Origin of the sequence: Sphingobacterium sp. UBA7038, from assembly GCF_002494055.1 — a bacterium.
Classification (GTDB): Bacteria; Bacteroidota; Bacteroidia; order Sphingobacteriales; family Sphingobacteriaceae; genus Sphingobacterium; species Sphingobacterium multivorum.
In genome coordinates this window covers 173014-230684 of sequence record NZ_DLAV01000022.1, presented here as the reverse complement: position 1 = coordinate 230684, position 57671 = coordinate 173014, and the positions used below count along the sequence as shown (strand labels likewise).

The 57671-nt window shown below is 40.0% G+C and carries 41 protein-coding genes (1 of these 41 running past the window's edge); 23 read left to right on the top strand and 18 right to left on the bottom strand.

Annotated elements, in window-relative coordinates; all coding sequences use genetic code 11:
* Window positions 1-327 precede the first annotated feature (327 nt).
* Window positions 328-861, bottom strand: a complete 534-nt coding sequence (locus B3H30_RS15625; protein WP_070564584.1) for a hypothetical protein — start codon at window positions 859-861, stop codon at window positions 328-330.
* Window positions 806-2260 carry a hypothetical protein gene (locus B3H30_RS15620; protein WP_139144948.1) on the bottom strand — a complete coding sequence of 485 codons (1455 nt, stop codon included), beginning with the start codon at window positions 2258-2260 and terminating at the stop codon, window positions 806-808. The genes B3H30_RS15625 and B3H30_RS15620 overlap by 56 nt, the downstream gene beginning before the upstream one ends.
* Window positions 2261-3050: 790 nt before the next feature.
* Here B3H30_RS15620 and B3H30_RS15615 point away from each other — a divergent pair.
* Together B3H30_RS15615 and B3H30_RS15610 are read left to right on the top strand one after the other, a co-directional pair.
* On the top strand, window positions 3051-3251 hold the full coding sequence (locus B3H30_RS15615) for a heavy metal-binding domain-containing protein (protein ID WP_115049168.1): 201 nt from the start codon (window positions 3051-3053) through the stop codon (window positions 3249-3251).
* A 741-nt stretch (window positions 3252-3992) separates the two neighbouring features.
* Window positions 3993-4688 carry a hypothetical protein gene (locus B3H30_RS15610; RefSeq protein ID WP_070564594.1) on the top strand — a complete coding sequence of 232 codons (696 nt, stop codon included), beginning with the start codon at window positions 3993-3995 and terminating at the stop codon, window positions 4686-4688.
* 126 nt (window positions 4689-4814) lie between these two features.
* On the opposite strand, the gene B3H30_RS15605 is transcribed toward B3H30_RS15610, so the two are convergent.
* Both B3H30_RS15605 and B3H30_RS15600 read right to left on the bottom strand, forming a co-directional pair.
* Complete coding sequence (locus B3H30_RS15605; RefSeq protein WP_286775242.1) at window positions 4815-5366, bottom strand: hypothetical protein; 552 nt, start codon at window positions 5364-5366, stop codon at window positions 4815-4817.
* Window positions 5367-5413: 47 nt separating this feature from the next.
* Entirely contained in the window at window positions 5414-5614 is a 201-nt protein-coding gene (locus B3H30_RS15600) for a hypothetical protein (RefSeq protein ID WP_070564605.1), read from the bottom strand.
* A 237-nt stretch (window positions 5615-5851) separates the two neighbouring features.
* Here B3H30_RS15600 and B3H30_RS15595 point away from each other — a divergent pair, with 237 nt between their 5' ends.
* From B3H30_RS15595 to B3H30_RS15575, 5 genes are all read left to right on the top strand, one after another.
* Entirely contained in the window at window positions 5852-5974 is a 123-nt protein-coding gene (locus B3H30_RS15595; RefSeq protein ID WP_262511806.1) for a hypothetical protein, read from the top strand.
* A 183-nt stretch (window positions 5975-6157) separates the two neighbouring features.
* Window positions 6158-6421, top strand: coding sequence for a hypothetical protein (locus tag B3H30_RS15590; protein WP_070564608.1), 264 nt, complete (start codon window positions 6158-6160; stop codon window positions 6419-6421).
* An 83-nt stretch (window positions 6422-6504) separates the two neighbouring features.
* Complete coding sequence (locus B3H30_RS15585; RefSeq protein WP_070564610.1) at window positions 6505-7266, top strand: GLPGLI family protein; 762 nt, start codon at window positions 6505-6507, stop codon at window positions 7264-7266.
* Between the two features lie 75 nt (window positions 7267-7341).
* Window positions 7342-9939 carry a carboxypeptidase-like regulatory domain-containing protein gene (locus tag B3H30_RS15580; RefSeq protein WP_070564613.1) on the top strand — a complete coding sequence of 866 codons (2598 nt, stop codon included), beginning with the start codon at window positions 7342-7344 and terminating at the stop codon, window positions 9937-9939.
* A gap of 402 nt (window positions 9940-10341) precedes the next feature.
* Complete coding sequence (locus tag B3H30_RS15575; RefSeq protein WP_115049159.1) at window positions 10342-10887, top strand: hypothetical protein; 546 nt, start codon at window positions 10342-10344, stop codon at window positions 10885-10887.
* Here B3H30_RS15575 and B3H30_RS15570 read toward each other — a convergent pair.
* The 7 genes from B3H30_RS15570 to B3H30_RS15540 form a co-directional block, all read right to left on the bottom strand.
* Window positions 10834-15423 (bottom strand): NACHT domain-containing protein, encoded by a 4590-nt coding sequence (locus B3H30_RS15570; RefSeq protein ID WP_115049157.1) that lies wholly within the window; start codon window positions 15421-15423, stop codon window positions 10834-10836. The genes B3H30_RS15575 and B3H30_RS15570 overlap by 54 nt on opposite strands.
* A 195-nt stretch (window positions 15424-15618) precedes the next feature.
* Entirely contained in the window at window positions 15619-18234 is a 2616-nt protein-coding gene (locus tag B3H30_RS15565) for an AAA family ATPase (protein WP_115049155.1), read from the bottom strand.
* Window positions 18235-18360: 126 nt separating this feature from the next.
* Window positions 18361-22260: a hypothetical protein gene (locus B3H30_RS15560; RefSeq protein WP_286834579.1), complete on the bottom strand. Its 3900-nt coding sequence runs from the start codon at window positions 22258-22260 to the stop codon at window positions 18361-18363.
* 546 nt (window positions 22261-22806) lie between these two features.
* On the bottom strand, window positions 22807-24024 hold the full coding sequence (locus tag B3H30_RS15555) for a DUF4238 domain-containing protein (protein WP_286775239.1): 1218 nt from the start codon (window positions 24022-24024) through the stop codon (window positions 22807-22809).
* The gene (locus B3H30_RS15550) at window positions 23945-25084 is read right to left on the bottom strand and encodes an ATP-binding protein (RefSeq protein ID WP_167450469.1); all 1140 of its coding nucleotides are present in this window, start codon (window positions 25082-25084) and stop codon (window positions 23945-23947) included. The genes B3H30_RS15555 and B3H30_RS15550 overlap by 80 nt, the downstream gene beginning before the upstream one ends.
* A 71-nt stretch (window positions 25085-25155) precedes the next feature.
* A complete protein-coding gene (locus B3H30_RS15545) occupies window positions 25156-28932 on the bottom strand; it encodes a hypothetical protein (protein WP_286834577.1) in 3777 nt (1258 codons plus the stop codon).
* Between the two features lie 253 nt (window positions 28933-29185).
* On the bottom strand, window positions 29186-29704 hold the full coding sequence (locus B3H30_RS15540) for a hypothetical protein (protein ID WP_115049144.1): 519 nt from the start codon (window positions 29702-29704) through the stop codon (window positions 29186-29188).
* 580 nt (window positions 29705-30284) lie between these two features.
* Here B3H30_RS15540 and B3H30_RS15535 point away from each other — a divergent pair.
* The 3 genes from B3H30_RS15535 to B3H30_RS15525 are packed head-to-tail and all read left to right on the top strand — an operon-like array spanning window position 30285 to window position 36199.
* Window positions 30285-31694 carry a peroxiredoxin family protein gene (locus B3H30_RS15535; RefSeq protein ID WP_115049142.1) on the top strand — a complete coding sequence of 470 codons (1410 nt, stop codon included), beginning with the start codon at window positions 30285-30287 and terminating at the stop codon, window positions 31692-31694.
* Window positions 31691-34837, top strand: a complete 3147-nt coding sequence (locus B3H30_RS15530) for a SusC/RagA family TonB-linked outer membrane protein (RefSeq protein WP_070561192.1) — start codon at window positions 31691-31693, stop codon at window positions 34835-34837. The genes B3H30_RS15535 and B3H30_RS15530 overlap by 4 nt, the downstream gene beginning before the upstream one ends.
* 6 nt (window positions 34838-34843) lie before the next feature.
* On the top strand, window positions 34844-36199 hold the full coding sequence (locus tag B3H30_RS15525; RefSeq protein ID WP_115049140.1) for a RagB/SusD family nutrient uptake outer membrane protein: 1356 nt from the start codon (window positions 34844-34846) through the stop codon (window positions 36197-36199).
* A gap of 55 nt (window positions 36200-36254) precedes the next feature.
* Here B3H30_RS15525 and B3H30_RS15520 read toward each other — a convergent pair whose 3' ends face one another.
* The 4 genes from B3H30_RS15520 to B3H30_RS15505 all read right to left on the bottom strand — a co-directional run bounded on the left by B3H30_RS15520 (window position 36255) and on the right by B3H30_RS15505 (window position 39447).
* Window positions 36255-36623 carry a hypothetical protein gene (locus tag B3H30_RS15520; protein ID WP_070561190.1) on the bottom strand — a complete coding sequence of 123 codons (369 nt, stop codon included), beginning with the start codon at window positions 36621-36623 and terminating at the stop codon, window positions 36255-36257.
* A gap of 635 nt (window positions 36624-37258) precedes the next feature.
* Complete coding sequence (locus tag B3H30_RS15515) at window positions 37259-37933, bottom strand: hypothetical protein (protein WP_286775235.1); 675 nt, start codon at window positions 37931-37933, stop codon at window positions 37259-37261.
* A 34-nt stretch (window positions 37934-37967) separates the two neighbouring features.
* The gene (locus tag B3H30_RS15510; RefSeq protein ID WP_070561188.1) at window positions 37968-38975 is read right to left on the bottom strand and encodes a helix-turn-helix domain-containing protein; all 1008 of its coding nucleotides are present in this window, start codon (window positions 38973-38975) and stop codon (window positions 37968-37970) included.
* 85 nt (window positions 38976-39060) lie between these two features.
* Complete coding sequence (locus tag B3H30_RS15505; protein ID WP_070561187.1) at window positions 39061-39447, bottom strand: hypothetical protein; 387 nt, start codon at window positions 39445-39447, stop codon at window positions 39061-39063.
* A 190-nt stretch (window positions 39448-39637) separates the two neighbouring features.
* Here B3H30_RS15505 and B3H30_RS15500 point away from each other — a divergent pair, with 190 nt between their 5' ends.
* The 8 genes from B3H30_RS15500 (at window position 39638) to B3H30_RS15465 (ending at window position 45207) form a co-directional block, all read left to right on the top strand.
* A complete protein-coding gene (locus tag B3H30_RS15500) occupies window positions 39638-40660 on the top strand; it encodes a hypothetical protein (protein ID WP_115049132.1) in 1023 nt (340 codons plus the stop codon).
* Window positions 40661-40760: 100 nt separating this feature from the next.
* Window positions 40761-41144, top strand: coding sequence for a hypothetical protein (locus B3H30_RS15495; RefSeq protein ID WP_070561185.1), 384 nt, complete (start codon window positions 40761-40763; stop codon window positions 41142-41144).
* A gap of 420 nt (window positions 41145-41564) precedes the next feature.
* Entirely contained in the window at window positions 41565-42209 is a 645-nt protein-coding gene (locus B3H30_RS15490) for a DUF6266 family protein (protein WP_070561184.1), read from the top strand.
* Window positions 42210-42279: 70 nt separating this feature from the next.
* Window positions 42280-42834, top strand: coding sequence for a DUF6266 family protein (locus tag B3H30_RS15485; RefSeq protein ID WP_070561183.1), 555 nt, complete (start codon window positions 42280-42282; stop codon window positions 42832-42834).
* A gap of 14 nt (window positions 42835-42848) precedes the next feature.
* Complete coding sequence (locus tag B3H30_RS15480; RefSeq protein WP_070561182.1) at window positions 42849-43292, top strand: DUF5675 family protein; 444 nt, start codon at window positions 42849-42851, stop codon at window positions 43290-43292.
* Between the two features lie 46 nt (window positions 43293-43338).
* The gene (locus tag B3H30_RS15475; RefSeq protein ID WP_070561181.1) at window positions 43339-43653 is read left to right on the top strand and encodes a hypothetical protein; all 315 of its coding nucleotides are present in this window, start codon (window positions 43339-43341) and stop codon (window positions 43651-43653) included.
* The gene (locus tag B3H30_RS15470; protein ID WP_139144875.1) at window positions 43622-43810 is read left to right on the top strand and encodes a hypothetical protein; all 189 of its coding nucleotides are present in this window, start codon (window positions 43622-43624) and stop codon (window positions 43808-43810) included. The genes B3H30_RS15475 and B3H30_RS15470 overlap by 32 nt, the downstream gene beginning before the upstream one ends.
* A 317-nt stretch (window positions 43811-44127) precedes the next feature.
* Complete coding sequence (locus tag B3H30_RS15465) at window positions 44128-45207, top strand: DUF6624 domain-containing protein (RefSeq protein ID WP_070561180.1); 1080 nt, start codon at window positions 44128-44130, stop codon at window positions 45205-45207.
* A gap of 178 nt (window positions 45208-45385) precedes the next feature.
* Here the strand turns inward: B3H30_RS15465 and B3H30_RS15460 are convergent, their stop codons facing one another.
* A complete protein-coding gene (locus B3H30_RS15460) occupies window positions 45386-46321 on the bottom strand; it encodes a 1-phosphofructokinase family hexose kinase (RefSeq protein ID WP_070561179.1) in 936 nt (311 codons plus the stop codon).
* 581 nt (window positions 46322-46902) lie between these two features.
* On the opposite strand from B3H30_RS15460, the gene B3H30_RS15455 reads away from it, so the two are divergent.
* Window positions 46903-47883, top strand: coding sequence for an Rpn family recombination-promoting nuclease/putative transposase (locus B3H30_RS15455; protein ID WP_070561178.1), 981 nt, complete (start codon window positions 46903-46905; stop codon window positions 47881-47883).
* A gap of 144 nt (window positions 47884-48027) precedes the next feature.
* Here B3H30_RS15455 and B3H30_RS15450 read toward each other — a convergent pair whose 3' ends face one another.
* Window positions 48028-49512 carry a DHA2 family efflux MFS transporter permease subunit gene (locus tag B3H30_RS15450; RefSeq protein ID WP_217493505.1) on the bottom strand — a complete coding sequence of 495 codons (1485 nt, stop codon included), beginning with the start codon at window positions 49510-49512 and terminating at the stop codon, window positions 48028-48030.
* Window positions 49513-49766: 254 nt separating this feature from the next.
* Between B3H30_RS15450 and B3H30_RS15445 the strand changes: the two genes are divergently transcribed.
* The 4 genes from B3H30_RS15445 (at window position 49767) to B3H30_RS15430 (ending at window position 56037) form a co-directional block, all read left to right on the top strand.
* Complete coding sequence (locus B3H30_RS15445; RefSeq protein ID WP_139144874.1) at window positions 49767-50135, top strand: hypothetical protein; 369 nt, start codon at window positions 49767-49769, stop codon at window positions 50133-50135.
* Window positions 50136-50214: 79 nt separating this feature from the next.
* Window positions 50215-51603 (top strand): TolC family protein, encoded by a 1389-nt coding sequence (locus tag B3H30_RS15440; protein WP_070561176.1) that lies wholly within the window; start codon window positions 50215-50217, stop codon window positions 51601-51603.
* A 6-nt stretch (window positions 51604-51609) separates the two neighbouring features.
* Complete coding sequence (locus B3H30_RS15435) at window positions 51610-54783, top strand: efflux RND transporter permease subunit (RefSeq protein WP_070561175.1); 3174 nt, start codon at window positions 51610-51612, stop codon at window positions 54781-54783.
* Window positions 54784-54927: 144 nt separating this feature from the next.
* Window positions 54928-56037, top strand: coding sequence for an efflux RND transporter periplasmic adaptor subunit (locus tag B3H30_RS15430; protein ID WP_217493504.1), 1110 nt, complete (start codon window positions 54928-54930; stop codon window positions 56035-56037).
* Window positions 56038-56205: 168 nt separating this feature from the next.
* Here the strand turns inward: B3H30_RS15430 and B3H30_RS15425 are convergent, their stop codons facing one another.
* A protein-coding gene (locus tag B3H30_RS15425; RefSeq protein ID WP_070561174.1) for a PAS domain-containing sensor histidine kinase crosses the window boundary here: on the bottom strand, window positions 56206-57671 show its 3' portion. 550 nt of this gene lie beyond the right edge of the window; the window shows 1466 of its 2016 coding nt (coding positions 551-2016); its start codon lies beyond the right edge, outside the window; its stop codon occupies window positions 56206-56208.

Here is a 57671-nt window from a genome sequence, read left to right as displayed (position 1 = left end):
TTTTTACCCAGGTTTCATTTATTTCAACAGGTGGATTACCAAAGGTTGCATAATTATTTGCAAATGCTAAAGCTTTTGAAAAGTACTATTAATACAATATCGAATCCTATTTGGTTTTTAAAAAATATTATTTCTAGCTGTTGAGCATGGAGTACTAGCTGTCAAAAAGTTTGCTGTTACCGGATTTTTGACTGTAAATGATCTAAGCACCAAAAATATTTTACGTTGACGGATCAGGTGTGGATGATCTTTAAAAGCTACACATTCAAAAAATAGATAACATCAACCTCCCCACTTGAAGTTAGTGAGTGGATAGATTGCAATTATTTACTGATGTTTTCGACTTGCTTTTTCAACTTCCTTTCTTAACTTTTTCTGATCTTTTCTTGGGCCCACTTCATTTATATAAGCAGGTTGCCTTGGTAATTTTATATCCAGATAGTAATCTTTAAAGTATGCATCTATTCTCACTTCATCAATTGTCAAATTCGATCCAAATTTTTCTATAATTACTTTTCCCCAAAAACCATCTGGAGAGATTTGTTTTGAAAATTCACCCTTTTCGTCTGTGGTAAGCGAAGCTATGGTGTCCCTGCCATTTTTAAGAAAAAAGACTCTCGCGTAAGGCACTATTTCATTATTATAGCATAATCTTACTTTTCCATGTATTAATGGAGCTACCTCGCTTTCCGTATATCCTTTGCCCATCTGATTAAAACTACTGCAATTGTTTCGATCAATTTCAGCAAAGTCGTCAAGATTCTTTTTCGTTGCACAACTTGCCAATGTCCAAAATAAAAGAATGCTAGCAACCCATGCGAACTCCTTTTTGTGTAACTCCTTTGTCTTTTCTAGTATCATATTGTTCAGCCATTATTCTATCTGTAATTCGAGATTTATCTACATCTGAAAGGTTTTTAAATGCATCCGTTTCTAATAAGCCCTTCCAGGCAATATCGTCATATATTTGCTTATCTAAATGATAGCCTTTTAATTCTCCGTAATTTTTAATGGATGCGGCTAGATCTGTAATAAAATCTCTAGCAATGGTCTCATGTTGAGCGCCATTTGAAAAAGCTTTTTTCTTTGTATACTTTTCAAATAATTGAGGATAAGTCATTGTTGCTGCCGTTGGATCATCATAAAAAAATGCAGTAAGGTAAGCATGAATAGATTCATGAAGCATTGTTGTTGCAAATGCTAAGTCGGAAACATTACCTATAACTAGTGGATTGGTATTGAAAGCTATAATTATTTCTCCTGTATTATTATTTCGATTTGTACCAGCCACTTTCATCGGATCGCTAAAATTTTCTGTAGTAAACTTAAGGTTATACCCTGGTATTTCTCCCGAAAACTTTTTGATTATATCAGCGACAGAATTTCCATTCAGCATTTTAAGTGTATCCGATACGCCTTTCATACAGTCTGGAAGATTTGTATCATCGATTTTAGCATTGAAGTTTGCAATATCACTTCCGTCCGAGCCACCTCCACCATCACCCGTACCAGGTGCATCTGGAACCCAAACATTTTCGCAGACGTACTCATCTCGGCTATCAATAAGCGACCAACCATATCCAGCACAAAATGAGGGGTAAGAACAATCTCTGCTATGATATATAGTAATACCACTACCACATCCATATCCTCCTGATTGATAGATACAATCCACCGTTTGATAGTTGCAATTTTGCTCCCATGCCATTTTCGTTGATGAAGCCCTCTTTTTCTGTACATTTTCATCTCCTTCAAAATAAGGCGAACCATTCCGGTATTTTATCAAATTTGCAGCGTTACTTTTTAGATTTGTGAATAACATTTTTCCAGTAAAGGAGCGGAGATCAGTAATTTCTTCCTTCGTATCATTGAAAAAAAAGCCTTTGTAAAATTCTTTGCCATTTTTTACGAGTAAGTATGTCTTACCACCTTTTTCAAACGTAATTTTCTTCTTATCTTCCTTGAGAAAAGGATGCAATGGAATGAACATATATTCAACTGAATCGTTTGCTTTACGGACAGTTACTTCATCCCATAAAGGTTCCCATTGAATTGGTAAGTTATCGTTTGGATTGATCTTTTTAAATATTCCTTCTTTGGCATAAAATTCTTTTATATCAGCCAAAGTCGGCTTATTTTCATTATCTAATACTTGGGACGAATCTTTCTGACAACTTACTACGATAAACAGCAAGATAAGGAGCCAGATAAAGTTTCTTGTAAAAAAATGGCTTTTCATTACTTCTATTTTACTTTTCACTTAACGATTTATAGGAATAAAGCTAAAGTTATTTATCGTGAAATTTTTACTAGATTAAAAAACTACACATTTGTGTGAAAGTTTGTAACTCGCTTATAATGTATAGATAATGCACAGGTAATATACAGGTAATAATAGAAAAGTAATTCGATTTTAAGAACCATTCTTCTGATTGAAATACAATAGGGAATTGAAATCAGCTTTACACGTTACTCGTGTAATATAGATAAGCTGGTTAGATAATATAAGAAATGAAAAAAGGACAAAGATTGCAGAGCGTGAGGGAGTACAAAACGCACTCTGTCAAAGGCTGGTGAAACATGCTGGTCTCTGTGTTACTTCCAAATGAACCTAACTGTTTTTAACAAAATCTGGATCAAAGATCACTAATCATTAGCAGTAAAATCTTATTACTTTATAAAAAAATTAAAAATTCGAATTTTAGCAGGCTTTTGAATAAAATGAACGACAATTATCTCAACTAATCTCGCGATCTTTACAGTAGATGAATGCCCAAAGCCGGTTAACATCTAGCCCAAGCGGACATCTAGCCAACATGGCCTCCCTCGACGGTTAACGAGGGAGGCCTTTTGTTTATTTTATTGCCTTATTAAAATTGCTGAATAAATCAGCTACGGTTTCCCGTATCGAACCATTCTTTCAAACCCATACCTTAGCCTTACAATTTGTAATAATCTTGAAAGTTAATATCTGTAAACATATTAATTCAGCATAAATAATGTATATTAGGCTTGGGTATTAACCTTGCCCGATTGAAAAGTAGTATGCCATGATAGTAACCACGACCAATTCCATCGAAGGGAGGGAGATTTCACGATATAATGATCCAATAGCAGCCAATGTTGTCATCGGCGCCAATATCTTTAGCGAAATAGGAGCGAGCTATGTAGATTTCTTTGGCGGTCGCTCTACCAGTTATGAGAAGAAGATGCATGAGATGTACAAGCGTGTTACTGAAACGCTCAGGTAACGTGCACAGGCAATTCGTGCTGATGTTACTATAGGGCTTAAGGTTGATTTCGACGAAATCTCAGGTAAGGGGAACCTGCAATTTATCTAACGGTTATGAAGTATAAAATTTAGAGCCAACAATCATTACAAATACAACCAAGATATGAATACGCAATTGACAATGACTGTCCTCATGACAATATTAACTCTGACCAGCCTCGGACAAAATAATGATCATAAATCTGTACATAGTTCTGCAGATAAGGTTTTTATAAAATCATTGGAAGAAAGGCAAATAGGAAAAGTAAGTATTATATTTCTTTACCCACATTTTACGCTTTAGATGAAACCAATGGAGAAGATTTTTCCATTTATCATTTTCATCCTGTCGACACTACAAATCACACTGGTTTTTCGGGCGGTTTTTATTTTGGTAATCATCCTCGTCAATTTCCAGCTAAAAATGAAAGTTGCAGAACAGAGACGCGGAAAAGTGAAATGTTTGATCAAAATGTTAACTGGACGATTTATAATTGTAATGGAGACTATTCAGTTCAAAGCATAATGGATAGTAAAAGTGGCGAGGGGCGGAATGAATTGCTTCACATTTTTGGCCATGCAAAATCGAATAAAAATCTCGACAATTTACTGTTTATTGTTACTACAATGAAAAAAAAGGATTAATATCAGCAGATACTAAAATTTGTCGTGGGCCGATTGAATTTTTGATGATAACAAATGGACGAATGACTTGAGTACCATGGATAGATTGCCAACATTTTTGGATAAAAGAATATTTGGTCTTAGTCAGGCATATCAGTATCAGATACAGCCTTATTCAACTTCATACGGTATTTTGGGCTTTAATTCAATCATGATGTATCCTGCTTCGAATGTCATGACTAAAGTCGGCGGTGGTACCTGGACAGCTCAGCGAGATGATTTAAGTGAGGGTGATATCGAAGGGTTAAATCAATTCTATGGATTTAAAATTAATGGACCGTCTAGCATTTGTTCTGATGGTATATATACGATAGTAAATCCGGGAACAGTAACCTTGGAAAACGCTGATGGAATAGCAACTTTAACTTCATTAGGTAATAATCAGTGGAAAGTTACAAGAACTGGTAATTATGCCGGTTTTGTAAAACTGAAGACCAAAAATGTGAAAGGTTATTCAGTTGAAAAAGTTATAGATGTAGGTGCAGGCTTTAACATTTCTGGGAGACCTATTGTTAATCCGGGCCAGATTTATACCTATACAGTCGATGCTTCATTGGGGAATGTCAGTTTCTTTGTCGGTGGGGGAACAATATTATCAACGACAGCAAATACTGTGAGAGTCAAAGTACTTAACACGCAAAATGGGGCTTTACCGTATTTTTATATTTCAGCCACTGCTCAAACTGCATGTGGATTATCTACAGTTATTGAGTACCCTACAGTTCAAGAATAGAAATGAATTGTATTTCGTATTATATCAAAGCCTTGAGCGCTCGCTTAAGGCTTTTCTGTACAATCCCTTTGCACACCTTACCTTACATCTAATATATATATAGAATTTTTGGATTGGTGGATAAATTTAACTCAAACCATCTAAGAGCTCAAAAGTAATCTCTCCACTATGATGCTCCCTTAATTGGTCGATTAACGGAATACATGACGCATCATAAGCAATATGTGTTAGGTTTTTAAAAGTTAATATTTCAATTAAAAGATTGGGAATATCAATAATATGAGCATTTTTAAGAACCAGTGTTTTTAGGTTTTGTATTCTGAGGTTAGTCAAACCGATTAAATCAAAATGATCCAAATATAAAAAACTCAAATTTTCAAGGTCATTTATCCATAACGGGATCTCATAGGGACTATTTTCTTTTACCCTTCTACTACTGTAATCGCCTGTTAAAAATAGTTTTTCAAGTTGATAAAGGCTTTTTACATGTTCATTTGGCAAGGTATTTCTGTCAAACATCGTTGTCGTATATAAGGCAAAGGGGACATTGCTAATTCCTAATAAGACCGTATCTCCTTGAAAAAATAGTACTGATCCATTTTTTTCATCACCCCAATTAATATGAAGCATACCGCTTCCCTTAATAATGCTTTTTCCTTCATTGTTATCTTTTTTCATAATGACTAAATATGAGATCTTACAACCGCCAGGTAACAGTTTAATTTCTACTGCAATGCAACTATAAATTCAGGTTTCAATTCAGGCCCGTTCCAAAACGTAAATCCAAGGTTGCCGAGTATGCAATCCGATAATTCAGCTTTGACGATATCTTTCGAAACTAACCACTTTAAAATATCATTTACAACAACTTCATCAAAAACATACCTGGACACTTTAGGCACAAGCGAAATAGTATAGTCATTCATAGACTAAAAATAAAGAATAATTCGAACAATGTTCTAACGGTTTCATACAAATTTTTCTCTAAACACCTGAATAAGTTACTTATGGTTTCCCGTAACCAGTCCTACTTTCAAACCCATGCCTTAGCCTAACAATCTTTAATAATCTTGAAAGTTAATATCTATAAACATATTAATTCAAAATAAATAATGTATATTAGGCTTAAGTATCAACCTTGCCCGATTGAAAGGTTGCATGCCATGATAGTAACCATGACCAATTCCAACCTTCCAATAGCGGCCAATGTTGTCATCGGTACCACTGTCTTTAGCGATATAGGAAAGAGCTATGTAGAGTTCTTTGGCGGTCGCCTATTCGTGTAATTTACTATAAGTCGATAATTTCTTAAGTGTGTTATGTGATAGATATGTAAATAATAGTAGTTATGGGGGATTTTAATTAATTCAGACAATTTTTTGTTTACTACACATTTGTGTAAATTTCAAAAAACCATATTATAGATGTGATTTTTATAAATATATTCGATATTATATTAAATATAAATTATGAAAAAAAGTATTTTAAAGATGATGCTACTAGGTGGTGTTATCTTTGGAGCGAGCCAAGTTCAAGCATCAACCATTGCTGAAGAAGTTCCGGTTGCACAAATGGAAGCGATGGTTGAACAGGACAGTCCTGTCCCATGTCTTTTAGGCGTCGTAATTCGCGGCGAACAGATGCAAGGACATTACCCAGATGATGTTCTTGACCGTATCTTAGAAATTGAAATGCAAAAATGTTTTGAAGGTACTCACTCTACACAACAATAAAATTCATAGTCTAAGAACTATGTTGGTTATTTAAATAATAAATATGGTTGGGTATTTGCTCAACCATATTCAAAATTTAAAAAATGAAACTAAAACACATCTTTCTTCTTTTTATATTGATCTTCATTATGAAGGTCAAGTCCAACGCACAGGAAGTTGCCGGCCATGCTCATTATGCTGTATTAAGGAGTACTGATAGTATTAATAATGGCCCTGAAGGTCTATGGGTGCTGAACGCATATCCCTTTGTTCCAAAGATGGCTGCAATGATGCGTTTTAAGCTGGAATTTACAACCACAAAATCTATGTTTAACCGGGTAAAGACCATTGAACTTGAAAAAGTTTCGAATGAAGATATTAAAATAACCGAAGGGTTAGTCGGTTATAAAGATACGAGCTGGCATGATGCTTCGTATTTTTACAGTTTTGATAGGGATATTAGAAAAGGTATGGACAAAAAAGGACTTATATTGAAGACCCATAACAATTTTGACTGGAAAATCAGTGAGGAAACGAAAAAAATAGGTGAGTTTACGTGCTATAAAGCAAAAGGAGATAAAGTAATAAGCTATAGGGAGGGCGGCGAATACAAAATTAGAAAAACACCTGTTATTGCCTGGTTCTGTCCCGAAATTCCTATACCCTTTGGCCCTGTCTTCGCACGTGACCTACCAGGTTTGATATTTGAGTTTCAATATGACGGTATTGTCTACGGACTAACTGACATTAACTTAACAGGAAAGGCTGACATTGCTCCATTGCCAGATAAAGAAATCCTGACAAAAGAACAATGGCGGGAAAGGTTATATAAACTAGCCAAAGAATTAAATGTTCCTTATCAATAGCTTGTGACGTTAAGATTTATACTATTATTTATTCTCTTATTTGTTCTTCCCCCTAGTTTACCGGCGCAACAAAGCTTGCTAATTAAAGGTCTTGTTGTTGACGAGAGTGACAAACCGTTGGAGAACGCAAGTATCGTGATCAAGCGTATTCCTTCTTCCGGAAGTGCTCCCTTATTTCAGAAAAGTGATCAGCAGGGCCATTTTCAGTTTGAATTTCCGAACGTAGGAAAAATTGAGCTCACAATCTCCAGATTAGGCTATCAAAAAGTTGTTGATACCTTAGATAATCAGTCAGCAGAACGGAAAATCAAATACAAATTATTAAAATCTGTCCAGAAACTTGATGAAGTAAAGATTGACTACCGATACCGCGCGGTGGAAATTGCCAAAGATACCATCCGTTTTTCTGCCGATTACTTCAGGGACAGTACCGACCGAAAATTACAGGATCTTATTGAAAAGATGCCTGGCTTTTCCATCGAAGATGGAAAAGTGCGTTTTCAGGGAAAGCAGGTCAATGTAACCTTAGTGGAAAATGAACGCTTTTTTGGTGGCGGCAGTAAGCTCGCTATCGAGAATATTCCCGCTAATGCAGTAGACAAGGTTGAGATGATCAGTAGATTTTCCCAAAACGACCTGCTGAGAAACGTCCAGGTAAATGATCAGCTTGCCATGAACGTCAAACTGAAAGAGAATAAGAAGAATTTCATCTTTGGAGATCTTGAATCTTCATTGGGAAGCGAAAAATCTTACAAGGAACACGCCGCCCTATTTTATTACTCACCGGCAAAAACCATGTCTTTTATTGGGGATATCAATAATATCGGTACTTCACCGGTATCCAAGGAAGATATCGATCGCGTGCAGGGCGCCGAGTTGCAGTATTTTTCAAATTCAGTTCCCAAGGATGGTCTGACGGGTTACAATCGTGACAATCGAAATGTGATAAAAAACATCAATAAATTCGCCGCATTCAACGGTTTTCAAAAGATCCTAAAAAAGAAGTTGAGCGTAAATCTCTATGGCGTATATTCCGAAAACAGACTGGGCACCATTTTAGAAGGCACTAATCATTATTCTTTTCCCGACCTTCGGTATACAGAACAAACCAATATGCGTTCTTCGCAGGTTAATAGGCAGGCGTCTTTCAATATTTCGAGCAATTTTAAGCCAAGTCCATATTTTAGCTTGGATTATAACCTGGGTACATTCTGGACAATGCCCAAGCAGCAGGTGCATACTAACAATGTCATTGACAGATTTGGAGTAGACAACAATAGTATACAAATCCAGGATGGACATTCTGTTGTTTTAAAGCAATACCTGGAAGGTAGCTGGAAGCATTCTTTGCGAAGTTACAGCTCATTTGCTTTCCAGCATCAGTATACCTCGGAGAGAGACAATTTCTCCCTTTCTTCGGACAGCCTTTTCCTGCGTGGTTTTATACGTTTTGATTCTATGGCGAACTATAGTATAGTGAGACCTGTGGAGCGGAAGAAGCATCTTTTCAATGGGTCTTATAAATACTATTGGGTCATCAATCAAAACCAGCAACTTCACCTGGAAGTCAACTCCCAAAATGAATTATTACGGCAGAATGGGCAGTCAGTTGGAGCCCAGGATACAACCGGGGCACAGTTATTTGATCACGGACAATATTATCGAAACAGCAGCAATTATTTGGGTGGGAGCTATCGGTTGGACTTTGATAAGTTAAAAATATTATTTTCTTTAAAGCAGTATTACTTATATTTAATCAACCAGACTCCAACAAACTATAATCGTCATGGGCAATGGTTTCTACAACCGGAGGTGGATCTAAAATATGGGAAAAGTGCATTGGATGGATTTCGCCTTAATTACCGAAGAGGTTATACTTTTGCGACAGCAATGGACCTTAATCCGTCTTATTGGATTACAGGTTACAATAGTTTGTCTCGGGGAAATATCCTGCTGGAGGGACAGACATTCCATAAACTTACTTTTACCTATAACAATTTTAGACTTACAGACTTTCGGGTAATCCATTTTAACAGTACATTGACTTTGAAAGATAAGATCAAAGGGAACAGCCTTTTGACTTCTTCCTACGAGCAGTTGAAGACAGTGCAGTTGTTTGATCGACCTGATCTCAATTTCACCAATATCGGGGGGTATAGCATACGATATGGTAGGTTTGAACCGGGAGTATATCTATCCTATATCCATATGAGGTTAGCACAAGGGATCGATAACAGCGAGATTTATCTACGGCAGAATACGGTTTCGACAGACCTTTCCTTAAGATGGTTTATACCAAAGCTTGCTGATGTAAAATTAGCCTGGACAAGAACAGATAGCTGGCAAAAGAGTTTGGCAGATAATCAAAAGGTCGCGCTCAATAAATGGAGCATTACCGGGAAATATCAGCTGAAGAATCTTGTATTTAAAACAGACTGGAGTCTCTTGAAAACAGGGCTGGGTGATAGCAGTGCTGATCCAACTACTATAAATGGAAATTTTGAAGTGCGTTACCAGAAAGTAAAATCTCCATTCAGTTTTTATATTCAAGGGCTAAACGTGTTAAAAAATACAAGCTACCGAACTGCGGTACTGACAGAGTACATTAGTTCCGAAAAAATCATCTATACGATGCCCCGTATTTTTCTATTGGGTTTATCGTATAGTCTATGATATTTCATACTATTTGCTCCTTCCATTCTATGCACATCATAGATTATTTGGTCCAATATCGCCACAACATTGCATACTAAATAAGGGTTGAATGCCTAGAGCCTAAGGATTCCTGTAACCAATCCTACTTTCAAACCAATACCTTCGCATTACAGTTTGTATTAACCTTGAAAGTTAATAGCTGTAGACCTATTAATTCAGCATAAATAATGTATATTAGGCTCGGGTATTAACCTTGCCCGATTGAAAAGTATAATGCCATAATAGTAACTAATAACAGTAGCATTTATGTTGATTTTAATAGTTATAAAGATGATCACTATATCAATCAAAAAAATTGAAGGACATATCAGATTGCTAAGCGAACAGCTTTATTAGTCGATTTAAAAACTGACACCACGAATGAGAAATAAGATATTGACACTATTACTTTTATTAACAACCTTAATATCCTACGGACAAAAGAAAATGGAACAGACATTCTTCACGTGGGACAATTTTGTTGGCGGATTTGCCAAAGAAATGATTTCTGTCGAAGACGTTTTTAATAGTATGGTAAAGAGTGGTCTTAAAGACAACTGCTTAACAAAAATGGACTTTACTTTTATCTCAGATAAAAGTGAGAACTTACAAAAGCTTGGAGAATCTATCAAGGTACACTATCCATACACTGTTCAAGAAGTTAAGAAATACGGAAAATTGTGGGAACTAAACGGCGAGACAAATGAAATTCCAATGACAGCCGACAACTTACTTTTTTGGGGTTTGGATATGTATAAAAGAGGTTTTGAATTTGACGCGAAACATGATGCTTACGGTGGACCTTTTGATCCAAAGGAACAGAAATTTCCAGTAATTGACTCAACAAAGGCGCACTATTATTTTGACAAAGGTTTAGCTGAGTGTGTCAATATAAGCTGGGAGTATTCTTTTGATTACCTCAGCTAGTTGCATTTCATCCGCCCCAAAAATCTTTGCAGCTTCTATTAGACTAGGATGGTTAAATATGTCGTTATGCGACAGATAATTAGGGAATATTTTGATGAAAAATTGTTCAAATTTTTCCTTTTTCCAATCATTGAGTGCTGGGTGATCTTGCCAAAGTGCCAGCGTACTATTCAAAAGCTGTTGGCGTCCATAATAGTGGAGATCTTCATCGTCAAGTTCCAAGATAATGTTCAAGAAACCCAGATATTGCGAGACGCTACAGATTTCCCGAATTGCCTCAAGCTTTTTCTCTGCACTGCGATATTCGCCAGCGGAGTCTTTTAGAAAGGATTTGATGGCTGCAGAATCGTTGGGGTTGAGGTTTTGGGGTAGATTGATTCTCTGCTCATTGTTGGATATCGGCTGAATTTGACATGTTTTGTCTTTTTTTTCATAGAATGATAAAAATATATCAATATCTGCGATTAAGATACTGCCTTCTTGGAGCTTCGAACGTAATACTTTGACCATTTCTGGCCTGCGGTAATTTGGACAGTCATAACGAATCAATTGAAATATCTCGGTTGCGATTGCATCGACAAAAACGGATTTTTTTGTTACTAGCGCTTCCAATAACTGATTACAGTGCCTAACGAAATTATTGCCATAAGAGCTATTTACATATAATAAAGCACCTGCCATTTCTGGTTCAATCATCTTTCTGTTAAATGCCTGCTCTATCGCCGGTACAATAGAATATTTTAATTTAATGAAGCGTAGATGGTCCCATCGGCAAACCAGTGCAATTGTACCTTTTGGATCCAGGTGAGCTGATCCATCAATCGCTTCTTCCCAGGGAAAGTTATCCCAGTTTTTTAGACGGCTGTGCGCATACTCAACAAAACGGGTGAACATGTAGGCAGTTTCTGGATAAATACCGTTTGAAGAACTAGAGAGTTGTGCAATGAACTTGATCTGGTCAAAGCCTTCAATATCCATTTCGGATACGGTTTCAACCATTTTCTTAAAATATGCTTGGCCAACAGAGTGATCAATTTTTCCGCCAATTCTAACACAGGTCAAGAAGTCACTTATCTTACCACTGGCGTCGGTCTGTGCATCGTAAATCAGGTCATCTGCTTCCTTTAACAATGCTAAAGTTGAAATATGGGCAGTTTTACATCGTGAAATATTGTTAGCTATTCCCAGAAGTAGAGAAATATGGTTATCTTTTGTACAAAAACAGTCTTTTAGTAATTTGATATAGCGATTTTTGTCTTCAATATAAATGGCAATGTCGCTAAAGACTTCTCCATAATACACATTAAAGTGTGGTAATTCCCGATTATATGCATATAAACTGTAATTACGGTGCAATAATCTACTATGAGCCTCAATTTCATCAAGAAATGTTTTCTCATCGATCTTCTGTGCGAGGAATTTTGCCCTGAGGGAATAGAAAGGCAACACTGCTCCGAAGAGATTATCTAACCGTTCTTTTTCCTCCTTCGTGGATTCTGACATGCTAAGGTTCCTGTCATCAGTCTTCTTAAATCTTTTTGGGTATAACTGTTCAATGGTTAATGTCGTATCATGTACAGCGCTAAACAATGCTTTGGATCGGAAAAGCATATCCAAATGGGCAAACTCTTTGTCATTTCTGAAGTTTGACCGATAAAAACGTGGAAAACTATTGAGAGGGCTAATTGTCGAGTATTGAAGGAGTTTGAGAATCTCACTGTTTTCTTCACCATGTACCGCTAGATATTCCGCAATATGAATTACCTTTTGTTTAGTGCTGAAATTTAGTAAATGCCTTCCATTAAAAGCATCATCTAGTTCGTTTCCCAAATTGAAGGTATCAAAAGGGACCTTTACACCAGCAGTAAAGTATGCAGATATAATGTTCAACCTGGCTGGTAATTTCCATTGAAAACTACTAACAGCTTCATCAACTTCATTGATAGTACCATAATCGAGACTATTTTTTAGGAGTAGCTGTGCAACAATATCCATCTTATGGTAAAAACGTCTCCAAAGCCAGTTCATTGCTTCCTTTACATTCTCCAAACGGCAAATGGCTTCGGTGGCAAATGCTAAATCAATTATATCTATTTGATAAAACTCGCGTTCTTTCCAAGGCTCACGAGTACGCCAATCTAACCAAGAGTGTGCTGTTTTTAAATGAGCTTTAGCTTCATTTATTGTACCAGTATTTCTTGCATATACAGCAGCACAACGATAGTGCACTGGTCCATACCAAGTCAAACGATCCGATTTGAAATATAGATTTTCTACAGTATTTCGATCTCCATACATTGCTGTTAAGTCTGCATTAGAAAGTAACGTTTCTGTTAGAGTGTCATCAGTCTTGGCAGCCTCAGCCGCTAAAATTTGTAATTTTAAGAAATCAACTATTTTCTTCTCTCTCAACGAAAGCTTCATTGCCTGGCGTGTCCGATCGATAGCAATTTCTTTTAGTATGACAGGATCTTTAGGAACTACTAGATACTTTTTATTAAAGACAATACTCTTTAATTCTTCATAACGCTCGGTTAATAGTAGAAAGTTTCCAATATGTTTGCTCGCATATTCCTCTCTATCCGCTTGAGCAAGCAAAATAGATGCTATGTTTTCAAGATCGGAGTAGTTTGAAGGATAGTGCTGTCTTAAATAAGCTTCGAAGTCCTCATCGGTAAACATTAGCGCGCCATCCTTTAGTACGACTCCCTGCGCGGTATCTATCACTAAATCCTTAATCACCGTTTCTTTGGCAGCCGCTAATTCGCATAGCAGAGTTAATGGAAAAGGCCTAGGTAACAAGATCATGTATCGAAATACCGTTTCCATCAATTCCCTATTGCCAAGTTTGGAACTGACGAAATCTAAGTTTACGCTTATTAGATCATCAACTGTTTTTCCATCAGGCTTTAATGGTTCAAGTAGTTTATCTAAGCCAGCTTCTTGATTAGCCAAGGCGTAGGTTTGCACTCTTGGAATTCCTCTTGTGAGATCGTGAAATTGTTTAATTTGATTGGAATTTGCTTCAGGAAAAATAGCTGTCAGCCGTTTTTGAGTTTCCTCTTGAGTAAATGGCTCCAGTTCTATAGATCGGTGTCTCACGGGTAGGTGTAAACTTCCTAGGCGATGTGTTCGAGTCGTTAATAATAGTGTACAACCTGGGGGCAATGCCATTTTAACTATTTCTTCGACAAAAGAGGATTCAGAAGAATGTTCGGCAGCCGTGATGCTATTGTCGGCCGCGTCTATTATGATAACAACTCTAGCATTAGGCTGGACATTTCTTACAATTTCGCTCGCGATCTTTAAGCGATCAAGAAATTCGCGAAAGAAAACTTCAATTGGTTGACCTGGAGGAAGCAACATAAAAGGTGAGCCAGTTTTGATAGCGAGTTCATTACAAATTTGCATCAAGGCCCAATCCGCTTTATGGCGCTTATCCACTACATCCATATAAGAGCCGGCCCCATAGCAGTCAAAGACAATGCTTACACAGTCCCTAGGCAAATTTTGCTCTATTAACCTCACTATGGTACTTTTCCCCATACCTGCACCTGCATGGAGGCATATCGGGCTATTTTCTGAATCAAAAATGGCATCGATAATATTTTCTGATTGTTTGCGAGGTACTAAGACATTGTCGTAATCAAATTTTGCCGGGACAGGAAGTAATTTTTCTACCGCACTAAAGTTAAATGTCTTAAGGATATCTATGATCGTTAATTTGTTTTTTATGCGGTTTTCAGGCATCATCTTATTCCAGATCTTGACGTGCAAACTGTCATAATTTCTTGCGCTCTCAATACCATTAACTCTTGAAATAGATAGAATGATTTCTTCTTTCAAAACAGATCGCGATGCCACACCACATTCCGAAAAGTCCAACAGTCTTAAAAAGTCAGTAAACTTGCCAGATGGTAGCGAGGAAGCTGCTAGAAGTTTGTCTAGGGCGTCATGCATTTTTGCATCGATTAGAGCCTTGAGCTTTGCGAAGCTGAATTTGTTGGGATGTAGAGAAAGTATATTTTGAGTTTTTTCTATCACTTCAGCAGATGACTCTACGAATGGCCTGTTGCTGATCAATTTAAGGGTTAATTTGTCAAGTACGATATTTCTGTCGAACTTGCATTCGTAGCCACTGTAAATTTCAGCTAAGCGATGAATGATTGAACCAGTATACTTATGCTTTTTACCCTGGCAGATTGAAGCGATACTCCAGGGAGTATTACTGTGCCGGGTACTGTATTTTAGCTGTGAAAAAACAACCTTGTTGGCGCTTTCAAAATCCTCTCCACCAAAATACTCACCAAGGTCTACACCAAGCATCTTATCTCCATCAGGGTCAATATCCGTTGCATCATTAATAATCGTGCCTTCCAGTGTCAACGCTTTCAGGCCATCATCATCCAAATTTATGAGCTCGACTGATTTCCGAACAGCCCATAGAACGTGAAAATCGTCTCCGGCATTGGATTCAGGAGCGTCCGTTACTTTCCTTTTTTTTGTGTCATCAACTGTGGCTTTCTTTTTTGTCATCAGGGAGCAGTAATATAAATAGCTTTAAATGTTTAAATATACTAAAAATGGCAGATGCTTTTTACGAGGAATGTTGTAATCCACACTCTGTTTATATCACGGTCAACACAAGTAACATCTTCAGTTCATCATGCCATTTTAGCTTTTCATCTAAATTTTTAACCTAATTTAAAATGCATTATTGTCGTCATATGATTATTGCCTTCTAGTCCTAATTGCTTTTATAAAATCCTCCAAAACTTTTATATCAGCCAAAAATTCTGCGGCGTCAGGGATTTGTTCATTCAATGCTCCTGCACTATCATGCCCTAAAAAACAGGTAGAACATTTTGACATATTAATATCAATGATATCGTAATCGGCCTGAGTCAGATCGATAACTTTTGAAAGTCGTTTTGTTTGGATTTCACGTCCAAATCTCTTTATCACTTCATGCAACACAACTTCCTCTATCGCCCTTTCCCATGTCTCTCGCAGTTTTCCATAAAGTGGTTGTACTGCTGCTCTATACGCTTCATCAGTTTCGCTTTTCTCTATCTGACTAACTTTTACTTGGTCCGTCTTTAGTATACCAATCCTTGTTTTTACAGGCAAAGTATCCCATGGGGGATTAGTGGCAACAATACCAGTTTCTTGTATCTTTCTTGTAAGGCTCTTCACTTCTATATTAACGCTGCTTCTTTCGCCATGTTCCTGTAGCATCAGGAGAAATGAGATGTCATGTGTAAAGACAATGACCTGTCTAATTTTAGATTCTTCAACAATGCGATGTGCAATTTTATTTCTCCACTTGTGATCAAGCGAAGAAACAGGGTCGTCAAAAATTATTGCACTGGAGTGATCAGATAATGTCAATTCGGATAAAAACGTGGCAAGGGCGATGCATCTATGTTCTCCTTCACTTAAAATATCTTTTAGAGGCATATTAACGGCATGGGGCTCGTTAAGTTTTAGAAAATGGTATTGCTTTCCTTTTACGCCTTTGGTGCCGGCTTCAACTTTAATGTTTTTAAATCCAAGTACCCGAAGTTCGTCCTGAAATTTGCTTTGCAATGTCTGAGTTACGTAAGAAGAGGCGAGCTGATTACTCAGCGACGTAGAAGTTCTAGTATGGCACTGACCTTTACAAGTTGCAAGCATTTTTGCCTTTTTCAGACGAAAGACTTCTCTTCCTATTCTAGAATATGATGCACGAAGTTTTTCCGTATTATTCAGTTCTCTGAACTCATCTTCTAGCGGCTGCAATTCATCTGCTATGGATAAAGATTGCAATCGCACGTTTTCTGTCTCCAGCTGAGCTATTATACTTTCTATAAATTCCTTTGAGTTTTCTGTCAATTCAGGTATCGGCATTAACGGGTCCGATTTCTCACGAAGATTCTTTAAATGTAAATTCCGAACTCTTTCTAGTTCGGAAATATAGGTCACATTCTTGCGTCTAAAGTCTGGGTCATCTGATTCGAGTTCAGCTATTGTTGGTTCGAAACTCGCAAAATCGAAATTAAGGTCTTCCAAAGATTTAATCTGAGCATTATATAGCTGATCAGCACTATCGAAAAGTTGTTGGGTATCAAGTTTAATGAATTCTTCAAAAGATTTGAATCTACCTTTTGCTTCAGCATTCAATGTCTGTAAACATAGGGGACAATTACTTTCAACTTCCGTTTCAGGAAAAACTTCCGAATTTTTGCTTTCATTGTAGAATTTACGAGCACTCTCCCATAATTGTTTCCAGGTATCACCTCCAACTTTGTTCATTGGTAAGTTAGAAAATGCGTCCTCAGAAGATATTCTTAATGCTTCTGCTGTAGTTTTATAGTCGCTTAAAACTGTTGCAATTTGATCTACTGCCTCAGGAGTTAACAGGTTTGTTTCAAGTGATTTAAACTTGTTTTTTAGAACTTTAAGGCGATTTATCTTCGCGGTGTTGTTCAAAATAGCCGTTAAAGGATCTGTTGCCATCAAAGCTAAAATTGCAGATGAAAGATCTTTTTTTCTCTGTTCTTTGGTAGCATCCCAATAACATGCACTCCAAATTTGAGCCCGCGTGGTGGAATGGTTTAGCCCATCTATAAACACCTTGGCCTTGGTGTTATCTTCGATATGCAACAATTGGACATCGAATTTTCCGCCAGCCAATGAAATGCTTTCTACCTCTAATTCTTCTTCAATTGTTTTCAGACATAACGCAAATTTTTCAATCAAAGCGAGGCCGCTAGGTATAAATGCAATCTCATCTTCTCCAGCAATGTAATGCTGTGCACTGAAAGAATCAAACACACTAATCTTTTTTAACGCGCCATCACTGACCGAACCATTTACTAACGAAATAGTCTTGCTAGTTCCACTACTATCCAAATATTCAACCAGGGCTTGGCTGGCTATTGAAGAGCCTGATGAATTATAAAGGTTTGGATTAATTTGCGGTTTGCTCCCTCTGGTATTACAAACATGTTTCAGTATAGATGTATAACTTGATTTTCCGGAACCGTTATCTCCATATACAACTGATAATCCTGTGTCTGAAAATTCTAAACTTGCACCGCCAGATAAGGCATTAATGTTTTGTATGCTATGAATCTTGGATAATGTGATATTGGAACTTGTGGTAGAAGCTGCAATAAATGACCGTAATGAGACAAAATCTACAGGCGTATACGATACGTTGAGTAATCCGTTTTCTGTTTTACATACATTTTTTATCTCATCCAAATCACTTCTCGTGAGTGTATTATTACGAATGAGTCTTTCTATGGCAATTTGCCAGAAATGGGGCTTTTGTTCAACCCAGTCAACAATTTCTGAGAACATATTTTTTTAAGTTTATCGATTAGGGGAGTCCAAAATATATTTGAGCTTAACTTGTAATTTTGGAACTATATATTTGTATTTATAAATATTAAATTAGTTTATAGCTGTCAGTCAGCTGAGCCAACACTATTTTATCTGTAAGCATTCGTGCAAAGCAGCCAGAATCTGAGCTTTGGAATAAGTCATTTCTCTTCTGAGACCTTCCGATAAAAAATGAGTAAATGAAGTATTAGCATCCGTAATTTCAGACAATGAGTTTTGGATCTTTGCAGCATATTCATACTCTGCCTCTTCAAGCCATTTTTCTTCAATTTCAGATTTTTTATTGAGACGGATGCGATGTTCTGACAACTGCCATAGTTCAATCAATATCTTCACTTGCATTTCCATCTTTTTGGTTGCATTGGGAATATCCGGCATACTTATATCAGGTAGTGTAGATAAGATTTCAGCGCTCAACGCGACCGGCAGAGGAAATAATCCCTTTAGTGAAATGTTTGGGTCACCACTTATATAGGATGATAGTGCTGAAAAAAAATCTCTTCTGAACCTAACAGCTCCAGTCGCCGTACTATTTTTTACGCTGATTATAGTAAAAAAGTCGCAGGCAGCTTCTTTTAAACCAGATAGGGCTGAAGACAATGATAGAATTACATCTGCATCCGCTAGGTCTATATTTTCAACACCAAATGTGTAATAGGTTAAAGTGCTTGTCTCGATAGAAGAGTTGGATGTGATAAACCTATAAGTCGTTGACTGTTCGACTTTTTTTAGTATCCTGTCTACATGTCTTATCAGTTTCGACTCTTCAGTTTTCCACCAATCTTCCACAGCTACACGTCCTACATGGACTAGGCCAGTCAATTCCAGTGGGAGATGAGAGACATAGTAAAGAACACTTGTATACATACGCTTATATGTTGTATTTTCATCAATGCAAAGGCTCCCTGAATCAAAATAGGCTATCGTCTTATGTTCCATTTGAGCAAAGGCCTGCTGCATTTTTTGGAGATCCAAGTAAAGCGCTTTTAGATTTATTAAAGCAACATGTCTTGCTTGTTCATCTTCTGGCAAAAATATATTCAACAATTGACTGTTAAACTTAGCGAGAGAGTCGAGCCAGCTGTCAATGGTGGCCTGTTCATCTGCAAAGTCTTTGGGTTCAAAGTACTTCCTCTCATAGCTTGGATAGGCTTTTCTCAGCGCTAGCGCATTAGCCAGCTCCTTCTTTCTTTGGTCTATAGTCGAAGCAGATTTTTTTCGTTTTTCTAAATTACCTTCTAAAAGAGAGTCTACGAATGTGATCGAATTTTTCGCCCAGTCTATCCCTAACTGACGAACATTGAGGATGCTGTTTTGCCAAGCGTATGCCGATCCTTCTTCATAGTTCCTAGTAATAGCTACTGTCCAAAGCTTATTTAAGTGCTGGTTAAATGTATCACCTATTGCCTCAGAGGACAGCTTTTTAATTGACGCATTACGTGTAACAGCAATTATTTCTTCCGATGGAAACGGAAGCAGTATAGCTTCGGTTGAATAGAGATTGAAATAGGGGAAAAATGCATGCATTAAATTTATCCGATACATACTTAATTCATTTATCCTATCCAGCTCGTTATCTGCGAGCACATAGTTCATTTGAACATTTCCATCAGCTTCTTCAATGGTTAACGACCCTGTATGATACTTCAGGTAACTTATAAGTACATTTCGGTTAATTTCTATAAATTTCTGATATGTCGGAAGATCACTGATCCGAAAATAAAGCATTAACTCTTTAGCTTCATTTAGGGGTAATTCAACAATATTTGATATGGTAATTGATTGGCTTACAGATGGAAAGGTGGTGTTTATATTTAAAGCATTGAACCAGCGTATTAGAAATTCAAGCCCCTCATACGATTCAGGCAGGGTTTTCCGTTGATTTAATTTAGCTTGTAGGACTTTAGCAAATAGAAATACTTCTGTATTTTCAAAACTGTAGGTAGGAAGCTTTTGTTTTAATTCTATAAAACGTCTGAATGTTGCAGCTTTATCCCAGTTTAAATTTGCAAATTGTTCTAAGGAGTCAATTTTACTGAAAGGAACTGTACCCAATGAAAAAATCTCGATACCGCCCAAGCTGTATGCTTCATCAAAAACAGCCCGATTTTCCGACCAGTATCTCCTTGGTTCACTATGCATAATGCCGTCAAGCGCATACACCATGTCAGAGTATTTACCTTCGTATAGCAGCTCTGCTATCCCGTCATAGTATTGCTGTTTATTATCTTTGGTTAAGAGATCGGGGGCATTGATAAAAAAATCATGTCTTCTACTATCGCTATCGATCAATTTAAATAGATTGATGAGTGACATCTCAATGGGGATATTTTTATGCAGCAGATTTTTCATATGGCCAGATCTTATAGGATGAAGGCCTTCAATATATTGGCTATCAAAGTTTATTAAATACTCTTTTTCAAGCTCGCTGATAATAAAGTCACGATCCTGATCGAATCCAATCTCGTCTTTCACATATTTCAGTAATACTGATGTTTTTAACCGGATGGATAGACAATCCGCAAGAGTTGCCATCCGTAAAATTTCCAATTTAGCTCCCGAAGACTTTGTATTGTGGAGAGCGTTTAACTGGTAGCTTAATCTCTCCTCAATCATTTGACCCTGCGTAAGAAGGAATGTAAATTCGATCAGAAGACCTTTTTGGCTGACTCGTTCCCATAAAGGTTGCCATTCCTTAATTCCTGGATATATTTTTCCTTTTCTTTTAAGTTGTTCATAGATATCTCCAGCTTCTTTAAAGCTCAGGTAAATATCAACAATAGAAATATTAATCCTGGAGATATCTGCACCATAGCGATGCCAATCTTCCTCACGTGAGGTAATTATGAACTTAGCAGTTGTGTCCATAGTCCTTCTGACAACCTCAGGCCAGGCCTCGACAGCGGTTGTAAGGCCATCAATAATAACCAATAGTATTTCACCAATCAAAATTCTAGATTCGATAAACTCTGCAATAGAATTTACTTCGGCTGAGCTTTTGCAGTTATTAATTTGATATACAGTAAATGCAGTACATAATTGGAATCCAGTTTGCCAAGCCAGTGTCGATTTGCCTTGGCCACTTGACGATTTAATAAGCACTACATCCGAGCTGCTTACATTTCCGATGATCTGCTTTTGCCACACTTTTCTTTTCACAGGTAACCCTAAGGCGATATGTTGCGGTCTTGCAGCTTTTCCATCATAATAATCCTCTGCTTTATAGTTATGTTTTGAATCATAATCTACTTTTATGATCCAGTTATTTTTTACTGCCTCATTTGTGTGCGCTTTAGAGTAAGAATCTTTTACTTCTTGTATAACTGCATTTAAGTCGAGATAAGTGATTTTCTTTCGCTCTTTCGACCAGATGAGAATATGATAAAAAATTGATCTTAGGAACTGTAGCTCAGTACCGATGTTAATGTTCCAATCCTTGATTAAAATAGCCTGGATCTTTGCGTATAGGTCATTTAAAGGTTGAAATTCAAAGGACACCTTGCTGAAAAAATCGTTACAATCAACATTGGCATTATAAGTCTTAATTTTCTCAATCCAGAAATTTGGTACAACAGCCTTTTCCTTTCGGTTGATAAGTGTAGATAGGTTACCATTCGCAATATGCATATTGTAAACCAATTTAAATCTACTTTGAGAGCTTATTAGATAAGCGTCGATAAAATTTTGTAGAACGCCCATAGTCCAGAATGAACCTGCATCCATTTTATTGACAGAGGATTTGAGCTGGATATAAACACTGTCATTAGCATATATCTTAGAACAATTCAGATCAATATCTTCAATCCCTTCTAATGTTACAGTGCGTATGTTTGTACTGTCTGATAGCTCCTTTAGAAGGATATAACAACCATATAGGACTTGGTAGTGTATGCCTTTTATATTCACTGACCCACCAATTCTGCGCTGAAGTAGACCGCTTAACGATTCGTTGATTTTATTTAGAGTCGAGGGGGTAATTTCCATATTTCTGTTAATTATAGTGGCTTAAACCTAAAGATGGCAAATGTTCCTCGTTTTTCATAATGACAATATCAAAAACCTATCCGCATTATGCTTTATACTGTTGAGAGATTTACCTGCTATCCAGTGAACAAATATACCAACACTATAAAGTTTGAAATGCGGGAAACCGTATTGAAATTAATTTGTGAATGCAGATAAAGAGCTAGAAATCGTATCTATTTCCGAATATTTTGTGTCATTAGACAATCTAAAGACGTTCCAATCTGAGCAAAAAAATCTTCGAGATTGGTCATTTGAAGGTGCCCACCATTGATGGATATAAACTGAAAATTTGATTATTAATTTAATGAAGATTACCGCAACTGATCTTTAAACATATCGCTGCAAGTTGAAAGGCATCTCATACTTAAGAATAATCAGAATATAGTAGAAATTTTGACCAGAGATTTTCCCACTGGTATACTGAAGAAAGGGCGATGTTATTGTTCTTTCTAACACGGCAATGCAGGTACTAAAGGCGTCAGCCATCTATTGTTGTCAGACACATCAAATATTGATACCTATATCTTTATACATTTTCAAAATCTTCTCGAAAGGCTCTGAACCTTCCAATTCGCCAGAGTGAAAAAGCTCGCGTACTTTCTCAATGACAGCCTTTGAAAGCATTGTTCCACCAGATTTTGTTACTGTCTTCATGAGGTCATCCAGTAGCATTGTTTGTCTAATGAATTTTGAATAATGGTCAATATTCTCTTCTGAATCCTCTCCGAGTTTCTGCTGAGATTCAAAGTGTTTATGTACATCGCCTGGATACCCCAAAACTCGTCCATCCGATGTCTCTTCTGTACGCAGATTTACTCCTGCCGCGAAATATTTATCACGACTTCCCCTTTTCAAATCCAGCGATTCTTCCTCAGATACAGCGTTAGGATAGATTATTAAATATTTTTTGGGATCGATAGCTACCTCAATAATGTTATCAGGATGGAAGATATCCTGGTAATTAGGCCTGCCGTCACTTCCTAGTATTAGTACTGGATTGTCTGAGGATATTAAAGGAACCTCGTCAGAAACTTCGATTACTTCCATTCCACAGACCATTTTGTGTTCTACAAAAGATTTCCATTGCTCCAAATGCTCTTCTAAAAATTTTATCTTGTTTTCAATTTTTAGCATCGCTCTCACATCCTCGATATTTTCTTTAGTCAACGTATAACTTGTTCCGTTATCATGATTGTAGATCAGTTGCTCTTTATTATTATTCAAAAGGTTGGAGAATCTATCAAATCTGACATCCAGTCTTTCATTTTTCTCATTAAGGAAAAAAGGTGTCCTAAAGTAAAGGCTTAATACTGTATTCAGGATTTTCGATTTCTGTTCAAGAGTAAGTTTATGAATGGTTGGATCAGAAAGTAGCGCATATACCTCTGGATAGACAGCATCGACTTCAACTGCATAACGCTTTTCTAAAGCGAAGCGATCACCTTCGACACCCTCAGGGAAGGTATAGATATTTTTTTGGACACATACCTGTGTCGTAGTTAGGGTCGTAATTTTTGCATCCCCTCGCATTAGAGTATCAATAAGGTATTTGTCTCTTTCATTCTTAAGAGCAAACTGCTTCAGGAATGATTTTGGAATAAAATGTTGATGCTTAGGAGATCCCATATAACAGATTTGGTTTTTATATTTTTCCAGACTGGAAGCTAGCGTAATATTGGTGTATCTGATCCATAAAGATTGGATCAATTGGTGTGGTATCATTAGCATTTTCTTTTTCACGCTTAGCCATTTTTGCGAAGGTTGTTGGAATGAGCTTAATAATATCATCCAGGTGTTGGTTAACATGATCTTCAAATGCTTTGGATTCCATTTCATCTTTGAAAATCAGGAACGGTGGTTCTGATCCTCGTCCTGACGAAAATGAATACGTGCCTCTAGTCAAGAACTTTAAAAAGAGACCGCTTATAGCGTTCTTGGTAAAATAATAATACCAACCTTCAATTCCGTTTTTAGATACATAGGCTACTTGAGGAACCGGAAGGTGTCTTCGCATTTCATCACAGGTCATGTATTCTTGTTCGAGCAACAGGGTCGATTGATAATAGAATTTTGCCGTACCCAGATATGCTACGGGATTTGGGTAGAAATAGCAATAAGCCTCAGCAGACTCAACTTTCTTGGGTTGCGAAAATTCTATTTTATATTCTGGATGGTTGTTGTTGTATGCATATTCGGAATTACCCAAATCCATTGTCCATTCACTAGGATCTGAAAGAAGATGCAGCATTTTTTCTTTGGGATGAACGTCAAGATGAAATCTCTCACGCCACATATGCTCTATATGCAGTAGATCAGCTGAAGAATCAATTGGCGTATTGGTGTCACCGATACGGGTATAAATATGATTAGCTCTAACGTTTCTTCTACCAATTGTATAGGTAGATGTGAGATAGTATGGCTTATAAGGATGATTGGTTATCTGTAATACATCAATTTGCTTCTTGTCGATGGTCAAGGTATGTAAGCTAATATCTGGCTTAATGCCACCTCCAAAATCTTTGCGATTCAGAAAGTCAATAAACTGTTGTTGGGTCTTGCGATCAACCATACCAGTGGTCAGGCCAACTATGTTTGCTCCAGAGCTGGGGTCGGAGACCCCCAAAATTAAAAATCTGTCTCCTTTATGTTTTGCATTTGCGAGACATAATATGTCATGTAATAGATCTGCATTATTATTGTGAGGAATTTCCTTAAAATCCCAATAGTTTCCCTCTTTTTTGCTATTGATGAGGTTGCCTATAATTTTTTCTATCTGCTCCAAAATATTGTTATTTGTTTTATGTAGCTTATTATTTCTCGGTTCAAAACTTACTATTTGGATTTGTCATATTATCAATAATACTCACTCATAAAGTCTACTTTAACCTCCTTTTTGATAGCTTCTTTTTCCCATGCTATCAGTTGTTCAAAGTGATCTATATGTTCAGTGTAGTCGAGCAGGTCGGGGAGAGTATTGATCATATTTATAATTTCCCGGTAAAAGTTTATTCTATCCTGGTAAAGATGGACCCTGCTTAATGTATAGTTACAGCTTCTGCTAAAGCTAATATTTCTGGTAATTTCAATCTCCTTACGTAATAAAAGAAACTCCTTGTAATAAGGTATTATCCAATCGCTATAATTGTTATAAACCATCCGTATCAGTATTAACAGTATTTTGTCGTTGTGTGCATGCTTACGGGTCAAATCGGAAATGAGAGACTTCACTTTCTCTATCTTGCCGTCTTCAACCCTTTTTAGAGCAAATAAATTAAAGATGGCATCTTCGTAAGTAGAACTCAAATGCTCTTTATGTAAAACCTCTAATAATAGACTCTCGATCAATTCTTCATATTCCGGGTATTCCCATAGTAAGCTGGTGTTAATATCACTAAGCTCTATCTTGGCTGAATATCCTAAGCCTATAATGTCGTTTGTATAGCTATGGTGAATGAAATATCTATCCAAATCAAGTATTGCTTTTAGTTCCTTTTCATCATCATCAAAATGAGGGTCGATTACATATTGCACCCAGTACGCGCTCTTTAGTAATTCATAATGGCTTGTAAAGTAGGACACACAGTCAGAACAAAAATCATAACCTAAATCTGCCCTAGTCCAATCTTTTTTTGACAGTACAAGGCTGGTAAGATAAGTGATTATATTATGCTGCTCCAGTTCTTTGTTGCCTATTTTGTATTCTTCAAACACAGTCCAGTATTTATGATAGTCAAGCATACTATGGACCTTGACAGATTTGTCTCTATTGCCAAAGAGCGCCAAAAGCAGCTTTAAAAAACGCTCGTCTATTTGTTGCTCTGGTAACGAAGTTATCAATACAGATTCCCAAAAAAATCTATATTCAAAATCGTAGTTATGTACGATGCTAAGTAGCTCTTCACCTGTTATGACGTCTTCTTGTAAAGGTATATGGAAAACCATTGAACGCATAGGGAAATTCACTTTCCCGCTAAAGTGTAGGCGCAAAGCCTTTTCAAAATCCGTTTTGTCCTTGCGAGCTACAGCTAGATATATAGAAGTTACGGATGGCTCTATATAACCACCTTTATTGATTTTCTCTTGATTGTAAAGCGCATCCACATTTATCAGCAGTTGCTCTAAATCTCTCCATTCGCTTCCGTTTACAAAATCATTGATTTTCTTAAGCCTTTCTTTTTGACGTTCTTCCGTAGATTTACTTTTCCTTTCTTTCCAATCTGGTCGTAGAAAATGCTCCAATTTCTTTATATCAGAATTGATGAAATCGTTCCAGCTTTCAGGGTATACTGTGTCCGCTTCTGCCAGGTGTTGGGACATATCCGATACAAACCTGCAATGCGAGATTTGTTTTTCATCTAATTTGTCCGAAATAATTCTTTCATATATTGGCAACTCATCTACATAAATGCTTTTATCAATTTTTCCTCCTGGAAAAACGATTTTTGATAATAGCTCAGAACATTGTTCATTTTCTGGATCAAAGAGTTGGTATACCTGATCTAGTATACGTGCCCTCAGGCTCATTAACTGATCTGATTTATGTAGTTCGATATTGTAATACGTAAATTCATGTCCTTTAGTTGGTCCATATTCGGTAAAGTGCCAGCCAAAGAAGACTTTCGATAAGTTGAGAAAGATACCGTTCGCAATTGATCTTTGTGTATCAGTCCATTTATCGTCCAATAGAACATCCAATAGCAAGTGTTGTCTCCTGTATCCATGTTCCAAGTCTTGAACTTTAAAGCTGAGGCGATCGTGAAGACACTTTAAAACTTCGGGCAATCGACTTGGTTGTTTACTGACCAGCGCTAATGTCAATTCCAATGAAGGTTTGAACAATTCATTTGGATAATTCCAGAAACCAGTTAAAAGTTCAAAGTATTTGGTGGTATACACATGGTCATTAGCCTCGTCGTTAAAGGAAAATGTTGCTGGCAGTTCTTCTTGTGGCAGGGCCTGAATCCATTTTCTAATATAAAGCAGGCAATCACGACCCTTATAGAACCAAAAAAGATTATAGAATGTGTACTGTTGGCCCTCCGATACCATACGTTCAGCTACCTTATTCAAATGAGGTAATACTAAATCTTTTATATGTTGATCTGTAAAGGTGTTATTCACGTCAACTAGTGTAGTGCGAATCTTGTTAGAATGCTTTTCAACAAAAGCTAAAATCCATTCTGCATAATCTATCACTGCGGTCTGGTCATCGATAAAGCATTTATAGAAGGCATATGTTGCCAAAACCTGATCTGATACTTTTACTATTTCATTTGAATACACATCTACGATTTCGCTGTTATGCAGTTCCAGTATAGCAGACCATACGTCATTCCAGTCAATTCCAAATTTGTCTTCAAGGACAGCTTTCTGTTCTTCATTATCTCTATCTAAAACGCCAAAGAATGAAACAATGGCAAGGGCTTTCAGGGTTAATGGGTCATCGAAAATTCCGATCTCTTCCGCTATCTTTTTAAAATACTTTTCGTAAAGAAGGACTGGACTAGTCAGGTAGTTTGTTTCCGCATCGGGAGTAACCGAATAGGTTGCCATCAAGGCCACTCTGGCATTTCCTTTGGCCAGATCAACGATCTTTCGTATGATATCAGGATAATGCTTAAGATTGGGTAGTGCTGAGACAATTATTTTCTCGATTTCTGCGTCCTTGAATTCAGGAATATTAAACTCCTGATAGGACCAGTCTTCCAAGGCAGCCGATACCTGTTTTTTCACGTAGTCCCGGGACGTAATGACCAATTTTGCTGCGTACGATTTTGACTCCCTGAGTTTGCTGAGCAGGTAGTTTAGATTGTTGACCGACTTGTTGGCATCGTCAAATAATATAATGTACTGCTTGCTCGGTAAAAATAGATGCTGATAGTCGTCCCACAGCGGTACACCTGAACTTTGAATGACTATGGGGATGTGGTCTGCTTTTGAAAGCTTATCAAGTATCTTTACCGCTAATTTCGATTTTCCTACACCGGCACCACCTGACAATAGTAAGATGTCGTGCTTCTTTAGTGCCGCAATGCCGTTTTTTATTTCTTCTTCTCTGCCAATAAATTCATTGGTGAGTGATGGCTGCAGTCCGGTCTTTGTTTTGAGAAGAAAATCCTCAAGTGGATAAATATCTCCCTTTAAAATTGAAATCTCTAAATACTCTTCTGCCAGTTTAGGAAACTCATAGATAAGCATTGGGAGATTCTGAATATTTAATACCTCGAATTCAGCTTCGACATGATATGCCTTTACTTTGGCATCTAACAAACCGTGCTCTTCGACGGTGATTTTCTCGTTACATGCTAAAACTACTTTAGCCACCTTTTTTTTATTGACGGCTGTCTTGCCTTCTTCAAAACAATGGTCTATATCATTGCTGAGCTTCTTACAGAAAGTTTTAGCGTCTCTGATTTTTTCTTGCGTAGTACACTCGACAAATATGTATTTGTCGCCATCAAAAAAGAAAGAATCCGGAGTCCCTTTACTTGTTTTTTCTTTGCCCACGACAGCACCAGGTGCACCTATGAAATTATTTCCCTGCAAATACAATAAGTGATTTACTAGCGTTTGAAATTTTGCTTGATCTATTGCCTTTAAAGCATTTTCAATCTGGGTAAGTGTATTCATAGATTATTTTATATTATTTCTATAAATATACAAAATACTATGCCCTTTACTATGCGATTTGTAAGCAAAACCCCTCTTGGCGGCGGGTATTAAATTATATAAACAGTATATCCAACTTCATAAATTTATAATTTGATGTTTTATTAAGTGTTTCTAGCTTTTGATAATTCCTTTTTTCTTTAATGTTAATCCCAAGATAGCTAATGCTACGCCCAAAACACTTAAACATTTTAGAGATTTCAAAAGAACAAAATTATTTAGATTTATAGACATTTACTTCATTGCCATCAACTATCGCAGTACCAGCGACAGCAATGTATTTACTGTTTCTCCTCATGGAACTAGATATATATGAGCTAGAATAATTCCATCCCAAAGAATCAAAAAGCTTTTTGATTTTATCGACTATCATACCTGTTGAACAAAACTCTTTGTTATTCAATAGGTGATAGGTTATCGCATAAGTGATGCTTGGTCGTTTTTCTAGCAAGCTAGAATACGCAACATTATTCTTATGGATGTGTTTTAACTTATTACGAGAATCAGCTTCAATCACTATGTATTGTTTATTAAGTTCTATTAACGATTTGTCAAAAAATGAGCTTGCCACATTAATTGCATCTATATTAAATAAAGATTGCCCCTTTCTTATTCTAGATAGAGTTCTAGTTGATTTCTCAATAAGATTTGCAAAATCACTATCTTCAATACCATTACTGTCAATTAGCTTCAGGATATTTTCAGTAATTACTTTTCTATTTATACTGGTCATAAGTCAAATATGGAGTACTATCGAGTTACAAAAAGTGACATTTAATTCTTTTTTTGTGATTTGTTTATTATCTTTGTATAGGAAGAGAGCAGATGCTTTCGGAAAGAACTTAGGTATTTAAAACAAAGAGTCTTGCGGCTACATTTTCTGACGCCGTAACGCAAGGCAGTAGTTATGAATACCCATGTCTATTCTTATATAAAAGCTTTTATTATATTTGCTTGATAAGATAGATATGGGGCTACTGTTAGTCTGTGTTACGTTAGGCGTCAGAAACTTAATTTGTAGCCACAGCATGTAGCCCTATATTTATCAAGCTACCTCCTGATACAAGACTCGTTTAACCAATAACGAGTTATGATTATTAAAAACAAACATTCGATTAATCCCAATCCCCCTTAGCCGTATAAGGCTAGAGGTCATTTTGACCATCCGAAAAAGTGTCATTGTAAATATATCATCTGCTTTGTAACCAATTAGAGACTACTATATCGGAACATTTTTACGAGTTATTCTAATGACCTGATCCAGCGTCTCCGCGAGGAAAGGGAAAAATTATGACCATTTTTAAAACCTTAAAATGAACAATTTTATAAGGACTGGGATCGGTATTGCCTGTTCAAAACAGGCAACCCAGTATGTAAATTTAATAAATGCGCGACCTACGTGTATTGAAAATAAAGCATATAGCTTAAGAGAACTATTAACCATAAGGACTCTTTTAGTAATTGCTACTGTATTTCATATGTTTAGTTTATCGGCTCAGACGCCCCGCAGGGACAGCGGGGCTGATGGGCTGAAAATAATCAAACCACTGAAAATAGGTGATACAGTTCCGGATGGATTTTGGACTGCATCCTTAAACGCTATGTACAACAGATCCAATAAGAATACAGTAACTCTTAATGAACTCAAAAATAGAAAACTGATCATTCTGGACTTCTGGGCTACATGGTGTGGTGCCTGTATTGGATCAATACAAAAGTATGTTAAAACAGATGCGTATACTGATGCAGATATAGCATTCCTCGGTGTCACTTATCAGGACAAGGAAGAAGTCACCAAGTTCAACGGAAGGTTTAAGCTTAACTTTCCAACAATAATTGGCGATACAGTGCTCAGCGCTTATTTTCCATATAGGATAATTCCGCACGTCGTAGTCATCCAACAGGGGAAAGTTTTGACTATTGCCCACTCTGAAATATTGTTACCTGAAAATGTCCAAAAATTGAAAGGAGGTAAATATGAAGAATATCTTGCAAAGAGCGATATCCTTAATTTTGATAAAACCAAAGTCATCCTGGACCAAAAAAACAGTAGAATTAAGGATGCTATAAAATCCCGGACCGTTATAATGGGGCCTATAAGCGGACTTTCAGCGTTTGGATCTTATAAAAAGACTGATAGCATACAAAGGCTCTACCTAACAAACCATAGTCTGTTGTTTGCAATGTACAAGCTCCTTGATGTTTATTGGCATAATAGGATCTTTTTAAAGATAAGTAATGAAGATCAGTTCGACTACTTCGGCTTCGAAGATCAACAAAAATTTCCTTACACTGTATGGTTGACCAAATATGGTGCTGGCTTAGAATCTATCGCCCCATTGAACATCCCAAAAAAGGAATTAAAGTGGAATGCATTGATCGCACTGCTCAATACAAATGGATATGACCTTGCAGTCGTTGAGAAAGAAGTTGAAACCAAACTGATATATCCAAAAGGAAATAAAAAGTTATATAGGCCAGCAGGCAATGTGACGATTGAGGAACTACTGAAGTCGCTGAACTACCAACAAAAGGATATGCGGAGGGTGCCAATCTATTTGTCCAGTGATTTAATCGATAAACAGGACCGGATTTCTATAGATCTCCATAAGATAAGGGACGAGGAATATTTACAGGACATATTGTCTAAATATGGGCTGAAAATCAAAAATCAGCGCGCTAAACAATCAATTATAGAGGTAACAGAAAGGAGAAGCTTATGAAAACGACTTACTTAATATTCTTGCTTTTCATTTTTATAAAGATGGTGAACGGCCAGGCTCAGGTAATAAAGATAAAGATCACCGACATGGATAGCTTTAATCCGCTGGAAGAGGTAAATGTCAAAGGACGAGATTTTGTCGCAAAAACTGACCATGAAGGATCTTTTCTTCTGAACAAGTTTAATATGGATAGCTTGACCTTTACGCATATCAGATACAAAACTGTTACAATTGCATTGAGTCAGCTGCTTAAAGACAGGTCCGTCACTTTGGCCAGCAAAGATAATATGCTCGAAACAGTTACAATTAATACAGGATATCAGAAAATAAATCAGCGTATATCCTCAGGCGCAGTCGATAAAATAGATCTCCAACGAAGCAGGGATGTGTACGGCAGCAATATATTTCAGAAGTTAGAAGGCAATTCACCGATCCTATTCGATAAGACGGGTGACAGCAAACGGTCGATGACTATCCGTGGATTGAGCAGTATAAATAATACAAACCTTCCCCTCATCGTGCTCGATAATTTTCCCTACGAAGGTGATCCGAACTGGATCAATCCGGAAGATATCGACGATATCACAATATTAAAAGATGCTGCTGCATCGGCTATTTGGGGCACCCGTGCAGGTAATGGGGTTATAGTAATCACGACGAAAAAAGGGAAATACAATTCACCGAATCGGGTCACAATAGCAGGCGGTGTGCAGATACAGGAAAAACCGGACCTTTATTCCTTGAATCGAATTTCTTCTTCGGGTGTTGTCGATCTCGAAAACTTCCTGTTTGAAAAAGGCCGTTATGATAATCAAAATTCCTTCAACATGCCTTATTTTTCGCCTGTAGTAGAGCATTTAATAGCCATTAGAGATGGGATAGGAGATCGAAAGGATCATGAGCAGGCTATAGCGAACTACAGAAAACTTGATGTCAGGGACGATTATAGTAAGTATATGTACAGAACGGCTGTCAACCAATATCACAACTTAAGTATTGAAGGTGGTAGCAGGAACTTGCGTTACCAATTTTCTGCACGAATGGACAACAATACCGGCACACTGGATGAAAAGCTGAAGAAGAATTTAATAAGGACTTTTATTGAGATTGAACTGCATCCAAAAATCAGGCTTTCAACTGACCTTCAATATGTAGACAATAAATTTCAAGAAGGAAGAACTGCTTATAGTCCATCAAACGGTAGACCATACCTCATGCTTGCAGACAAAGATGGCAATCCAATTAGACAAGCTAAAAATAGGGTAGGATATCTTGACACTGTAGGGCAAGGGCTCTTAAATGATTGGTTCGAATACCCGCTGATAGAATACAAAAAAAAGCATTCTATACTTGCATCAAATATGGTGCTGGCAAATGTGACAGCTGATATCAAACTCTTGAAGGGCCTGAATCTGCAGGGGAACTATGGTTTTCAGTTTGTATCCACCCGGGATAAGCAACGTTATGATGAGGATAGTTACATGGTCAGAAATCTAATCAATTCCTATGCTATGGTAGACTATGCCAAACGAACTGTAACATCGGCAATTCCTACTGGCGGTATTCTGGATCAGTCTGATCAGATACAAAAGACGCATAATGTGAGATTTGGTGTTAACTATGAAAAGAGGTGGCGGGGTTTGTTGTTTACAGCTTTACTGGGAACGGAGTGGAGACAGTCAAATGCCGAGAGTGCGCAATACAGATTCTATGGATTTGATCCCGACACGTATACTGTTTCAAAAGTAGATTACCGGAACCCATACACTCACTTTATTGATAAATCGACCATTTATGTTCCATATTTAGATAATAAGAGCCTTAAAATAAACCGTTCAAGATCTCAATATGCAAATGCATCGGTTTCTTATAACGGTAGGTATGTCCTGACAGGGAGTGTTAGGCGGGACGCTTCAAATCTATTCGGTGTAAAAACGAATGAAAGGTGGCAACCGCTATGGTCTATCGGCTACAAATGGAATCTTTCGGAAGAGCGTTTCTTTAAGATTGCATGGATAGATGCGCTGAGCTTACGCGGATCATATGGTATCAGTGGAAATGTGGATCAATCGCGCTCAGCCATTACAACTATTCGCTACACAAGCCCGGACCGCTATACCAACTTGCCGCAGGCTATTATTTCCCAGTACAGCAACCCTGATCTAAGGTGGGAAAAAAATACAATATGGAATACTGGAATTGATTTTTCATTTATATCGGGTAAGATCAATGGTTCTCTTGACTATTACAAAAAATGGGGAACTGACCTTTTTGGCAGATATCCCGTGGATTATACGGCTATACCAAACAAGGGTGTACTTCGGAACATTGCCGCAATGAAAGGCAATGGTGTTGACCTAAAGCTTAATGGAAATATTCCATTTGGAAATCGTGTTTTCTTTACGCCCCAGCTTATGATCAATTTCAATACTGATAAAGTAACCGATTATTATTATGAGGGCAATTATGCTTATGAGTTTCTAAGTTATGGTACTTCAGTAACGGGACAGGTAGGCTATCCGGTATATTCTATTCTCGCATATAAGTGGAATGGGCTAGACGCCAACGGAAATCCTGTCGGGGAACTGGATGGTCAGCGTTCGATCGATTATCCAAACATCAAACTGCAGGATAAATCTGTACTCGAATACAAAGGTACTGTGGTTCCGCGCTATTCGGGTTATTTTAACCCCGGTATGTCGCTAGGAAACGTTGATGTCTCCGCCAGTTTTCTATATAAATTAGGACATGTACTTAGACGGACTCCAGTAGGATATAATGAATTGGTTGCCATGGGTGGATTAGGCGATGGTAGCGGGGATTTTGACCGTAGATGGAAAGTGAGTGGTGACGAATCCAAAACAGATATACCTTCTTTTATTTACCCTGTTGATACCGAGCGTAGCTCTTTCTATCAAAGTTCTTCCGTTTTAGTTGAAGATGCAAGCCATGTACGTTTACAAAATCTTTCTGTAGGATATAAATTCAGGATCAATAAAATTGTTTCCGGAAGGCTATTCTGCAATGCCACTAATCTTGGAATTATTTGGAGAAAAAACAATAAAGGAATTGATCCCGATTACCTTTCACAATTCAGGCCTAAGAAACAGATTTCTCTAGGCATTAATTTGACTTATAATTAGAAAAAAATGAAAACGCTCAACTATTTTTTATATCTATTGATCATCCTTCAGGTTTCATGTAAAAATTTCTTGGATGAAAAACCTGATGCCAGTCTAAAAGAAGCCAATAGCCTCGAAGACCTTGATGCGCTATTGAACAATACTAAGATCATGAATTATTATAGCATGGGACTTGGCGAGGCTTCTGCTGATAATTATTACCTCGACAAATCTAGCTGGGAAGCATTTGATCAGCACGAAAGACAGTTATATACATGGGGAGGAGAAATCTTCTACCAGTTTTACCTCAATCCTTGGCTGGATTATTATAAGAGCATATATTACAGCAATCATGTATTAGCCAAATTGGATAAGATCGCTTCTGAGAAGAAAATAAAGGGGCGTGCAATGGAGCTTAGGGGAAGGGCATTATTCTTCAGGGCATTTGGTCATTATAAATTGCTTTCACTCTTCTCTAATGCATATGATAAAGACGCTTCTAAAACTGATCTTGGCATCCCATTAAGACTGAATGATGACTTTAATATACCTTCCGAAAGGGGAACAGTAGAGGCATGTTATCAACAGATATTACAGGATCTACATGAAGCGGAAAGTTTATTGCCGCTGAAATCAGATAATATGCACTTACCGTCAAGGATATCAGCTTATGTCCTACTTTCATGGATTTATCAGGCACGAGCTGAATTTGATCAATCAATTCTGTATGCACAGAAAGCACTTGAAATCGATAGCAAACTTAAAGATTATAAAGAGTATTCGCAGGAAGCCAGATATCCGTTTTTTGGTTTTGATGACGAAATCGTTTATATAGTGGCCGGAGGAGGAATCTATAACATGCTTGGAAAGTCCTATTGTAAAATTGATACACTATTATATTCTTCATATGACATACATGATCTTAGAAAGAAGCTGTTTTTTGAAAGAAATAAAGATGGATCGTATAATTTCAAGGGGTCTTACGTCGGTTCCCGAGGGCTTTTTATGGGACTTACAGTAGCGGATGCTTACCTCAATCTGTCGGAAGGACTGATACGCCTGAATAAAACAGAGGAAGGACTGCGATTTCTTGAAATTTTCCAACGTCATCGTTACGATGAGACTTATAGCCCGCCGCTTGCCTCAATGTCGCAGGAGAGCGCCTTAAAACTAGTTTTGGATGAGAGACGAAAGGAATTTATCATGCGGGATTCCCGATGGGGGGATATCAAACGTTTAAATAAGATTGATGATGGGGTGATTATTCCTGTTCGCAAGTTAGGTGACAGCGAGTTTTTGCTTAAGAGAAATGATAACAGATATGCGTTACCATTACCTGCTGAGATCATTGAACTGACAGGCATGCCCCAAAACCCAAGATAAAGTGTGTCACTAAAAGGAGGGGCAGCCGAGCTGTCCCTCCTTAAAAACTATCCCATTAATTTGAAAATGCCGGTCTTTCGGCAGCTTCGTAATCATCAGGATTATCGGTCACATTACCCAATGACATGGCCGGTTTTGTAGCGTCGGATGGGTGTGGAGTATCTTGAATTTCACAGATATATATTCCGTTACCGCATTCCACCTGTCCGTTGCCAGGTTTGGTCAATGCATAATTATTGCGGTTATTAACATCCGCAGGAGTTGTACTGTTTAGTTGATAGTAGTATGTTTGAGTTGCAGGTTGCTCCTCAATAAAACTATCCTTCTTTTCCATTGCATTCACCGCGAATGCGATACCTAGTACTAAAGTCAATGCCGAGCCAACGGTAATTAGACTTCTTTTAATGATCTTTTTTGAAATCATGGTTGTGGTCTTTTTTATCCGATCAAAAAAAGGTTGCCTCAAAAAACTTTGATTAATTTTATGTTGTGGGGTGTCTTTTAGCAGACCTCGCTGGCTGGCTTTGCATCCCGATACGCAGCCTGCCTGTTCCCAGATGAGCCCTGAGAGCCATCCGGGATTTCCGTGAACAGTGCCCCTTTACGGTTGCGCGACCTTCGCTGTACAACTCTCTTCTGGGCGAAGGCAATCCGATGCGGTAAAGTGTCCAGCTGAAGCTTGTCTTTGACCAGTCTACAGACCAAACTCTTGGGCATAATCAGCGGATATACCTGCGTCCTCAGGGACGAGTATAGCTTTCCGATGCAACGGAAAAGAGCCGTCATTATGTTCAATATAGGGTGCATTTTGTTCATACAACTTGTATTACCTGATCCATTTGTCTGTTGGCAGCGGCGCCTCCTTATCATGGCCTGCCCACTTGACTTTTATTATTTCTTCGTTTTATCCGGTTAACGTTTTCGTCGTTAACTTATACCAAAGTTCGCCAGTAAAGAGCAGCTGGACTTGACCGAATCTGGAGTCGGGTATATACAGGTTTGGAATAATGAAAAGGTAGAGCAATAAAAAAATCCCCTCGGAAGGGGATGGTTAAAATTTCAAAGGTGTATTGTGGTGGCTTCTCGGATAATCTCGTCAATGAATGCCAGATATTCGTTTTCGCTTTTAAAATTTGGCGTAATTTTCCGATCTACTCGATAAAGAATATGATCGCGTATAAAGGCTTCTTCAAAAACAGAACAGATAATGACATATTTATTTGTCAGGTCAATCTTCGAAAGAAGATGGTTTACTTCAAAATAATCACCACCGCTGCTCAAGATCAGTATCTCGGCTTTCGCAGCAGACAGTTCCAGCGTTTCCTCACGGATTTCTATTAAACGGGGGTGTTTGGTGAGGGTTGTGACGATATCCACTTTTGATAGATTGATCATCTGCCATGCCACATAGCTATAGCTCGTTTTAATGGGCAATGGCTGCCGCGGTGCTGCTATCTTCCTTGCATGGGACAAAAGGTAATAAAGCATAGCCTTTGGAGAATAAATATTGCCAGCAGCATTTGCTGCCTTGAGTACCTCTTCATCAAGCTGATAATTTTCAGGGAAATAGGAGGCGGCCATCTCGATACAAATACGTAGCGGGCCATATTTCCAGGCTCTATATTTTCCACAGACTTTTCTCGCAATAATCTTGCTTTTGTCAGCTGGCTCAGCGATAAAAAGTTTTCCGACCGCGCTGAAAAATTTTCCGATTTTTTGAATGATTTCTTTCATGTTTTTAGGTCATTAGGTTAATTTAATAATAAATTTATAAATAGTCTTGGTTATTCCGCTTAAAAAACTCCGTAGCCGTCATGCCCGTTTTCTTTTTAAAAAAGCGGGCAAAACTGCTCGGTGAAGCATAGCCCAGTTCATAGGCGATTGCATCGGTAGGCATTCCGTCTACAATATATTTCTTGGCGAGATCCAGCATAAATTCTACCTTCAGCTTTTGGGGACTCTGTCCGTAATAAAGTTGGATAAGCTGATGCAGATAGTCCATACTGATCCCGAACTGCCAGGCAATATCTTCCAGTTTAAAATCCTGGCCAAGCTCGGCTACTGCCTGCTTAATAGCTGCATGGGCTTCTTTGGATTTGATTTGGGATTCCGAAATCTTGTCATATTCTTCAAAGATCTTTTCCTTCGATAGCTGGATCAGTTTCTTGATACCCCAGAGGATATTGACCTCACTATCGAGGTCGCCTTTCTTGATTTTTGACGCAATGGTTTTTAGCAATGAAATGGTCCTGGTGCCGGCACGGAAATCAATGCTACACCACGAATTCGGATCGTGTTTTCGATAGGCATGGATCAAGGCGTGAAGAAACTGGAAGGGACGCTCATTGCCATCGCGGAAAATGCTGCCGCGGAAATAAAAGTTAATGAGGGTATACCTTCCGGCAGGAACATGGATTTCATAGTCACTTCTGGTTAAGTAAAAGTAGCGGCCGCGATTGCAAGAGATGCTGTAACTGATCCGCTTCTGGACATCCCTGATCTGAATAGCACGATCTTCTGTCAAGAGGTAAAAGATATGGATATCCGACGCTGTGACTTGCATCGGAATGACAATATCCGCAGGCAGGTGCAGATCCAATATATTGATGTAGCCGAGCATGCCGTCAAACTGCTGCAGGCAGGCTTGCCCATGTTGGTTTTCGTAATGTTGATAGTCCGCATTGGACATGCTTATGCTTGGCTTGAGCGTATCAGTTCTCGGACTGATCGGCTGGTCAAATACTTGTGCGATATCGATCTGTAGTGCTGTTTTCATAATGGTGTATAGGTCAATAAAAATCCCCCCGGTCAGGATTTCGGTATGATCGGGGGAAATGGTTTTTGGATAACGTAGGGTTGGATTACTGCTGCGGACCGGTGTAGGAAATCCGGATAAACAGGGGAGTGAACATCATTGTCGCCACACCATCCTGCCATTCATCGAGGCCGTGAACCATAAGCTCCTTAAATTCTGGATCATCATCATCTCCCTTGTCTTCTTTTTGAAATTGAAGTACGTTGCCCTGCATGAGATAATTGCTGATAGCCGTGCCAAGTTGTTTCCGAAATCCAGGTGAAAAATCATAGAGCTGCTCCACCTGATGGGGCTTCAAGTCAAAATTGTGTTCCATCCAGGCTGCAAAATCGTCTTTAAGAAGTTGCATCTCTAGCGCGCGCTCCGCTAAGGGTAGCGCAAGAAGCGTGGCTACTTTTTGCGCCACACCTGCATTGTCGAAGTTCTCTTTCATTCAAATTGTATTTTTGCAAATATTTATTTAAATAGATCAAATTAGCAACCGACCTGTCCTAACCTCCGGTATTTTGGAGGATAATCTTCTTTTGGGTGATTAAATTTTGCTTAATATTTGATTTTATTTAGTAAATTGGTTCTGTAAACCAGTATAAACCTGAGCCATTTAAGAGAGCTTGACATAACATATGAAAGTATTAAAACTAACGGTGGAGAGTTTACTCATCTCCATGCTTTTTAATTTAATCGGAAATCACGGTATTTACCTGAATCGATTTTGGACACAGACCTATTGGATGTGGACAGTGGCATTTGCAATTGCGATTGGTGTTGCGGTCGTGTTCACGCAGATGTTTCTTGAAGCCTTTGGGACTTATTGGCAGAAGCGGTACCCTGATTTGATACTCATGAGCAAGGGGAGGGTCATGACCAAGAGTATACCCAAAGGTCAGCTCTGCTGTGCAATTCTTGTTACAACTATATCGATTCTATCGATTTATCTCTTCATTATCTATTGTTTCGCTTCTGTCCGCAGCGAAGATACGTACAGCTTGTTAAGAAGCTATCTGCTGCATTATATGCCTTTTATTGGTCTAGGCTTTATAGCCTACGTGATCTATGTTTTTCGTAACGGCGAATTATGGTGGCTAACAACTGAAAATGTGATGGCTTTGTTAGGGAAAGAGGTCATGTCGCAGGAAAACACAACAGATAGAGCGGGAACTATAGCACCTCCAAGTGCATTGGATAGGACTATCGTAATCGGATCACTCTATGATGTGCTGCATAAAGATTCGCCATTCAATTTAAATACCTTGCAGATGGATGCTGTACGTATGTTTGATGTGCCCTTTTATTTTTCCCAAAAAAGAAAAAAAGAAGTCGTCCTGATCAATGGTATCCGTTTGGAAGCCCATCATTTCATGCAGGAGCTAGAAAGGTTGGGGCTTGATAAATGGTATTTCCGCATCAATAAAACCTGTAGGGTAAATATGATGCTCGTCCGTCAACCGATATTGCCAAATGCCACTTACCTGGAGTTTCGTAAGGAAGTGTTTGACAGCCTCAAGTTGAATATGACGGAATTGGAAATCAGCAACCTGCTGCAGATAACTGAATGGATGCGCAAAGAAAAAAAACTAAAGGATTTTTTGGATAACGTCAATAACCTGGAGCATGAGGGATGGGATAACCTTATTCGGCTCAATTGAATCATCCCACTTTATAAACTTAGATAGACCGAGCGCAGTAGACAACAGGTCTGCTGCTGCGCTGGATTTCGGCGGTTAGTCGAGCTAACCTTACCCGTTTATGTTTTTTGTAAAAGGATCTCCTGATCAACAGGATATCACCCCCCGTTTTGTGTCCAATGCGACAGCTATTCACCTTAAAATCCACTATTCTTTTCAATTAAAGTCAGGCATCGGATATACGCCCTTAGCGGCCAAGCTGGACCGTATCCTCGACCTGCTGCAAGAACAGCAGTATACGGAGCTCCACAAGCTGACCGGTACAATGACCATCCACGAAGTCGCCTATTTTTTGAGCAAAAGTGTGCGCACCATCGAGCGCCGTATCGCCAAAGGCCTGCTCAAAGCCACCTATAAAGAGGGTAATGCGGATCTCTTTCTCAAAAAAGATGTGGTGCAGCTGTATGTGGCCGAATATAAAAAATGGCCGCGGCAAATGCCTTAAATCCCTACACTATTCGTACCTGCTTCGTATTGTCTTCGGGGCTGCATGTAAAAGCAGCCACTGTTAATCCGTTGCTGAACAGTATTTCCCTGTTCGGAGACTGGTGAAGGTCTGGTCAGTATCTGTACAAGATCTATTGCTGATCCGAAGCAGGTACGAATCAGGTGCGAAGCAAAGGCCCGAGACTGCTGCTCAAACCCGTAGTTTTTGAAGTGCCAGACGGCGGTGTACCTGGAATATGCCCGATTGCCTCCGACAACACGCCGACAAAAGACGGGCTGCCGCCGACGAGTCTCCGCCAACCTGTTTTATGCTATTGACAAGGGGCTATGTGATGTGGTATGTTTGTCGAAGTAAAGCAATACATACCGGTATAAATGAAAGCTTTATGGGGTTTAACTTTTTAAAAAAAATAACAACATGGCAACAATCAACAATGGTGTAATCGGAAGAGCAAGTGGTAAAGTGGGCGCTGTGATAGCTTCGTCCTGGAAATCCATCAACTACCTCAAAGGCCTGCCCAAAAAGCGGACGAAAGGGATGTCCGAAGAACAGCTGATCCAACAGGACCGTTTCCTGAAAATCTCCAAATTTCTGATGCCGATCACGCCGATCCTGCAGGTGGGGTTTGGGCTTTCCAAAACCGAAAAGATGACGCCCACAAACGTGGCACTGCAGCTCAACATCGCACAGGCGGTAAGCGGTACTTATCCAAACTTTAGCTTGGATTACAGCAAGATCGAAATCAGTACGGGCTCTTACCTCAACGGCGGCGGCATGGAGGCTGCTGTGGATAATGGAATTCTTTCTATCTACTGGGATACCATCCTCAACAGCCTGTACAAGACCAAGGCCGATGATCAGGTCATTATCTTGGTCTATTCACCCGAAAAGGATGAATTTATGACGGCACCTACACCGCCCACCCGTGCTGCCGGTACGATAGACATCCAGATCCCGGCCCACCTGCTCGGTGGCAAGGGGCATGTCTGGATCTTCTTTACCGACCGCAAGGCCGAAAAGGTATCCAAAAGTACGTATTTGGGCGAATTTGACCTGGCTTAGCCACTGAAGGATTAATTGAACGGGAGGAGCATGTGGCTCCTCCTGATTTTTGAACACAAAACGATAAGACATGCTGGTGATTTCTGAGTTTAAAAAGCAGGTTACAGATCCGACACGTAGGGAGGCTGCGCAGGAGCGTTTTCGGCTGGCACGCCGGTTTTTGAATCCGCTGTACCCGCTCATCCGCAAAGGTTTTGCCCATAGCAAGTGCACGGTGCAGGCGGCTTTTGGCCGCGCCATGTCGCATACGCTGACGAATGTGATACAGGGGGAATATCCGGATTTTGAGGTAGTGCCCGCTCTCGCAAAAATAAGCAATGGCATGCTGTCTCCGCTCGCGGTGAATACCTGTGTACGTACGTCAAATACGATTCAGCTGAGCTGGGATGTAACCGAATCCAACATCAAAGATTATAACCAATGGGATGACCAGGTCATACTCTGTGCTTATGATATTATTGGCGAGCAGGCAGCCATCAATGAACAACAGGTGCTGCGCAAGGATCTCCAAATGACGATCGAGCTGCCATCCATCCTGCATGATCGGCCGGTGCACCTGTACCTGTTCCTACATGATCGTGACGAAAACCTGTACTCCAGAAGTCAGTACCTCGGTCTTTTCTAATTTAAATCTTGCGTATGAAATCAACGATAAAAGTACTTCGTACAAAACAGGGCAAGCATAGCACGCTGTCCGAGATCTACCTGAACAATCAATTTGTCTGCTACGGTCTGGAGAATATTCCGCGCCCCGTGAAGATTAGGGGCGAGACTGCCATACCTGTCGGGCATTATCCGCTGGGTTTTAACCGCGAGGGGGCAATGAATGGCCGTTACTACGACGCTTACCCAAAAATGCATCGCGGGATGTTAGAGATGCTTGATATTCCGAATTTTAGCTATGTCTACTTCCACAAAGGAAACAGCTACAAAGAGACTGCGGGCTGCATCCTGGTAGGCGCGCAATATGTACTGGAGGATGGTGATTATCGCCTGTTAGCCTCGGGTGTCGCCTACAAAAAGTTCTATCCGCTAGTGGTCGAACTAATGCTGCAGGGACTGGTCGAAGTACAGGTCGAGTGAGCGTCGCCCGATACAGGGCAAGTGAACTCCATTAAATAGAATAATCATGAAAAAAATCTTTAGCAAAATAGGACAGGTGTTACAGCTGTTGCTGGCGGCACCTGTTAAGCTACCGGGAAAGGTAGGGAATGTATTAAAATACCTAGCCTTGGGGCTGGGCATCGTGGAAACCGTATTGGATGAGGCTAAGCCGCAGCCGGAGGTGGACGATAAGGATGCTTCGGTGGAAGAGAACGGTAAGAAGCCGGCTTCTGAATTGGAAAGCGATAAGTTTACTTCGGAGGGCGTTGGAGATAACATGTCCGCTAAAAACGGAGCCGAAACTACAGGTGAAAGGAGCGCGATGGATGAAAGTGAATGATATCCGCGTCTCGGCTATTGGTGGTACCATCTGCTCCATCTGGGCCAGTATTTCCCTGGGCGATGTGCTGCAAACCGCCCTGACAGCTGCACTAGGTACCTTGGTCAGTTTCGCAACAAGTAGGCTACTGGCGAAGATGGGTAAACGCAAAAAATGAGTTGAACAAAAAGGCGCACAGGATCGTGTGCCTTTTTGTAAGGCAACATCTTCAATTTTTATCTTCTCTTAATTTCCGAAAACAGCCTATCGACATCTTTCGGCAGCTCAATTCATCGACAATTTACGATACAGAAAGTGTTAGTGGATGGTATTTATTATTTTATGTTTCAAGAAATATAATGTAAGCTATTTGAATTTTTAAAAAAAATTTCAGCTTTGATTTATTATTTGTAATTTTTTAAACACATTTCGTGTGTAATAATTTAAACTAAATGCGTTTCCCGATTATAAAATTCGACCAAATGGACTGCGGTCATGAAGATGAAGACTATTCAGAAAAATCAAAAAAGTGTTTCTATGACCCATATACAGCAAGTTGGAATGATGACGAAGCAGCATAATTGCATAACAAAAATCAAAGGATACAATATTTTTTTTATTTTCTTCCTCTTGATATTATCTAGTTCTAACAGTTTCAGTCAGGTGCTCCCTGAACGCTATCAAAAACTGATAGATAGCGCTAGAATTTATAGGAGTACTAATAAATATAAAGAGGCAGTAACTATGCTTGAGCGCGCATTTGCCGAAAATGGTGATAAAGGGCTTGTTCAAGATAGATATGAAGCGGGAAGATTATGGGCTTTAATAGGAAATTTAGATTCTGTTGAGAATCAATTTAATAAATTAGTTAAAGTCGGATATAGTAGTTACATAGAAATAGAGGCAGATAGTGCATTTAAAAAGTTAGAAAATATTCCAAGATGGGAAAACTTAAAGAGTAAGATAAAGGCAAATTATTACTTCAATGATTCTATCCAGTCTAATAATTATGAGTCTCTTGACAAAAAGCTTATTCACATCTTAGATACTATTTATGAAAACGATCAGCTCCCCAGAATGAAACTTTTAAATGTAAAGGCAGATGATAGTTTGGAAATGAAAAAGCTTTATGGTGAAATGTCTAAAAACGATTCAGAAAATCAGAATCGAATTTCTTTACTGTTAGATAGCTACGGCTGGCTGGGAGCAGAAAAGGTATCTCAGAGGGGAATCAATACAGTTTTCCTTGTGCTTCAGCACGCGCCTTTAGATATTAAACAAAAGTATATCGATATGGTGGAAAGAGCCGTTTCGAAAGGAGAAATAAGAGCCACCGATTATGCGTTATTCCAGGACCGATATCTTTTACAGCGCAATGATAATCAGAAATATGGTACACAAGTTGGCAAATCGGGTTCTGCATACTATGTATTGCCAATTCAGGAGCCTACTAAAGTCGATGAGTTCAGATCCAAGATTGGCTTACCGCCAATGAAAGAATATCTTAAGAGATGGAAGATTATTTGGAGTCTAGAAAGGTATGAAAAAGATCTATTAAAATATCATAATAAATAATTGATATTGTCTCCGTGTTTTTATGGCTTGCAAATGGTATTTTATCATTTAATATTTAAAGACTGGTCTACTAGCCAAACCGGGTAAACGGAAAAGATGAGTAGAACAAAAAGGTGCACAGGATTGTGCGCCTTTTTGTAAGGCAACATCTTCATTTGTAAGGCAAAATCCTCAATTTTTACCTTCTTTTAATTTCCGAAAACAGCCGATCGACATCTTTCTTACCGAACAGTCCGGTTCCCTGCACCATCGTCGTCGCCGAGCCACATGCGATTCCCATTTGAAGGACATGCTCCAGATCGCCCTCTTGGGCTAAAACAGACACCATGCCGGCGACCATACTATCACCTGCGCCCACAGTACTACGTACTTTTACCACTGGGGAAGGCAGCTGGATTTTTTCTGTTTTTGAATATAATATAGCGCCTTGAGCACCTAGCGAGACCACGATTAGAGTTGCTTTACCCTCCGAAATTAGCTGCTGGGCGGCCATATCCAGATCGGAATGCCCCAATTCCTCTTTTCCCACAAGAGCAGCAAGCTCGCCGGCATTCGGTTTGATTAAATAGACACCTTCATCCAGTGCGAGGCGAAGTGCATCGCCAGAGGTATCAATTAGTATTTTACTGCCCTTCGATTTGTAGTTATTGATCAGTGATCGTATAAACTCGGGCGGCATACCAGCGGGCATACTGCCGCTGATAACGACAAAATCCGGAATATCCGGGAGTTCCTCAATTGAATTCCTAATCCCGTCCAGCTCGTTGGATTCAACTTGTTCGCCTGGAAAACCGAATCGATATTGCTGATTGGTTGCGCTGTCAACCACGATAAAGTTTTCGCGGGTCTCGCCATTCACCCGAATAGGATCTATAGCAATATCTTCCAGTCTCAATAAGCTTTCGAGTAAACTGCCTGTCCTTCCACCGGATGTAAAAAGAGCTGTTGAATCCAAACCAAGTCTTTTCAAGGCCCGAGATACATTAATTCCTCCGCCACCAGGCTCATATACAGGTGCTTCACAACGTAATTTCTTTTCAGGAACGATATGTTGTACACTGGTACTCTTGTCTACGGATGGGTTCAGGGTTATTGTTAAAATAGATTTTGCCATTTGTCTAAGTTATAAAGCTATTCAGAGATAAATAGTGCATTGTTGAAATGCATCACAGCATAATTTAAATAAAGCTAATAATTATTATTGACAGTGTACAGCGCAAAATACCCTACGTGCTTTCGGTTTCGTCAACATTGCTTACCCCGTTATTTGAATCATTCCTGTTGGTAGACGAGGTCTTCGCTGAGACAGTGGTCTTCCCAAGGCGTTTCTGTAAGTCGACTATGCGCGTTTTCCACTTCTAAAGGTATCGCGTAGCTCGAGGATCTTTTTGAGATTGCGCTGCAAGGCGGTAAAAAATGCTTTTGCGGACTTGTCCGCTTGCTTCATGATCTGCCGCAGGTGACTCACCACACAACTCAATGGCCTTCCTGATAACCGTGTGGTACTAGTTATTATTAACCGGACGCCCAATGGGGATGTCATCACTGGCAACCTAAATATAACGGAAGTTATCAATACAGCCTTTGCATAGTCGTTGACGGTAGGTCTTCGGGAATCTGTATTTATTACTAAAAATATTAGTTTTATTAAATTCTTTTTTCGAAATTTACAGTCAACAACCAATTATTATATTTATGAACGAGCCCGTTTATATAGATCTAGTTTCAGACTATGCATTTAAGCGCATTTTTGGATCCGAACCCAATAAGGATTTACTGATTTCCCTATTGAATGAGTTATTCCGTGGACGGAAAAGTATTGTCGATTTATTGTACGAAAAGAATGAACATGTAGGGGATAGCGAGGAGATCGGGACCGTGATCTTTGACCTGATCTGTACAGCTGAAAATGGAGAGAAGTTTGTGATTGAAGTACAGCGTACTGCACAGATAAATTTGAAAAAACGCATGCTTTACTACAGCAGTAAGCTTATTGCGGATCAGGCTCCCAAAGGAAAACGGCGAGCGTGGAATTATGCGATAACCGAAGTGTATATCGTTGTACTTATGGATGGATTTACTTTTTCACAGGCGGATGAATCCAGCGCTGTTATTCACGATATTTGCTTGTGTAACAGGAAGACAGGTCGAGTTTTTTATGAAGAGTTGGGGTTTATTTACGTTCAATTGCGTAACTTTACAAAAGTAGAGGCGGAATTAGAAACTGATCTTGATCGTTGGCTTTATGTTTTACGTAATATGTCCAAGCTGAACAAGATACCGGTCTATCTGAAGAAGCCTATATTTGAAAAATTATTTAAAATAGCGGAATACGCAAAGTTGAATAAGGAGGAACGAGCAATGTATGATGTAAGTCTAAAACGTAAATGGGATGCTGAAGCGGTGCGCCAATATCAGGAGCAACAGCTTAATGAGGCTATTCAAAAAGGCATTGAACAAGGCATTGAACAAGGTGTTGAACAAGGCATTAAACAAGGCATTAAACAAGGTGTTGAACAAGGACTGGAACAGGGCGCTGAGGCAAAAGGCTATGAGGTAGTGGAAAATTTGATTACCGAACTTAAGCTTACTGATGATGTTATCGTGCGTGTTGCGAAGGTTTCGCTTGATTTTGTACAGAAAGTACGGGCAGATCTAGCCAGAGACAAAAAGTAATTATTCCCAATTATACAAACATAGCAAACAGCTGTTCAGATTTTTGAGCAGCTGTTTTTGCACTAACTAAACCTGTATTTGCTGGAGCTTTTCCGGCAAACAGTTTTGCCTTCACTCCGAAGTGCCTAACTAAAATTTAAAGGACTAAGCGGCCTTCTGCACTTCTTTTTGTGAAGGCAAGCCCCTTAAATTGGCTCCGTCACTTGGTTTAATTTTGAAATATTCAATTAAGGATAGTAGGGACAAGGCCGCAATTAACTGCAATGCCAGACTGAAATCCCGCATCTGATAAACAGTATCCTGATAATAACTGCTTGCTAGGTGGAGGGTTACCGCTCCTAAGGCGATCCCCATACCAAGTGCCATTTGTTGTGCCGTATTATAGAGCGTATTTGCATTGCTCATCTGCTCATTTGGTATGTCTGCATAGGCCAAGGTGTTAAGGCTCGTAAATTGAAGCGACCGTGTAAGTCCAGAGAAAAAGAATACAATGGCTACAAGCCAAATCGGTGTTTGTATTGAAAGCAGGGAAAGTCCGGCCGTAAACAATGTTAAAATAATACCATTCCCGATTAATACTTTACGGAAGTCAAATCTTCTGGTGATCCATATGGCTACGGGCTTCATGCTCATACTGCCCAGCATGTTGGCCATATAGAGGAGGCCTGCGTGAAATGGGCTCAGTCCAAAACCCAACTGTAACATAAGCGGCAGGATAAACGGAGCAACATTGATCACCATACGGGTGATCGATCCAGAATAGACCGTAACCCTGAACGTTTTTATTTTGAGGACACTATAATCTATCAATGGATACTTGATCCGCTTGGAGTGCCAGATTGAAACGGCCATTAGCGCAAAGCTAGCAACGATAGTAACAATGGGTTTGGTATAATCTCCTTTGGCTGCACCGATCATTTCAGTACCCAGCATAATGCCGGCAAGGCCGATCCCACTGATAAAAAAACCGATAAGGTCAAGTGGTCGTCGATTTTCAGATTCCATCGCTGGAATAAATTTATTGACTGCCCACAGTGCAAATACACCGACGGGTACATTAATAAAGAAAATCCAGTGCCAGCTAAAATAGGTCGTAAAAAATCCGCCCAATACGGGACCAATTATAGGGCCCAATAATCCGGCCCAGGCAATATAACCGATCGCATCGACCAGATCTTTCTTTGCGGTATGCTTGAGCACAATGAGACGGCCGACCGGTACCATCAGTGCGCCTGCAGTACCCTGGCAGATTCGCGCTATAACAAAGGAAGTTAAGTTGGTACTCAGTCCACATGCGATTGAAGAAAGTATGAACCCCATAATTGCCGTATTGAAAACCTTTTTTGCGCCGTAGCGGTCGGCAATCCAGCCGCTGATTGGAATAAATACAGCTAACATAACCGTATACGAAGTAATACCGGCACTGAGCTGTACCACATTACGCTCAAAATCGTGTGCCATTTTGGGTAAGGCCGTGGATATCGCTGTGGTGTCGAGCATCTCCATAAGCAGTGTGCCACCTACAATGAGCGATATGATGCGTGATTCTTTCTTCATTTTGCTCTTCTTCAATCCCGAACGGGATACATTTGCGACAAAAGTAAACCTATCCAAAAAAAGAAAAGTCATTTAAAGGCAATTAAATATAGACGAATCTGGCTGCTTATGTATTTTCCGGAGAATCGAAAGATGTGGACGAGGATGATGTTGCGGGCTAAGGCTAGGAGAGCGCTAGCGGTTGATCTTTGCAGGAAAAAGTGTGATTGCAACATGATGTTTACAAAAGCTTTCGCTACGTCAATGTTACATTAGTCTACTGCGCCATTGTTTATATTTGTAGTGTACGCAAATCAAAATGCTGTACATTAGATATCATACAACCTATGTTAAGACGAGTCATATTTCAATTTCTCTTACTGATAAGTGCGATGCTGTTGATCGTGAAGCCTTTGATCGGATTTTCACTTTATCATCAGGCAAAGGCACAGAGCGAGAATGAGTTTATCACCGTAATCAAGGCTTTTAGTAAACGGAAACAAGAATACCTGGATTGGGTTGATGTCAAAGATAGTGTCTGTCTGACGCTCTCTCCACTTCGTCACTTTACCGCCAAAGTAAGGGAGTTTTTCATTACCCACTTTTTCAACAGGTTCTTTCCGAATTCCAGCGTGTTTTCGATTGGTAACTTGCTGTCCAAGGCCTTATTTCCGCTCGAGCGGCTATACCTGCGTAATCTCCAACTGACTTTATGATAAAAAAGCGATTTTAATCGTATTGAATGAGTCCAATGGGGCTACAGACATTCATTTATTTTAAAATAAGCTTTTTTATATGTTTCAGAAACTTGTCCTTATGGGGCATGTGCTGCTCTGCTGTAGCTTCTTTAGCTATGGCCAGGAGAACCATGTGCCTATCAAACTCAATCAGCTGTTGTCTTCGGTAACGCAGCATGCGCCCTCCTTACGTACCGACTACGTGCGTACGCAGGTGCAGCAGGCCCGAGCAGCCGAAGTCAAAAACAACCGTCTGCCGAGCCTCCAGCTGTCGTATCAGGCAGATGTCGGTTCCAATAATAATGTACCGGGGCCTTACTTCGGATTTGGCTTGGTACCGACCAATAATGGTGGTATCCGTGCCAATAATAATTATCAGGCTGTGAGCAGTAATCTTGGCATTGCTGCTTTCCAATGGGAGGTCTATAATTTTGGTCAATTCAAGGCCCAGGACCAGCTCGCGCAGGCGGAGGTGGCCGTGGAGAACCGTCGTTTTGAACAGTCTAAGTATGACCTGCAGTCCTTCACCATCTACAGTTATCTGCAATTGTTGAAATTGCATGACCTAATCGAAATCCAATCGCGGAGTATAGCCCGTAATCAGGAAATACGTCAGTCGATATTTGCGCTGGTCAAAAGTGGTATCACGGCCGGTGTGGATACCAGTATGGCGGATGCTGAAATATCGCGGAGCCAGCTTGGTCTTATCGAACTGGATAACCAACAGCAGCAATTGCAAATTCAACTGGCTACTTTGGCGGGTATGTCGCCAGCGCAGATTATAGCGGACACCACTGCCGAAAAGATTCTTTTCGAGCAGGTAAAGAATGCCCCCATTGAACTGGATGGTGGCCGTCAGCATCCACTCGTAGCCTACTATAATGCATTGTTTGACAAGACCAAGATGGAAGAAAAGCTGGTCGCCAATAGTTACCGACCTAAGCTGTTCCTCTCGGGCGCCGTCTGGGGGAGGGCATCCAGTGTACATAGTGATAACAGTTATGGTTCACTAGCCGATGGCTTTGGCCTGCAAAGGGGTAATTACCTCGTCGGTATGGGGATTAACTACAACCTGTTTGACCTGCGCCGCAAAAAAGTAAAACTCCATACACAGCGTCTTATGGTGGACGAGGCCGGTCAAAAGCTACAGGAACAACAGGCCAACATCGCCATGAATATTGCACAGTCTGCCACGGAAGTGGAAACTGCTGAAAGACGGCTCAAGGAAATTCCGCGTCAGACCAAGGCTGCAAATGCCGCCTACCGTCAGAAGTTTTCCTTATACAAAAACGGGCTGATTGATATTGTGGAGGTCAACGTTGCCCAAAATATGCTCAATCAGGCAGAGCGCGATTATATCACCGCTAAGTATAATTATTATCTGGCATTGTTCCATCAGGTGGTGGCACAAAACAATGTCGATGGCTTTCTTCAACTTTTTAATTAATTACTTATGTCACTTGTCACAGCTGCTTTACGAAGGCCGATTACCACGGTGATCATTACCCTGAGCCTGCTGCTCTTTTCGGTACTCGCTGTACTGAAAATACCGATTGATATCTTTCCGCAGCTCAATTCACCGACAATTTACGTCATTGAATCTTACGGTGGAATGTCTCCGCAACAAATGGAGGGGTTTTTCTCCTCCCGGATGCAGGATCAATTTCTCTATGTCAACGGAATCAAAAATATATCAGCCAAAAATATTCAGGGCCTTACGCTCCTAAAACTTAGTTTCTATGAAAATACCGATATGGCCGAAGCTTCGGCGCAGGTAGCACTGCAGGTAAACCGGGCCATGAAGTTCTTTCCGCCAGGGGCATTGCCACCACAGGTGGTTCGTTTTGATGCTTCCTCTTTACCTGTGGGGCAGCTGGTGCTGTCTTCGAAGACAAAAAGCCTCAAGGAGATCTACGATATGGCGAGTACGCTGGTGCGGCCCATGTTTTCTGCGGTACCGGGACTCTCGGCCCCGCCACCCTTTGGAGCCAACTCCCGGACCATTACGGTCAATGTAGACCCCAATAAATTGCGCAGCTATAACCTGACCGCCGACGAGGTGGTGATGGCATTGTCCAAATTCAACGTCATGTCACCATCAGGCAACCTGCACCTCAACAATACGATGTATGTGACCACCATCAATTCACTGATCAAGAATGTTGCAGATTTCTCCAATATTCCTATTCTGACAAAAAATGGGATCCCAATTTATATCAAAGATGTCGCACGCGTATCGGACGCTTCGGATGTGACGGTCAGTTACGCACTGATCAATGGTCGGCGCTCTGTTTATATTCCCGCCGTTAAGACTTCGGATGCATCCACCTGGGCAGTGGTCAGCAACCTTAAGGCTAAGTTGCCGGAAATCCAGAACCTGCTGCCAGAGGATGTGAAGGTATCTTATGAATTTGACCAGTCCGTAGCGGTTATGAATTCGGTGCAGAGTCTTTTGCACGAAGGGGGGCTCGGTGCTCTGCTTACCGGTCTTATGGTGCTCTTGTTTCTGCGTGACTGGCGGAGCAGCCTGATCGTGATCGTCACCATACCGGTATCCATTTTGATCGGTGTCTTTCTGCTCACACTGTTTGGCCAGACCATCAATATCATGACCTTGAGCGGTTTGGCACTGGCCATCGGTATCCTGGTCGATCAGGCCACGGTGACCATCGAAAGCATACATCAGCATCAAGAACAGGGTACACACAAACGTAGGGCGATCTATCATGCCTGTCAGGAGATCGCTGTTCCGCTACTCTTGATCCTATTCTGTATTTTGGCTGTATTTGCACCTTCTTTTATGATGACGGGAATTCCCCGGGCAATGTTTTTGCCACTTTCTTTATCCATTGGATTGACGATGATAGCTTCTTATTTCATGGCGCAGACCTTGGTACCCATTTTGTCCAATTGGCTGCTCAAAGAGCATCATATTGGTCATTTCAAGTCAGACTCGCCGGGCTTTTTCGATAAGATCAAAAAGCGTTATCGCTTTAGCTTATACCGCTCCATGCGGCATAAGGGCAAAGTTATCATAGGATATCTGCTGCTCACGGTGGCTCTTGCCACTGGCGCATTTGTGTACATCGGCAAGGATATGATGCCCAAAGTCAACAATGGGCAGTTTCAGTTGCGGATCAAAGAGCCCGATGGAACTAGGCTGGAGCGCACCGAAGAGTCTGTCAAACAGGTTCTGCAAGTAATCGACAGTACGGTCAACCATCAGGTTGCCATCAGTTCGGCCTATGTAGGTCTGGTGCCCAGCAGCTATGGGGTCAGCAACCTCTATGTATTCAATACCGGAACGCATGAAGCCGTGATTCAGGTGAACCTGAATGCAGACTATCATGTCAATATGGACGAACTCAAAGATGTTTTACGGCGTAACATCCACTATAAACTACCAAATTTGCGCCTGAATTTTGAGCCTATTGATATGACCGAAAAGATTATGAGCCAGGGAGCTGCAACACCGATCGAAGTGCGTGTCGCCGGCAAGAAAATGGACGAATTGAAGGTCTACGCCGATAAGGTTGTCGGTTCATTGCGGCATATCGGCTATCTGCGTGATGTGCAGATCGCGCAACCCCTCCGCTTGCCGACCATTTCCATTGCCATCGACCGCCTCAAAGCTTCACAGCTTGGTCTGCAGATGGATGATATTGCCCGGTCGGTAACAGCCAGTACGTCATCAAGCCGATTTACACAGAAGATCCAATGGCTCGATGAAAACAATACCTATACCTATCAGGTACAGGTGCAGGTGCCTGAATACGTGATGAATACAATGGACGAACTGCGCGAAATTCCGCTGGTGAAAGGGCAGCTCACACCGACCTTGGGCGATATAGCCAGTTTCAATACACAATATTTACCCGGTGAATATGACCGACAGGGGCCAAGGCGGTATCTGACCGTGATGGCAAATATCCATAAGAAGGACCTGGGGGCAGCAACAGCCGATGTGCAACAAGCTATTCGTGAACTTCCGGCTCCGCCGCGTGGTGTTGTGGTGGAAATGAAGGGGATGTCGACACTATTGCTCGATACCATGGGTAGTCTGCAGTTGGGGCTAGCCTGCGCAGTTGTTGTGATCTTTCTGCTGTTGGCGGCGAATTATCAAAGTGTCAAGCTTTCGCTGACCGCATTGGTCACTATTCCTGCAGTGATATTAGGGTCGTTGGCGATGCTTTTGCTCACAGGGTCTACGCTCAATCTGCAATCATACATGGGTATGATTATGTCTACCGGGGTTTCCGTCGCCAATGCGATCCTGATCGTGTCCAATGCGGAAGCACTGCGGTTGGACTTCCGCAATGCTAGGACAGCAGCGTTGGCCAGTGCGACAACGCGGCTACGTCCAATCCTGATGACCAGTATGGCCATGATTGCCGGTATGATTCCCATGGCCATGGGAATGGGAGAGACGGGTGAACAGGCAGCTCCATTGGGCCGGGCCGTGATCGGTGGCCTCTTTGCCTCCACATTTGCTGCCCTCTTTATTCTGCCGCTCCTGTTTGTGTGGATGAAAGAAAAATCTACGTTCGACTCCGAATCACTCTTGCCGCAGGACGAGCCTGATCATCGGAAGCCATTGATGGAAAAAGACGCGTATCGTGTAAACTAAAAAATATAGTGCTCTTTCGGAATCGAAATCCAGCAGTATAAACTGCGAGATATAGACGGAAGTTACTATGGAACAGGAACATAATCGTATAAAAAGATAAAATCGCCAAAGGCAGCATATATGCCTTAAAGACATAATTGAGAAATGAACAAGAAAATCAAACCGATGAAAAAAATAGGCTATTTAATAGTACTGACAGGCTTACTTAGCGCTTGCGGTCATACCGAAAAGCCGATTGACCTGACGCCGAAAAATCCGGCTAAGGCCAGTACCTATCAGACAACAGTGATACAAGAGAAAGTCATGTCCAGCAGCGTGCGTTTACCTGGTAAGCTCAAACCCTTTAACGAGGTAAATATCTATGCCAAAATGAACAGCTTTGTCAAGCATATCTTGGTGGACAGAGGAGCAATTGTCAAAAAGGGACAGCTGCTGATGCAGCTAGAGGCACCAGAAATGCTCGCTGCGGTACAGGCTGCGCATTCACGTTTTGTGCAGGCACAGGAGACTGCTTCTGCGAGTAAGGATAAATATAAAAGGCTCAAAAATGCTGCACAGGAGGAAGGTGCTGTATCACCACTTGATCTGGACAATGCGCTATCAAAGATGAAAGCCGACGAAGCGGTAGCCATGTCGGAAAAAGCAAATGTGGAAGAGGTTGAAATGTTGCAGTCTTATCTGAATATCAAAGCGCCTTTCAATGGTGTGATTGTACAACGTAACGTTTCTGAAGGAGCACTGGTCGGACCAGGAAAAGGAAATGATCAACCCCTGTTGATCCTGCAGGATCTCAATAAATTACGGCTGGAAGTGCAGATCCCCGAGACCTATGTCGATAAAGTAGACCTTTCGAAAAAGGTCGCTTATCGGTTTAATAATAAACCGAATAAGGTATTTGAAGGGATGATAGCCCGTTCGGCAAATTCTTTGGGCGCCATGCAGTCCGAAGCGATAGAGGTGGATGTCGCCAACTCGGATAACAAACTCAAGCCTGGTTTATATTGTGAAGTGGATATTCCATTGTCTGCCGGAGCCAATTCTTTATTGGTGCCATCCAATAGTATTGTACGTTCGACGGAAAGACAGTATGTGATTCAACTGATAGAGGGTAAGACACATTTCGTGGATATCAAAGAAGGCGTATCTACGCATGATTCTACCGAGGTTTTTGGTAAGCTAAACAAGAGTGATCAGATCTTGCTGCATGCCAATGACGAAATCAAGGAGGGGGTCAAACTTCCCCTGGAAAAATAGGTTTAATGCTTTTATTTGATAGGTATGAAAGGTTTCTTGGAAACCTTTCATACTTTTTAATTAGTCGGATCAGCGCTTTGAAGCAAAGATCCCTATTGCTTGATCTTGTGCAGGGACACAACCATAAACCGCTAGATAACATAGTGGCGGCGAAGTTGGGGGTGGAGCTTACTGCGCAGGAAGCCGCACCCTAAATGTGGTTCCGCCCGCGGAGTTGCTCTCCACAGCGATATGTCCGTTATGCAGTTCTACAATTTCACGGCAGAGGTAGAGACCTATGCCAAATCCCGAGATTGTTCCGACCCGATCTTTTCCTGCCCTGTAAAATCGCTCGAATATCTGATCGCGGTCTTCCTCGGCAATTCCCATACCCTCGTCACTGACAAAAATTTCGATATCCTTGTTGTCTGTGGGCGAATAGCCAAATGTAATCTGGGTTCCTATTGGCGAATACTTGGCTGCATTTTCTACCAGATTTTGAACGACCTGCGCAATCTTATTCAGGTCTGCATCGATGGATAGACTTTGCGTCAGGTCAGCGACAATCTGATGAGAATTGATCCTCAATTTAAATTCATCTTCAAGTTCAGTAAATAATTCCTTCAGATCAAACACTTCTCTTTCTATCATCATTCTGCCGGAGTCAAATCGCGAGATATTCAAGAAGCCATTGATTAGGTTCTTCATATTGCGAACCTGTTTAAGAGATTTCAACGTAAGGTCCTGGTAATTCGTATTTGCTGTCAGGAGTGCCTGACGCTGCATCAATTGAAGATAGGCGTTGATAGAGGTCAGCGGTGTCTTCAGTTCATGGCTAGCGATGCTTATAAAGTCATTTTTCCGCTGTTCCTCAGCTTTCTGTTCGGTAATATCCCTTAGTGTACCATTCAGACTTGCGGCTTTCCCCTTGGCATCATAAAACACTTTACCACGTGCCTGCACGAGCCTACCGTTCGGGGACTGTGGATGGACGATACGGTATTCAATAAAGTAATTGCCATCCGACTCTTCGCTCAGTGCATCAGTGATGGCAGCCATGACGCGTTCCTGATCCTCTTTTACAATGGAATTAATAGCGGCAGATAGATCCAATTGATCTTCATCGGCCAAACCGAACCATAACTTTAATAGCGCATTTCCGGAGAAAAGGTTCAGCTCAGGCTCATAATAGAACGTCGCAAGCTCTCCGGCATCAATAGCCATGGATAACATTTGTTGGTCCTTTTCGCTTTTCCGGCGTTCAAGGACTTGGTCCGTAATTTCTTCGAGGATAATCAGAATTCCCGTGACTTTGTTGTCAGCTGAAAAAATAGGTTGATAGATCGAATTTACGATAGCCTCCCGCAAACCGTCCTTGTGGCGCAGCATGATGGAAAGTTCATTATTTGTTTTCCGTTCGCCTTTTTCAAACGCTTCCCGGAGCCATTGGATCATGGGCTGGCCCTGTAGTTCGGGCCTTGCAATATCGTGCGGCAGGCCCTGCACTTCCGCCAAATGACGGTCCCAGATCTTTAATATGGTCGGATTGGCGATGTCAATAATCAGTTCCGGCCCCTTCAGCATCGCTATGCCAACAGGTGCCTGCTCAATAATTGTCCGCATTTGTTCACGGCTTTCTGCTAGAAGTTGTAAGG

What these genes read in the sequence shown, in the direction of transcription:
- B3H30_RS15625 (WP_070564584.1), bottom strand. Translation starts at nt 861, where the DNA reads ATGATACTAGAAAAGACAAAGGAGTTACACAAAAAGGAGTTCGCATGG.
- B3H30_RS15615 (WP_115049168.1), top strand. Translation starts at nt 3,051, where the DNA reads ATGATAGTAACCACGACCAATTCCATCGAAGGGAGGGAGATTTCACGA.
- B3H30_RS15610 (WP_070564594.1), top strand. Translation starts at nt 3,993, where the DNA reads ATGGATAGATTGCCAACATTTTTGGATAAAAGAATATTTGGTCTTAGT.
- B3H30_RS15605 (WP_286775242.1), bottom strand. Translation starts at nt 5,366, where the DNA reads ATGAAAAAAGATAACAATGAAGGAAAAAGCATTATTAAGGGAAGCGGT.
- B3H30_RS15600 (WP_070564605.1), bottom strand. Translation starts at nt 5,614, where the DNA reads ATGAATGACTATACTATTTCGCTTGTGCCTAAAGTGTCCAGGTATGTT.
- B3H30_RS15595 (WP_262511806.1), top strand. Translation starts at nt 5,852, where the DNA reads ATGATAGTAACCATGACCAATTCCAACCTTCCAATAGCGGCCAATGTT.
- B3H30_RS15590 (WP_070564608.1), top strand. Translation starts at nt 6,158, where the DNA reads ATGAAAAAAAGTATTTTAAAGATGATGCTACTAGGTGGTGTTATCTTT.
- B3H30_RS15585 (WP_070564610.1), top strand. Translation starts at nt 6,505, where the DNA reads ATGAAACTAAAACACATCTTTCTTCTTTTTATATTGATCTTCATTATG.
- B3H30_RS15575 (WP_115049159.1), top strand. Translation starts at nt 10,342, where the DNA reads ATGAGAAATAAGATATTGACACTATTACTTTTATTAACAACCTTAATA.
- B3H30_RS15570 (WP_115049157.1), bottom strand. Translation starts at nt 15,423, where the DNA reads ATGACAAAAAAGAAAGCCACAGTTGATGACACAAAAAAAAGGAAAGTA.
- B3H30_RS15565 (WP_115049155.1), bottom strand. Translation starts at nt 18,234, where the DNA reads ATGTTCTCAGAAATTGTTGACTGGGTTGAACAAAAGCCCCATTTCTGG.
- B3H30_RS15560 (WP_286834579.1), bottom strand. Translation starts at nt 22,260, where the DNA reads ATGGAAATTACCCCCTCGACTCTAAATAAAATCAACGAATCGTTAAGC.
- B3H30_RS15555 (WP_286775239.1), bottom strand. Translation starts at nt 24,024, where the DNA reads ATGATACCACACCAATTGATCCAATCTTTATGGATCAGATACACCAAT.
- B3H30_RS15545 (WP_286834577.1), bottom strand. Translation starts at nt 28,932, where the DNA reads ATGAATACACTTACCCAGATTGAAAATGCTTTAAAGGCAATAGATCAA.
- B3H30_RS15540 (WP_115049144.1), bottom strand. Translation starts at nt 29,704, where the DNA reads ATGACCAGTATAAATAGAAAAGTAATTACTGAAAATATCCTGAAGCTA.
- B3H30_RS15535 (WP_115049142.1), top strand. Translation starts at nt 30,285, where the DNA reads ATGAACAATTTTATAAGGACTGGGATCGGTATTGCCTGTTCAAAACAG.
- B3H30_RS15530 (WP_070561192.1), top strand. Translation starts at nt 31,691, where the DNA reads ATGAAAACGACTTACTTAATATTCTTGCTTTTCATTTTTATAAAGATG.
- B3H30_RS15525 (WP_115049140.1), top strand. Translation starts at nt 34,844, where the DNA reads ATGAAAACGCTCAACTATTTTTTATATCTATTGATCATCCTTCAGGTT.
- B3H30_RS15520 (WP_070561190.1), bottom strand. Translation starts at nt 36,623, where the DNA reads ATGATTTCAAAAAAGATCATTAAAAGAAGTCTAATTACCGTTGGCTCG.
- B3H30_RS15515 (WP_286775235.1), bottom strand. Translation starts at nt 37,933, where the DNA reads ATGAAAGAAATCATTCAAAAAATCGGAAAATTTTTCAGCGCGGTCGGA.
- B3H30_RS15510 (WP_070561188.1), bottom strand. Translation starts at nt 38,975, where the DNA reads ATGAAAACAGCACTACAGATCGATATCGCACAAGTATTTGACCAGCCG.
- B3H30_RS15505 (WP_070561187.1), bottom strand. Translation starts at nt 39,447, where the DNA reads ATGAAAGAGAACTTCGACAATGCAGGTGTGGCGCAAAAAGTAGCCACG.
- B3H30_RS15500 (WP_115049132.1), top strand. Translation starts at nt 39,638, where the DNA reads ATGAAAGTATTAAAACTAACGGTGGAGAGTTTACTCATCTCCATGCTT.
- B3H30_RS15495 (WP_070561185.1), top strand. Translation starts at nt 40,761, where the DNA reads ATGTTTTTTGTAAAAGGATCTCCTGATCAACAGGATATCACCCCCCGT.
- B3H30_RS15490 (WP_070561184.1), top strand. Translation starts at nt 41,565, where the DNA reads ATGGCAACAATCAACAATGGTGTAATCGGAAGAGCAAGTGGTAAAGTG.
- B3H30_RS15485 (WP_070561183.1), top strand. Translation starts at nt 42,280, where the DNA reads ATGCTGGTGATTTCTGAGTTTAAAAAGCAGGTTACAGATCCGACACGT.
- B3H30_RS15480 (WP_070561182.1), top strand. Translation starts at nt 42,849, where the DNA reads ATGAAATCAACGATAAAAGTACTTCGTACAAAACAGGGCAAGCATAGC.
- B3H30_RS15475 (WP_070561181.1), top strand. Translation starts at nt 43,339, where the DNA reads ATGAAAAAAATCTTTAGCAAAATAGGACAGGTGTTACAGCTGTTGCTG.
- B3H30_RS15465 (WP_070561180.1), top strand. Translation starts at nt 44,128, where the DNA reads ATGAAGATGAAGACTATTCAGAAAAATCAAAAAAGTGTTTCTATGACC.
- B3H30_RS15460 (WP_070561179.1), bottom strand. Translation starts at nt 46,321, where the DNA reads ATGGCAAAATCTATTTTAACAATAACCCTGAACCCATCCGTAGACAAG.
- B3H30_RS15455 (WP_070561178.1), top strand. Translation starts at nt 46,903, where the DNA reads ATGAACGAGCCCGTTTATATAGATCTAGTTTCAGACTATGCATTTAAG.
- B3H30_RS15450 (WP_217493505.1), bottom strand. Translation starts at nt 49,512, where the DNA reads ATGACTTTTCTTTTTTTGGATAGGTTTACTTTTGTCGCAAATGTATCC.
- B3H30_RS15445 (WP_139144874.1), top strand. Translation starts at nt 49,767, where the DNA reads ATGTTAAGACGAGTCATATTTCAATTTCTCTTACTGATAAGTGCGATG.
- B3H30_RS15440 (WP_070561176.1), top strand. Translation starts at nt 50,215, where the DNA reads ATGTTTCAGAAACTTGTCCTTATGGGGCATGTGCTGCTCTGCTGTAGC.
- B3H30_RS15435 (WP_070561175.1), top strand. Translation starts at nt 51,610, where the DNA reads ATGTCACTTGTCACAGCTGCTTTACGAAGGCCGATTACCACGGTGATC.
- B3H30_RS15430 (WP_217493504.1), top strand. Translation starts at nt 54,928, where the DNA reads ATGAACAAGAAAATCAAACCGATGAAAAAAATAGGCTATTTAATAGTA.